This window comes from Pseudobacillus badius (assembly GCF_002189605.1).
Taxonomy (GTDB): Bacteria; Bacillota; Bacilli; order Bacillales; family Domibacillaceae; genus Pseudobacillus; species Pseudobacillus badius.
On record NZ_MWMM01000002.1, the window covers coordinates 282,935 to 340,318 of the forward strand.

Below are 57,384 nucleotides of genomic sequence, written 5' to 3' on the forward strand. Positions count from 1 at the left end.
CATTGACATTAAACATGGCTTGCGTCTCTTCCCACTTTGCTTCACGCGCTTCTTTGAAAATGCCAAACCCAGCATTATTGACGAGAATATCAATGCGGGAAACTTCTTCATAAATTTTCGAAAACACTTCTTCAACCGCTTCTTTTTGGCTGATATCGACTGCAAAAATATGAACCTCAGCGGCAAAGGTGCGATGGAGCATTTCCTTTACCTCTTCCAGACGGTCAAGGCGGCGGGCAAGTAAAATAAGCCGGGCGCCTTCTGCCGCTGCCTGCTTGGCCATTTCCATTCCCAAACCGCCGGATGCTCCGGTAATGACAACTGTTTTTCCTTGTAAACGGCTCATGCTACCTCTCCCTTTCATAGAGGAAAATACAACGATACACCTTGCTCATTCTTCTCTGTGCCGGCTTGGCCAATATGAAGCAGATAATCCAGCTGGCCTACCGTTTCTGACATCGTTAAACCCAGCTCTTTTTTATAAACAGCCGGAAAGAGGCGCTGGCATACTTCAAAAGCAGTGAGCGGCTTTTCTTTCAGCATTTCTTTAACAGAAAGCGCCCGTTCATGCTGGCGTTCCAGGCGGCGGGTAATGAGCGGAACGATATTCCTCACTTCTTTCCCATGCCCCGTATAAACCGTATCAACCGGAAGCTCCATCATCTTCCTCAGTGAATCATTATACTGAAGCTGCGGCCGCGGACGATCGGTCCCCGGGATAAGCGGCGGTTCAAGCAGCGGGTTAGAAGAAATCGTTGCCAAAATATGGTCGCCTGCAAGTAAAGAACCGTCTTGTTCCCGAAAAAAGGCAAGGTGGCTTTGAGCATGACCAGGTGTTTCAAAAATGCGCCAGCCCGGCAGCCCTGGCAGCTCGTCCCCCTCTTGGACAGCTGTCGTCAGAGTGCTGTTTTCGCAGCTGAATTTCAGAGGCGCTTGTATCTTGCTGAGCATTCCTTCTGCTTCCGGAGGCAACCCGCATTGCAAAAAAAGATCACGGAAAAACACGGAGTTTTTCTGCAGTAATTGTTCATCTTTTGTCAGCCAACCGCTGCAGTAACGATGGCCGATGATCTCGATGCCCTCCGGAAGAAAATCTAAGAGCCCAATATGATCAGGGTGATGATGAGTTACGACGACTTGTTCAATATCACCAACCGTATAGCCGATCTCAGACAGCCCCGACGTAAACGCTTCAAAGGAAGCAGCCGTCTTTACTCCAGCATCTATTAATGTTAAACGATCGCCTTTTACTAGAAAAACATTCACATCGCCGACCGGAAAAGGAGTCGGCAGCGTAATTTTTATAATATCGCCAAAACTTTCCACATTCATAAAATAAACACCTGCCTGCATAATAATAAACATTAAGCTGGTGAACTGTACATCTTTTCACCCAGCTCGGAACCTCTTAAGCAATTTTCACTTAATAGATCTTTATTCCAAAAAAATAATCTTTTATTCATTTTAGCTGTTTGACACAGATTTGTCATTATTTTCACACAACATAGCCGAGAAATGTTCTTTTATTTGCACTTGTAGGCGCTTGACAGATAAGGTGTTTTTATGCATAATCACATATAATTCAAACTATAAATAGTGAAAAGAACATGCTAAAAATATATGCGCGATGAAAAAGGATCAGTAAATAAAAAATGGTGCCAGAGAATGGAGCCCGCCGGCTGAAAAGCTCCATCACCCTCTTTTTTATTGAACCTGCCTTTTGAGCCTTTAGGAAAACCTAACGCAAACCCCGCGTTATCGGGTCAGAGTGTGCGGAAAGTTATTTTCGCAAACAAAGGTGGTACCACGGAAGCAAACACCCTTTCGTCCTTTATTTGAGGGCGGAGGGGTGTTTTTTATTTTATCGACTTATTTCATTAAAGGAGGATGTTCAGATGAAAACAACATTTATCGGTGCTGGCTCCATGGCGGAAGCAATGATTTCGGGCGCTATTTCAAGCGGCGCTTTGGCTGCCGGCGATATTTATGCAACCAACCGAGCGGATGAAGGCAGACTTCAAGAACTTAAAGCCCGATATGGCATTCACACCAGCTACGAAACGGAAGCCATCCTTTCAGACAGCCATATCGTCGTATTAGCCGTGAAACCAAAGGATGCCCGGGAAGCCTTAAAGAAAATTAATGCTCACCTCTCCCCTTCCTCTTTGATTATTACGCTGATGGCAGGGGTAACTACCCGTTTTATTGAACAAGAAGCGGGCCGGCCTTTTGCCGTTGTCCGAGCCATGCCAAATACATCGGCAGCTGTCGGAAAATCAGCGACCGCTATCGCTCTTAATAAATATGTCACAGAGGAGCAGAAGCTTGCCGCCCTTGCACTGTTTTCTTCGATCGGACTGACAAAAATCGTGAAGGAAGAGCAGCTCGATGCGGTAACAGGGCTTTCCGGAAGCGGGCCTGCCTATATTTACTATGTAGCTGAAGCGATGGAGCAGGCGGCCGAAGCAATCGGCCTGGAGAAAGAAACAGCAAAGCCGCTTATTATCCAAACACTCCTCGGAGCTGCAGAGATGCTATCTGCTTCTGAAGGAAAAGCCGAACAGCTGCGCAAGGGCGTAACAAGCCCAGGCGGCACGACAGAAGCCGGCATTCGGATTTTAGAAGCTGAAAAAGTCAAGCAGGCCTTTGTCGACTGTATTGTGGAAGCAACCGCCCAGTCTAAGCGTCTTGGCCTTCCTTATCAAAGTCCGATCAAACAATAAGCCAATTATTTTGGCTCCCGAAACAGCCTTGCTATAATGGAATTTGGCAGACATTGAAGGAGGATTCCAATGGCAAGAAAATTATTCGAACCGTATACAATCAAAGATGTCACTTTAAAGAACCGGATTGTTATGTCACCGATGTGCATGTACTCAGCCGCAGAAGACGGAAAAGTCAACGATTGGCACCTTGTCCACTACCCGGCGCGGGCTGTCGGCCAAGTCGGCTTGATTATCGTAGAGGCAACCGCTGTTACTCCTGAAGGGCGCATTTCCGAGCAAGACCTTGGAATATGGAGCGATGAGCACTTAACGGGGCTTCAAAGGCTCGTTTCCCTCGTTCAAGCCCACGGGGCAAAAATCGGTATTCAGCTGGCTCACGCCGGGCGCAAATCCGAGGTCCGCGGAGATATCCTTGCCCCTACAGCATTGGCATTCGATGAGACAATGAAAATGCCTAAAGAAATGACAACAGCAGATATTAAGAGAACAATTGAAGCGTTTGCCGAAGGAGCAAGACGGGCAAAAGAAGCCGGCTTTGATGTGATTGAGCTTCACGGGGCACATGGATATTTAATTAATGAATTTCTTTCCCCGCTAACGAATCACCGGGAAGATGAATATGGAGGCAGTCCAGAAAACCGGCTCCGCTTTTTAAAAGAAATTATTCAGTCTGTTCGAAATGTGTGGAACGGCCCGCTGTTTGTTCGTATCTCCGCGAGTGATTACCATGAAAATGGCCTTCAAGCGGAAGACTACAGCGAAATAGCCAAGCAGCTGAAAGAATGGGATGTCGATTTAATTGATGTCAGCTCCGGGGCCGTCGTTCCGGCGAAGATTCCTGTTTTTCCAGGCTATCAGGTCCCATTTGCTGAAACAATAAAACACGGAGCAGATATTCCTGTCGGTGCTGTCGGCATGATTTCTTCCCCTCTGCAGGCGGAGGAGATTTTGCGAAATGACCGGGCAGATTTGATTTTTCTCGGCCGTGAGCTGCTGCGTGATCCGCACTGGCCGCGCCGGGCAGCCATCGAATTAAAAACAGAAATTGAACCGCCTGTTCAGTACGAACGAGGCTGGTAACTAAAAAGTCTGTTTTCGTTAAGCCGCATGCTTAATGAAAACAGACTTTTTCACTTTCGGTGCTCCGGGAAAAAAGTTGACGCTCTTAAATGTAAAGCTAAAAAGAATTCTCCTGCCGGGCAATCGGTGATCAAAACGTCAAATAAAAAACTCCATTAAATCATGAGCAAGGACAACCGGCACAAAAACGGCTTCAGCTTCCTGCTTTAACATCCCCTCTTCTTCTTTCGTATACCGGGAACTGATATGATTAAGAATAAGCGTTTTAGCCCCAGCTTGTTTAGCAATTTCAGCGGCCTGAACCGTCGTAGAATGAAAGTAGTCATGGGCCATGCTCGGAGTTTCTGCCGAAAAAGTCGCTTCATGAATCAGCAAATCCGCTTCCTTGGCAAGTGCCACAGCAGCCTCACAAGGTCTTGTGTCGCCAAGAATCGCAATAGTCTTCCCTTTTTGCGGCGCTCCAGTGTACTTCTTCGGATCAATCAAGCGGCCGTCCTCTAAAGTGACCGGACGCCCTTCTTTAATCTCCTTGTATAAAGGGCCTGGGGGCACTCCATCTTTTTTCAGCTCATCAACGAGCAGAATGCCTGGTTTATCTTTTTCCTGAAGGCGGTACCCGTATGAATCTATCCCATGATCGAGCCGGCGGGCTTCCACTGCCATATGATGGTCTTCAAAAATAAGTCCTTCATCCATTTCTACTATATTAAGTTCATATCGCAGCCTCGTGCCGCTGACACGGAGTGCGGTACGCAAGAATTCTTCTATTCCTTTAGGGCCGTATACTGTAAGCGGCAGTTCCCCGCCCTGAAACGACCGGCTGCCCAAAAGGCCCGGCAAGCCAAAGATATGGTCCCCATGCAAATGGGTAATAAATATCTTTTCAATTCGCCTCGGCTTTAAAGATGTATGTAAAATTTGATGCTGTGTCGCTTCCCCACAGTCGAACAGCCAGATGGCCCCTCTTTCATTTAGCATCCGAAGCGCCAACGAGCTGACATTTCTCAACTTTCCTGGCACTCCTGCCCCGGTTCCTAAAAATAAAATATCCATGCAATTCACTTCCTTAAAAAAATTAGCAACCCATCAAAAAAACGTTATCCTGCAGCATTTAAGGGTATTAAAAATAACATGCTGTCTATACAAAAGGGAGGTTGGGATTCTGAAAAGACTAACATCCGCTTTCACAACATCGGCACATCCCCTTTCTGACGGAATGAAAAAGTACTTAGGGACAGAAAGAGGGCGGATTGAAGGAGCACTTACAGCCAAACAGATTTATAAAAGGCAGGGAAAAGAAGAAGTGGAGAAGTGGGTCTCGCTTATTCGCGAAGGAGAAATGCGCTTAAACAGCGACCTCGACTACCTGTACTTAGTCCCCTATATTCAACTGGCCATTCAATACAAAATTCCCTATGTTGTTGTCGAAAGCAATGACTCCGAAACAAACATCGGCCTAGTGATCGCCCATTCATCTGCAATTGATAAAGACGGCATTTGGCTGAATGATGAAGAGCAAATGGAAAAGGACAGCCCTCTCTTGACCCTTAAACGGCAAATTAAGCAGCTCTTCACGCTTGAAGGCGAACAGCCTTGATGAACCGCTGCTCCACTCCACCGGCAAACTATTCGCTCTTTTTGCCATCCAGATCCGGCGCGGCTTCTTTGCCAGCCGGTTTCTTTTTGCTTGCCGGCTGAATAACGCCCTCTCCGTACTTTTTATCCAATCTGTCCAACGTTTCCGCTAATAAAGCTTTTTTAGCTTCCTGCTCATACGAAAATAAATCAAGCTGCACATCAGCCTGTTCCTTTTCGGTAAGATCCGATAAGGTGACACCAAGCAGACGAATGCCGTTTCCACTCCAGTTCTTCAAAAATAGCTGTTTCGCTTCCGCAAAAATATCCTCTGCCTTTTCTATTGGTCCAGACAGCTTTTTGCTGCGCGTAATCGTCTTCCAGTCTTTATAGCGAATCATAACACTGAGCGATTCGCCAAGCACCTTTTTTCTTTGCAAACGGACAGCGACCCTTTCAGAAAGCTGGAGGAGCACCCGAAGAAGCTCCTGCTGCTTTGTCTCGTCCTTTGGCAAGGTAATCGACTGGCCAACGCTTTTAAAATCGTTAGCAGCTTCGGGATCGACTTTGCGTCTGTCTATGCCGTTGGCACGTTCTTTTAACTGGATTCCCCTGATCCCTAACCGGTTTTTGAGCACATGATCACTCGCCTGCGCCAAATCCCCAATCGTCATAATCCCCAAGCCGGCGAGTTTATCGGCTGTTTTCTCACCGACGCCATGCATGGCAACTGCGGGAAGCGGCCATAAAACAGCTGGCACCTCCCGCTTTCTCAGCACGGTAATCCCGAGCGGTTTTTTCATATTTGAAGCCATTTTAGCCAAAAACTTATTTGGAGCTATTCCTATACTGCACGGCAGCATCAGCCGCTCAAGAAGCTCTTGCTGAATCAGCTCGGCAATAGCAAGCGGTGTGCCAAGCGCATAACTGCTTGTTATATCTAAATAACCTTCATCTATCGATACAGGCTCCACAAGCGGAGTATACCGGCGGAGAATATGGAATATTTCTCGCGAAGCCCCCCGATAACGCTCAAAGTTCGGGGGCAAAATAATTAAGTTCGGACAAAGCTTTTTTGCCTCCCAAACAGTCATAGTTGTTTTTACGCCAAAGGTTCTTGCTTCATAGCTGCAAGTAACGATAATCCCTTTCCGCTCCTCCGGTTTTCCGGCGATAGCAAGCGGCAGGTCCCGTAAAGAAGGGTTATGAGCTATCTCCACTGAAGCATAAAAACTATTCATGTCGACGTGCAGGACAACACGGCCGTTTTTCGGATAAAAGCTTTCCAAATTGATCCACTTCCTGCTTTAAGTTTCGATCTCTGATTCTTCTTTTTTTATTATACAACGAAACAGAAAAAAGAACATGCATTCTCCCGAAAGTGTTGTCAAGACATTTGATCAAAAATTATTATTCATTAAATAATTTCGAAAATTTATTTACAAATTTTTTTCAATATTATAAACTGTCATTAAACAAGCCTCTCCTTATAAATAATTTTTAGTCAATTCCATGAAAAAACTGTTTAGTCTGCTCACTTTTCCTGCCAGAATTGTTCCAGCAGTCAAGAAGCCAGTGCGTACCAGTCTGTATTTTGTCAGGCTGATTACTGCTGGCTTTTATTATACTAAAAAAACTAAAAATTCTAAATTAAACAGCAACAAATGGGGATTGGGGAGGTTTAGGTATTCAACAGGAGGTTGTTCGCAATGGAAAAACAACAAGATTTTAACAAAGTATTGTCCAGGGTCGATGTACTCGTGCTGGCTTTTGGCGCGATGATCGGCTGGGGCTGGGTCGTCTTATCAGGCGACTGGATCTTGAAAGCTGGGTCAATCGGCTCTATTATCGCCTTTCTTCTCGGGGGAATTCTCGTTATTTGTGTAGGTTTGACTTATGCAGAAATGACAACGGTTTTCCCGAAGACAGGCGGTGCTTATCACTTTCTTAAAGAAACGCTCGGCATGAAAGCCGCCTTTATTGTTGCTTGGGCGCTTCTGCTTGGATATATTTCGGTTGTAGCATTTGAAGCAGTTGCTTTGCCTACAGTAGTGGAATATATATTTCCTAATTACCAAGCCGGTTACTTATGGACACTCGGCGGCTGGGACGTTTACTTTTCTTGGGCAGCCATCGGAATGGCCGGCTCTATTATTGTCACAATTATCAACTGGATTGGCGTCAAACAAGCTGCCTTTTTGCAAATTGTATTGACGTTGCTTTTGACAGCTATCGGCTTAATGCTAGTATTCGGCTCCACATTCGGAGGCGGCGAAATTCAAAACATGGATCCGCTGTTCGTTGGCGGCATGGCTGGTGTCATGGGCGTTATGATTATGACTCCTTTCCTTTTTGTCGGATTTGACGTTATCCCGCAAGTGGCCGAAGAGATGAACATTCCGATGAAAGCGATTGGCAAAATTATTATCCTATCTGTAAGTTTCGCTGTTTTATGGTATGTATTAATTATTTACGGTGTCTCTCTAAGTCTTGGACCAAATGAATTGAAGGTTTCATCTCTTGCGACAGCAGATGCAATGGGCGCGGCTTTTGGCTCTCCGCTGTTTGCCAAAATCTTAATCCTTGGCGGAATCGCTGGTATTCTCACAAGCTGGAATGCGTTCATTATTGGCGGGAGCCGGATCATGTATGCGATGGCACAAGACGGGGCACTTCCGGCATGGTTTGGTAAAATCCATCCAAAATACAAAACACCTTCAAACGCTATCTTAGTTATCGGGCTTCTATCTACGCTTAGCCCATTGCTTGGACGTCCGGCACTTGTCTGGTTTGTTGATGCTGGAGGCCTGGCTATCGTACTTGCTTACTTTATGGTATCTGTTTCCTTCTTATGGCTTCGCAAGAATAAACCGGAGTTAGAGCGTCCATTCCGGGCAGGCAAAAGTAATGTCATCGGCTGGTCTTCCTTTGTTTTAACGATTGGCTTTATCATCTTGTACATGCCTGGCATGCCATCGGCACTCATCTGGCCTTACGAATGGATCATTACACTTGCTTGGTGGGTCGTCGGCTTTTATTTCTTGTTTAAAAAGACTTCTCCGGCAAAACCGGAATTATCGAACAGTGGGGTGAATGAAAATGTCGGTGCACGAAACGTTAACTAATGAATTAGCAGAGCTTGATAAAAAACACTTTATCCATCCGACGTCTTCTATTAAAGAGCAGCAGGAAAATGGCCCGGCGATTATCTTTAAAGAAGGAAAAGGTGTCTACTTAACAGACATTAACGGCAAAAAATATATTGAAGGCATGGCTTCCCTTTGGAACGTAAACGTTGGTTATGGACGGACAGAACTGGCGGAAGCAGCAAAAGAACAATTGGAAACCCTTGCATTTGCTTCAAGCTTCGCCACTTTCAGCAATGAGCCGGCGATCCGCTTAGCTGCAAAAGTAGCAGAAATGACACCGGGTGATTTAAATGCCGTCTTCTTTACTTCAGGCGGCTCTGAATCAAACGATACATCCTACAAGCTTGTGCGTCATTACTGGAAAATCAAAGGCCAGCCGAACAAAACAAAAATTATCTCGCGCGAACGTGCTTATCATGGTGTGGCGGTCGGTTCTACAAGCGCCACCGGCATTAAAGACTTTCACCATATGACTACGTCTCTCGCTGCTGGATTTGTTCATACAGAATCGTTCTCGCCGGAGGCGCTAAGAAAAACGATTGAAGCAGAAGGAGCCGATACTATCGCCGCCTTTATCGCTGAACCTGTTCAAGGAGCCGGAGGGGTAAATATTCCGCCGGACGGTTACTTCCAGGAAATTCGTCAAATTTGTGATGAGTACAACATTTTATTAATTGCCGATGAAGTAATTACCGGATTTGGCCGGACGGGAAAAATGTTTGCTTGTGAGCATTGGGGAATCGTTCCTGATGTGATGCTGCTTGCAAAAGGCATTTCCAGCGGCTATATTCCGCTCGGCGCCGTCGTTGTCCGCGATCATATCCATCAGGATTTTATCAAATTCTCTGAGGGCACCCTCTTGCATGGATTTACGTATAGCGGCCACCCAACGGCTTGTGCGGTCGGCTTAAAGAACATTGAAATCATGGAAAGAGAAAATCTTGTCCAAAACTCCAAGGAGATGGGGGCACTGCTTCACGAAAAGTTGACAGCCCTTCAATCAGAAACGAAGATTGTCGGCGAAGTTCGCTTTCTCGGCTTAATCGGCGCCTTGGAAATTGTTAAAGATCAGGAAACAAACGAACGTTTTTCAGAAAAGCTTGCTCCTTATATTATTACTGAAGCAAGAAAGCGCGGACTCATTTTGCGCACAGTCACTTTCGGTGAGTCAGATACAATTGTATTTGCTCCGCCGCTCGTCATTAATGAGCAAGAAGTGAATGAACTTGTAAGCATCTTGAAAGAAGCCATTTTAGAAGCTGAAAAAACAATGAATTAACAAACAAAGGGCTGTCTCGCAAGGTCATGAACAATGACTTTGCGGGACAGCCTCTTTTTCTTCTTAAAAACAGGCGGACCGGAAGGAGTCTAGACCACTATCTGCAAGCAGCGAAGAAAGTCGATTCGGCCATATCAAAGACCTTATCAATCAAAAAAAGCGGAGAAAAATGAGGTTTTTTCTCCACCTTTTTGATTTTAGAGACTGATTGGACGGCCCCTTATTTGCCTTGCATTCACCGGCATGCTTTCTGCAAACCCATCATCTGCATGTGAAAAAGCGCGGCATAATCTGTACAAATAAAGAAAATTATCACCTGAACATGCTAGTTAAACAGAGGGAGCCCGGTTGCTTTTCATATACTCCTGAATATCTTTCATTCCTTCAAGCGAGGAGACGAGGATATCCGGGTCAATCATGGTTATCATCCGTTCGGAAAAAGCCGCAATTCCTGTGAAGTACCTTGTTTTCTCATAAGCGGCAATTCCGAGCTGCTTCAGGGAATCCGGCGGAATATCGATAATTTCCTTGGCTTCCTTTACTAAAAAGCCGAGCGGCATCGCTTCTGTTTGGACGACAAGCAGGCGCGCATTCTCTGATTCCTTAAGAGGCCGACGGTAGAGAACCGCTTCAAAATCAATGACTGGAATAAGCTCTCCCCTCGCTTTAGTTACTCCTCTCATATAAGCAGGCATAAGAGGAATCGGATTGACAAATTCCACCTTTTCTATAGAAATAATAGATTGTATCGAAATAGCATATTCTTCCCGGCCGCTTTCAAAGATGACCACTTTATCTATTAGCTGCATACAAACACCTTCTTTTGCTCTTCTCTCATTCTTCTTCTGCAGCAATCGCTACAATGGCAGTAGCCATTTCAGCCAGCTTAATCAGCTCTTCAATTGGCATTCTTTCATTTTTGGTGTGTATCTCCTCATAGCCAACAGCCAAATTCACTGTTGGAATGCCGAAGCCGGCAATCACATTGGCATCGCTTCCTCCGCCGCTTGTTAATAATTGGCTTGGACGGCCAATTCGCTCGGCTGCTTTTTTGGCCACTTCCACCACGTGATCTCCCTCGCCAAATTTAAATCCCGGATACATCACTTGTACTTGCACTTCTGCCCGTCCGTTCATTTCTGCTGCAGTTTGTTCAAATGCTTCCTTCATTTTGTTTACTTGTACTTCCATTTTCTCCGGAACCAGTGAGCGCGCTTCCGCTAAAACAGAGGCGTAGTCACAGACGATATTTGTTGCCTGTCCGCCCTCGAAACGGCCGATATTGGCTGTCGTTTCTTCATCAATCCGGCCAAGCGGCATTTTGGCAATCGCTTTGGCCGCCATAGTAATAGCAGACACTCCCTTTTCAGGAGCAACACCGGCATGGGCAGTTTTCCCGAAAATTTCTGCTTTGATTTTTGCTTGTGTCGGTGCTGCCACAATAATATTGCCCACTGTGCCGTCACTGTCTAGCGCATAGCCGAATTTTGCTTTTACGAGAGAAGGGTCCATCGCTTTTGCCCCGACAAGCCCTGATTCTTCTCCTGCTGTGATAATAAATTGAATCATGCCGTGTTTGTACTTTTGCTCTTTTAATACTTTCACCAACTCAAGCATAACAGCAAGCCCTGCTTTGTCGTCTGCGCCAAGAATCGTCGTTCCATCAGTAACCACATAGCCGTTTTCAATGCTTGGTTTTACACCTGCGCCAGGTACGACTGTATCCATATGAGAAGTGAAATAAATAGGATCTACTCCGTCTTTTGTTGCTTCTAGCGTGCAAATTAAATTTCCCGCTCCGTGACCGGTAACAGCGGCAGAATCGTCTTCATACACCTGTACACCGAGCGCTTCAAACTTACTCGTCAGCACTTTAGCGATGGCTGCTTCATTTTTCGTTTCGGAATCAATTTGAACAAGCTCAAGAAATTCATTTACCAATCGTTCTTTATTAATCATTTTATTATGTACCTCCCTGCTTTTATCCATTTTCAGTATACTCCTTCCACCGGTCAATTCCAAATCTTTCACATGGCAAAACCCCCACCTGGTGCTTAAAGCTTCCAGATGGGGAATGCAATCAAAGCGGGATGTTGCCGTGTTTTTTCTTTGGCCGCTCTTCTTTTTTCGTCCTCATCATTTCCAGTGCCTGGATGAGCTTGATTCTTGTTTCCCGCGGATCAATGACATCATCCACCATACCGTGTGCGGCCGCTACATAAGGATTAGCAAATTTCTCTCGGTATTCTTCAATTTTCTTGGCTCTTGTTTCTTCCGGATTCTCGCTGTTGGCAATCTCTTTGGCGAAAATAATATTGGCCGCTCCCTGCGGACCCATAACAGCAATTTCCGCGTTCGGCCAAGAAAACACCAGGTCTGCGCCGATCGACTTGCTATTTAACGCGACATAGGCCCCACCGTAGGCTTTCCGCAAAATCACTGTAATCTTCGGAACAGTTGCTTCGGAATAAGCGTATAAAATTTTTGCCCCGTGACGGATGATTCCTCCATGCTCCTGCTTGACGCCTGGAAAAAAGCCGGATACGTCTTCAAAGGTGATTAAAGGGATGTTAAAAGAATCGCAAAAACGGATAAACCGGGCTGCTTTATCGGATGAATCAATATCAAGCCCTCCAGCCATAAACTTTGGCTGGTTGCAGACAAGACCTACCGCCTCCCCTTTTAAACGGGCAAAGCCAACGACGATATTTTTGGCAAATTCCGCTTGCACTTCCATGAATGAATTCTCATCTACTACCTGTTCGATCACCTTTCTTACATCATAAGGACGAAGCCCGTCAAAAGGAACAATGTCGGTCATGTCCTTGCGGTAATCGTCTTCTGTAGAATAAGTGGCTGCCGGCGGCTTGTCTTCATTGTTTTGCGGCAAATAAGTAAGTAAATCACGAACCATTTTCAGCACTTCTTCTTCGGAACTGCCGCGGAAATGCGCATTTCCGCTAATGGCATTATGCACTTTCGATCCGCCGAGGTCTTCAGAAGAAATTTTCTCTCCTGTGACTGTTTCAATCACTTTCGGTCCAGTAATAAACATTTGGCTCGTCTGATCCACCATGAACACAAAATCGGTAATCGCCGGCGAATAAACGGCGCCGCCGGCACATGGCCCCATAATGACGGAAATTTGCGGGATTACCCCTGAATAAATAGCATTGCGATAAAAGATATGTCCGTAGCCATCAAGTGAAACCACACCTTCTTGAATGCGGGCTCCTCCGGAATCGTTCAGTCCGATAAATGGTGCGCCATTTTTAGCAGCAAGATCCATGACGTTGGCTATTTTTTTGGCATGCATTTCCCCTAATGCGCCGCCAAAAACGGTAAAGTCCTGGGAGAATAAATAAACAGGGCGGCCGTTTACCTTTCCGTAGCCTGTTACTACGCCATCACCCGGTCCTTTTACATCCTCTAACCCAAAATATGTACTGCGGTGTTCAATAAACGGATTGATTTCCACAAAAGTGTCCGGGTCCAACAGCAGGTTAATCCGCTCCCGGGCTGTCAGTTTTCCCTTTTCATGCTGCTTTTCGATTCGTTCATCACCGCCGCCAAGTTCAACCTCTCTGCGTCTGTCATATAATTCATTAATGCTTGTGAAGATATCTGGAGTTGTCATAGTGAATGTTTGTCCCCTTCCGTCTTGCTCTTGTCACAAAGCTCAAATAGTACGCCATGCGCTGATTTAGGATGCATAAAAGCAACTTCTGCTCCCCCAGCGCCCAGCTTTGGTGTTTCATTGATCATGCGGATGCCGTTCTCCTTGATCTCCTGGATGCGCTTGTTAATGTCTGTTACTTTAAAGGCCACGTGATGAATCCCTTGTCCTCGTTTTTCAATAAACTTCGCTATAGCGCTTTCATTGCTCATCGGTTCAAGTAATTCAAACTTTACATTTCCTCCATCAATAAATGCGACTTTCACCTGCTCTGAAGCTACTTCTTCCATCTTGATGAATGCAAGTCCCAGCTGCTCGGTATAAAAAGGCAGCGTTTCCTCAAGTGAACGGACTGCAATGCCAATATGATCCACACTGTTCACTGTAATGGCCTCCTTTTCGAAAAGAACTAAATCATGTGTAAAATTCGCTAAAAGTTCGAAAATCCCTTCTTTTTCACTGCTTTTGTCCCGGCCATTCAACTTGAGATTTAAAGAGAAAACCGCTATGATAGATATAAATAAAGCGTCCTGTTCGGAATAGCAAAAGGAGCGTATACGCCTTTATGAGAAATAAAGCATTTCAGAAGACAATCATTTACATTATGTTGCTAACAATGCTCGTTTCCACCTTGTTTTTCGGGTTATCTATGTTTTTGTAGCATCAAAAAAGCAGCCAGCTCACTCTATGCCGTGTGCTGGCTGCTTTTTTTGTCCGGCCGTCTTCTCTTTTTTCAAGCCTTTAAAAGAGCTTTTAATCAGCAAATACTCTTCCATTTCCTTAATAAATTGAAAAAGGGCCGCCCTTGCTTCAAACTCTTCCCGTGTATCGGGCAAGCCCATCTGATCAATTTCCGCCTTTAAATCATATAGCTTTTTTAAATGAACCAGCGCCGTATTGCCCGGGTGAATGCGAGTGCTTAAGATATCCATAAAATCAGCAAGCACCAGCGCGGCCTTTACTTGATGGGAAATCGATGTCACAATCCCTAAAATCCGCTCAATGATATTAAATTGCTTTTCTCTCATGACGAAATAACTGTAAAATACTTTATCATCCCTTAGCAGGTGGTTTTCTACATTTTGGAAAGCCAACATTTTTCCTTCTTTAAGCAGCTTTTCCGTCTGAACAATCTCTTTTCCATCCCACATATGGTCCTTGTTTCGCAAATACAAGGCTATTTCATGAAAAACGGCTGTAAAGTTCTTCTCAATTTCTTCTTGCAGGGTATAAAGTCTCTTCTCTACACTGGGCATATAAAGGTTCATCAGCAAGGCCACGCCAATACCGATCGTAATAATATAAAATTCATTGAGAATCAGCTCTTTCGTTACTTGGCCGGCCGAAAAAATATGGAGGATGATGACACTGCTCGTAACGACGCCTTCCTTCAGCTGAATAGCCACAAGTGTCGGGATGAAAAATAAAAGCAACAGCCCCACGACGGGTGCATAATAGCCGATGCCCTCAAAAAAGACAAAGGAAAAAATCATCGCCACGGCACATGCCAAAAAACGGCTCCGTGCCGCATGCAAGGACTTTTTCTTCGTGTTTTGAATGCATAGGATCGTAATAATCCCGGCGGATACAAAGTTTTCAAGGCCGATCCATTGGGAAATGATAATAGCCGCAGTTGTGCCGACAGCTGTTTTTGCTGTCCGATATCCTATTTTGAACATACGAGTCTCCTGAATTGAAAAATCAATTTGTAGTGAAAGAAAACCTTGCCATCTCAATGACAAGGTTTCATTATATATTTACACTTCTTCGCAGTATTTGTCAAAAGCCTCTTGCAGTTTTTGCACAACAGACATTGGATCATGCCCTTCAATTTCATGGCGTTCCACCATTGTACATAGCTCTCCATCTTTGAGAAGCGCAAAAGATGGGGAAGATGGCGGGTAGCCAACAAAATAGCTGCGTGCTTTGGCTGTGGCTTCTTTATCCTGTCCGGCAAAAACGGTGACAAGATGATCTGGCCGCTTATCGTTGTGAATTGAATGGGCAGCCGCTGGACGGGCAATACCGCCGGCACAGCCGCACACAGAGTTAATCATGACGAGCGTTGTTCCCTTTTTGGCAAATGCTTCTTCCACTTCTTCGGGTGTTTGAAGCTGTGTATATCCAGCAGCCGTGATTTCCTCACGTGCTTGGCGAACGACATCATTCATTAGAAAATTAAAGTCCATATTCATTTATACCACTCCTTTATCCACTTTCGTGTATCCTTATGATAAGCTAACAGCGCAAGGTTTTCAAATAATCTATTTAATTTTTTCCTATAGTGGTTTAAAAATGCTCAGCCGGGGAAAATGAATAAAGCAACTAGATCCATACCCCTAAACTCCCTACCTTGAAGCTGATACTCTTAGAGTATCAGCCTTTTTTAATTTAGCTTACTGATCATGTGCATAAACGTGGGAGAACAACTCAGCCACCGCTTGGGCTGGTGTTATATCGCCGGTCATTGCTTGTTTTTCTGCTTTCGCCAGATGGCTGGCCACATAAGGATGCTGATAGAAATCCGTTTTCAGCTGTTCCACTATAAGGGCATGGAGCCATTCTTTCGTTTGCAGCCGGCGCCGTTCTTCAAATGTCCCCGCCGCTTTCGTTTTTTTCTCGAATTCCTGAATGACTGTCCACAATTCACTGATCCCTTCACGCTTGATTGCCGAGCATGTATAAGCCTTTGATTCCCAGCCTTTTGTGGCCGGCTGCAGCATATGAAGAATCTGATTAAATTCCCGTTTTGTTTTTTCCGCCAACGGTTTGTTATTGCCGTCAGCTTTGTTGACAGCGATGGCATCAGCCAGCTCCATGATTCCCTTCTTCATTCCCTGCAGTTCATCGCCCGCTCCTGTCAGTACAATCAGCAGAAAGAAATCAACCATGCTGCGTACAATGAATTCACTTTGGCCGACGCCGACCGTTTCAACTAGAATCACCTCGAAGCCGGCTGCCTCGCAGAGCAGCATCGTTTCTCTCGTTTTTCGATGCACTCCTCCGAGCGTGCCGCCGGAAGGAGACGGGCGAATAAATCCATTCGGATGCTTCGCCAACGATTCCATCCTTGTTTTGTCGCCGAGAATGCTTCCGCCGGAGATGGAGGAACTGGGGTCAATAGCCAGAACAGCTGTTTTCAGCCCACTCTCGCACAGCATATGGCCAAACGCTTCAATAAACGTACTCTTGCCGGCCCCTGGAACACCAGTAATGCCAATACGAATGGCTCGGCCCGTATAAGGCAGCAGCTGCTGGAGAAGCTCCTGGCCATAAACATAATGGCTTTTCGAATTGCTTTCGATAAATGTAATGGCTCTAGCCAAGTCTTTTCGCTCGCCCGCCCTTACCTTCTCAGCAAGTTCTTTAGCAGCTGGCAGCTGTTCCTCTTTTTTTCGAAACTTTTTTTTCCTTGCAGAAGCGAAGCCATCATGGGAAGAAGCCACTCCTTTTCTCACATGAAGGGAAGACTCGTTGTTCGGCAGCTGCTCGTCTTTTCCCATCAATCTTCCACTTCCTCATAACCGAGCCGGCGGTAAATTTCCTCCAGAATCTTTTTAGCAGAAACCGGAATCACCGTTCCAGGTCCGAAAATGCCCGCCGCTCCGTTTGCGCGGAGAAATTCATAATCCTGGGCAGGAATAACTCCGCCGATAAAAACGATAATATCCTCCCGGCCCAGCTTCTTCAGCTCAGCAATTAAAGCGGGAAGCAGGGTTTTATGCCCGGCTGCCAGCGAACTGACCCCAATCGCATGAACATCGTTTTCTACTGCTTGCAAGGCGGTCTCCTCCGGCGTTTGGAACAGCGGGCCAATATCAACATCAAACCCTAAGTCGGCATAAGCAGTCGCAACGACTTTCGCTCCCCGATCATGGCCGTCTTGTCCCATTTTCGCAATCAAAAGACGCGGACGGCGTCCTTCCTGTTCACTGAACTCTTCCGTCATTTGCTTTACTTCAGCAATCTGTTCTTCATCTGAGAAATGGGAGCTGTAAATGCCGCTTACCGACCGGATAATGGCCTGATGCCTTCCACTTACTTGTTCAATAGCATCTGAAATTTCTCCAAGTGTCGCCCTGGCTCTGGCAGCAGCTACGGCGAGCGCCAGCAAATTCCCTTCTCCTGTCTCAGCTGCTCGCGTAAGCGCCTTTAACGCTTCCTCCACCTGACCATTGTCGCGCTCTGCTTTTACACGCTCCAATCGCTCAATTTGCTTGAGGCGAACGGCCGTATTATCAATGTCAAGAATATCAATCGGCTCTTCTTTCACCAGCCGGTGGCGATTAACCCCGATGATCGTCTCTTTGCCAGAATCGATTTGCGCTTGCCTTCTCGCAGCCGCTTCCTCAATCCGCATTTTCGGCAAGCCTGTTTCAATCGCTTTCGTCATGCCCCCGAGCTCTTCCACTTCTTCTATATGCTGCCACGCTCGTTCCATCAACTCATGAGTCAGCGCTTCTACGTAGTAAGACCCTGCCCACGGATCGATTACGTTCGTTATTCCCGTTTCTTCCTGCAAATACAACTGGGTATTGCGGGCAATACGGGCAGAAAAATCTGTCGGCAAAGCGATGGCTTCATCAAGAGCATTTGTATGCAGCGATTGCGTATGCCCCATGGCCGCGGCATGCGCTTCAATTAGTGTACGCGTCACATTATTAAACGGATCCTGCTCCGTCAAGCTCCATCCGGAGGTTTGCGAATGAGTGCGCAAGGCCATAGACTTAGTGTTTTTCGGGTCAAACGGTTTCATGAGCTGTGCCCACATCCGGCGGGCAGCCCGCATTTTAGCCACTTCCATAAAGTAATTCATGCCAATCGCCCAAAAAAACGACAGGCGCGGAGCAAAAGAATCAATGTCAATCCCGGCTTGCAGTCCTGTCCGGACGTACTCAAGCCCGTCAGCAAGCGTGTAAGCCAGCTCAATATCTGCCGGTGCTCCCGCCTCCTGCATATGGTAACCGGAGATGCTGATGCTGTTAAATTTCGGCATGTGTTCAGATGTGTACTTAAAGATATCGGCAATGATCCGCATGGAAACTTCCGGCGGGTAAATATAAGTATTTCTCACCATGTATTCTTTTAAAATATCATTTTGAATGGTCCCTGACAGCTTTTCACAAGGAACGCCCTGCTCTTCTGCAGCGACAATGTAGAATGCCATGACCGGAAGTACAGCCCCGTTCATTGTCATCGATACAGACATCTGATCGAGCGGGATACCGTCAAATAAGATGTTCATATCTTCAACCGAATCAATAGCGACCCCCGCCTTGCCTACATCCCCAACTACCCGCGGGTGATCGGAATCATACCCTCTATGAGTCGGCAAGTCAAAAGCGACAGACAGCCCTTTTTGTCCCATCGCCAGGTTGCGGCGGTAAAAAGCATTGCTTTCCTCAGCTGTAGAAAAGCCGGCATATTGACGGATCGTCCATGGCCGATTGACATACATCGTCGGGTAAGGACCGCGTGTGTAAGGAGCCACGCCGGGCAAATCCGCTAAATGCTCCATATTAGCGAGCGCCTCTTTCGTATAAAGCAGCTGAAGCTGAATATGCTCATTTGTTTCAAATGCCAGCTCATCAAAAGATTGCTTTATTTCGCGCTCGAAAGCCGCCTTCCATTCTGCAAACGATAAGGACGCCTCTTTGCCCGCTGGACTAAATCGCTGAAAATCGGGTTTACTCATGTGCTGACACTCCTTCCAAATGATCGAGCAGTTCTATTGCTTTTTCAATCAGATTCTGGCCGCTGTAAATCCAGCCATCCAGCCCGGCCTGCTGCCATTGTGTCTTCTCTTCTTCCGGAAGTCTTCCTGCCAAGTCTAGTCGAACGCCAGGATGCCTCTGCTTGATTGTTGAGGCAAGCTGCGAGCCAAATTGATTGTATGATTCATCTCTTCCGCAAATGCAATAATAGGACAGGCCGCTTTCCTTCACAAATTCAACTGCTTCTTCAACTGTCTGGCAGCCTTCACTCCACTGGACGGCAAGACCGCCGGCAGCTAACATGCCAGTCACAAAATCAGCCCGTTGCTTAAACTCTTTTAATGTTCCTAAACAAATAATCCCTGCCGTTGCCCCGATTCTTTCTGCTTTTTCTCTTAATTTTTCGAAAGGCTCGGCCAGTCTTTGGGATTTAACCGGAATAATTCCGTCGCCGCTCTTCTTGACATGCAATTCAGCAATTGTTGTTGTCTCGCTGATCTTGCTGATTCTATCTTGTAATACGTCAGCTTCATTTTCAGCCGGGAGCAAGGAGAACGCCGGCTTTTCAATTAGCTTTGATTCAGTAAGATCAGCATAAATATTCGTGCCAACCATTGATTTTTTTCGGACAGCCAAGTCGCTGCTTCTCTTTTCCAGCAGAGCAGCCAGCTCTTTTTGAATCTTTCCGGATCTTAGACATGACATAACTCCACCCGCTTCTTCCAGCGCCGTGAAGTGCTCCCAGGCCAAACGGCTCAACTCGGCGGTTAAAGATTCTAAATAATACGACCCTCCTGCCGGGTCCGCCACTTTTCCAAGATGGGCTTCACTTTTTAAAATCAGCGGAATATTTTTGGCCACTCGCTGCCCAAGAGAAGAGGGCGTCCCGCTTAACTCATCGAATGGTCTTACTTGTAAATACTCCACTCCTCCAAGCACAGCTGAAAACGCTTCACTTCCTGTGCGCAGAATATTCACATGACTATCCAGCTTCGACAACGTGAAAGAAGACGTTTCTGCGCCAATAGACACTTTCACAGCGCTGCCTGTAATGCCGTACGCTTCGCACAGGGTTGCCCAGCATTGACGAAAGGCCCGCAGCTTCGCCGTTTCCATAAAAAACTGCGAACCCATTGCGAAATGCACGCACATCCTCTCTGCTATTTCCTCCGGGGACCACCCTTCTTCCTTGAGCCATTCAATATAAAACACCGCTTCAGCTAATGCGAGTGAGATTTCTTGAAAAGCATTAGCTCCAGCTTCATGATAAGGAACCGTATCAATGCGGATGGTCTTTAATTCGGGAAACGCTTTCTTCAGCTCTGTCATTGTTTCTGCTTGCAGAGCGAGCGTTTGCTCAGTCAGAACCAGCCCTTGCTTCGCATAGAAGGAAATTAGATCTGTTCCTGCTGCGCCAGTCAGCTTGTCTGGTTTTTGCTTTAACAAGAAGGAAGCGATCGCCAGAAAGTGGTCTTTAGCGTCTATGTACAATGGATGCTCTTCTAAAGGCAGAGATGAAAATTCCGCAAAGGACAGCGCAGCCGCTTCTTCTGCCTCAAATGCTATGGCATCTTGGCCTGCATGGAGAGCAGCCGTCAATTTCCCCTTTAAATCTGCACCGTTTTCAGCCCTGATGACGTTGGCATTTTTCCATGGCACCTCCATATATCCCCCACTATAAAAACCCCGTGTATACAAGGACAGGCCTGGATATTGCTCTACATTCGGACTCCTGTCCGCCGGTCCGTATAAAGGCTTTAACGTAATCTCTTCATACGTGCCAGTATGAAGAGCAGCCAGCGGTTTTCCCTTCAATGAAGCTTCAGCCGCCTTTTCCCAATCCTGTTCTGTTACTTTTGGAAAACGTTGGGCTTTCATTTCTTGAATGTCCATGCAATTTCCTCCCCTTCGTCTCGTTTCAAATTGCACTTCTTAAAAAATTCTAAATCTTTCTCTAGTATTATTTTATCGGAACCCCCCTAAGCAATCAATGAGGAGCCGCTAAAAAGAAAAACAGAAAGATTCCCACAAGGAACTGTGCCTGTGAAAGGCAGGTATTTTCCTTCTTCTTCCTTTTCTTACGGTTAAGCCGTGAAATTTTTTTTATAACGTGCTATGCTATCTTTACCTTCATCATTTAGAAGGAAATTGGATTAGGAGAGAAAAAAATGAGAAAAATCTTCGCGTGGTTGGGAGTATTGTTCTTAAGCTTTGCTACGATGGCTCAAGCCGACAGCGCTGTCGGCGATGTCATCGTAACTCTCGGCGAAAATTTATCACCGGCTCAAAAAGAGCAGCTTTTAGCAGAGATGGACGTTCCGAATGATGTGACAACAGTCACCGTCTCAAATGCAGAAGAACATAAATATTTAGGTGAGTATATACCGAAAGCACAAATTGGTTCAAAAGCGATTTCATCCAGCAAAATTACAATGAAAGAAAAAGGATACGGAATCAATGTTCAAACGAACAACATTTCTTGGGTATCTAAAGAAATGTATGCAAATGCGCTATCAACAGCAGGCATCAAAGACGCAGATATTTATATTACGGCTCCATTTGAAGTCTCTGGTACAGCAGCATTGACTGGTCTGATTAAAGCGTATGAAACATCCACCGGAGAAAAAATCCCGGAAGAACAAAAACAAGTAGCGAATGAGGAAATGGTGACGACAGCCAAGCTGGGCGATAAAATTGGCGAACAGCAGGCAACAGAATTAATTCAGCGCATTAAAGAAGAAGTGGCTAAAGAAAATCCGCAGACGATTCAAGAAATTAAAGTGATCATTAACAATGTCTCAAATGAACTCAACATCCAGCTGACACAAGATCAAATCAACCAGCTGGCTGCTCTGTTCGATAAAATGAAAAACCTTGATATTAATTGGGATCAAGTGAATCAACAAATCGACAAAGCAAAAGAAAAATGGAATGAATTTAAAAACTCCGAAGAAGGAAAAGGCATTCTTCAGTCTATTCTCGATTTTTTACAATCGATCGTTGACTGGATTGCCGGATTGTTTAAATAAACTATTCCGCACGAAAGCTGCCGGTGCATGCCGGCAGCTTTTTATATGGACTTATATGCGGTCAGAAACGGTCAAAAACTCCAAAATATGGCCTCGCTTCTCTAAAAACAGCAAAAAAAGTCAAGAATCCTTCCCTAAAGTTAGTTATGCTTTTGATGAAAGGAGGACAGCCCAATGAATTATCAGCCTGTTCTGCAAGAAACCATTCGTTTTATTGAAGATCACTTAACAGATGAACTAACAGCCGCCCAGATCGCCGATTATGCCGGGTTTTCCCTGTATCATTTTCATCGCGTGTTTCAAACAGGAACCGGGATGACTGCTGCTGAATATATCCGGAATCGAAGGCTTGCCCGGGCGGCAGCCGTGCTGCGCTGTACAGACGAGCCAATCATCAATATTGCGCTTGACTTCCAATTTGGCACGCAAGAATCGTTTACGAGGGCTTTTAAGAAACAGTATCAGCTGCCTCCAGGACAATACCGCAAATTGATAGGCACCATTTTAACTGAAAAGGGAGGAGAACAAATGGGGAATCAGCAAGAGGTAAAAGGTTGGTTTTTAAGCGGCAGCCATCCTTTTAATTATAAAATTGGGGTAGATACAAACGTTGTTCACCAAGGAAACCGCTCTGGCTATTTAAAATCAGCAACTGTTCAAAGCGGAGAGGAATTCGCTACAATGATGCAGCAATTTAAAGCTGATAAATTCCTCGGGAAGCGTGTGAAGCTATCCGCCTACATGAAAACAGAAAGGGTCGAGCACTTTGCCGGGCTTTGGATGAGGATCGATAATGCCGCAGGGGATGTGCTGCAATTTGATAATATGAGCAACCGGCCGATTACCGGGAACACAAATTGGAATTTATACTCCATTGTGCTCGATGTGCCGGAAACAAGCTCAGTCATTTCTTTTGGAGTCATTCTCTCCAATACAGGACATGTATGGATGGACAGCTTTAAATTTGCAGAAGTCGATCGCAATGTACCGACCACAAACTTAGAGGTAACAGCCCAGCTGTTAGAAGAGCCTGTTAATTTATCTTTTGAAGATGGCTTATTTACAAAGGAGGAGGCATGAAACATTTTCTCTTCTGTATGAAAGCGGGCATGAGCAGCGCCATCGTTGCAGCTGTGATTTCAGCTATTAATATACTGATTAATCAAGGCGCTCACCTATTAACCGGAGCAGAAAGCCGCCAGCTATTTTCTATCGGAACAGGGATGACTTTCATTATTGCTTTCTTGTTCAGCTTTACTTTTTTTATTGAAAAAAGTTACAAATAACAAACGGGTCTGCCTCGATATATAACCGAAGCAGACCCGTTTTATTCGCTTGCTTAATATACAGATGTATCCTCAGAAATGCTCTCTAAAATTTCTTTTACCCGCTGCAAGAAGCGGCCGCAAATAAGCCCGTCAAGCACGCGGTGATCCAACGACAAACAAAGGTTTACCATGTCGCGCACAGCAATCATGCCGCCTGGCATAACAACCGGGCGCTTCACAATAGACTCTACCTGCAAAATCGCCGCCTGCGGATAATTAATGATTCCCATGGATTGAACAGAGCCAAAGGAACCGGTGTTATTCACCGTGAATGTTCCGCCTTGCATATCCTCCGCTTTCAGTGTGCCGGAACGGACTTTGCCGGCGAGCTCATGAATTTCCCGGGCAATACCTTTAATCGTTTTCTCATCAGCCTGTTTGATTACGGGTACAAACAAAGCATCGTCTGTCGCAACAGCAATGGAAAGATTAATCTCTTTCTTTTGAACGATCGCATCCCCCGCCCACATGGAGTTGACTTGCGGAAACTCTTTTAACGCTTGGGCGACGGCTTTCACAAAGAAGGCGAAGTAAGTTAAGTTAAATCCTTCCCTTTTCTTAAATTCCTCCTTTAAAGCATCGCGGCGGGCTACTAAATTTGTTACATCTACTTCCATCATGGTCCAGGCATGCGGAACTTCCTGTTTAGAGCGCACCATGTTAGCAGCGATCGCCTTTCTGACGCCGCTTACCGGAATGCTGATATCGCCTGGCATAGAAGCTGCCGGTACTGGCGGCGCCTGCCTCATCGGCTTTTCTTGAACTTCAGTGCGCGGTTCGTCTTTCGGCGGCTGAGGCTGCACGGTTTCACCGGACTCAATGAGCTTTAGCAAATCCTTGCGTGTAATTCTTCCGCCTTTGCCAGATCCGCTTACTTGTGTCAAATCGATATTATGCTCTTGGGAAAGCTTTAACACGGCCGGTGAATAACGGGCCTTGCTTTCGTTTTTCTCTCCCGACGCCTGGACTGTCTCTACGGCAGCAGAGCCAGTTTCCTCTGCCGGAACCGTTTCTTTCTCCCCGCCTGCCTCTTCTACCTCCATCAAACACATCACTGCTCCGACCTCCAGCGTATCTCCTTCGGCCGCTACAAGTTCTTTAATCGTTCCTGTAAAAGAAGAAGGCACTTCTGCATTGACCTTATCCGTCATCACTTCAGCGATCGGATCATATTTATTCACATGATCTCCCGCCTGGATCAGCCATTTGCTAATCGTCCCTTCAGTGACACTTTCTCCTAACTGGGGCATTGTTACTTGTTTTGTTGCCATAAAGACCCTCCTCTCTATCTGCCTTAAAACTCTGCTAATTCACGCATGGCTTTTTCTACTTTATCCGGATTAATCATAAAAAACTTCTCCATTGTCGGCGCATAAGGCATAGCCGGCACATCCGGACCTGCCAGTCTTTGAATGGGAGCATCGAGATCAAACAAACAATTTTCAGCAATGATGGCTGCCACTTCACTCATAATGCTGCCCTCCTTGTTATCCTCTGTGACAAGAAGAACCTTCCCTGTTTTCTTAGCTGCTTCGCAAATAGCCTCTTTATCAAGAGGATAAACAGTACGCAAATCAAGAATTTCCGCTTCAATTCCATCTTTCGCCAGCCGTTCTGCTGCTTGCAAAGCAAAATGGACGCACAGCCCATATGTAATGACTGTAAGGTCCTCCCCTTTACGCTTTGTATCAGCTTTGCCGATCGGAAGCACATAGTCTTCAGAAGGCACTTCTCCTTTAATTAAGCGATAGGCCCGCTTATGTTCAAAAAACAGAACAGGGTCTTCATCGCGGATCGCAGCTTTTAACAATCCTTTTGCATCATATGGAGTAGACGGCATCACAATTTTTAAGCCTGGCTGATTGGCAAACACGGCCTCTACGGACTGAGAATGATACAGAGCTCCATGCACCCCTCCGCCATATGGGGCCCGTATGACAATCGGACAGCTCCAGTCATTGTTTGAACGATAGCGAATGCGGGCTGCCTCTGAAATAATCTGGTTCACAGCAGGCATGATGAAATCAGCAAACTGCATTTCAGCAATTGGGCGCATGCCGTACATTGCTGCACCGATGCCGACTCCGGCAATGGCTGATTCTGCGAGTGGAGTATCCATGACGCGCTCTTCCCCAAATCGGTCATATAAGCCGGCGGTTGCCTTGAAGACACCGCCCTTTTTTCCTACATCTTCACCGAGAACGAATACTCTCGAATCCCGCTCCATTTCTTCTCGCATGGCCATTGTGACAGCATCTATATAAGAAATTACCGGCATCTTTTTCTCCTCCTTACTGCTTCTCTGCATACACGTAAGTCAACGCGTCTTCCGCCTTGGCATATGGCGCATTTTCAGCATACTCGGTTGCTTCATTGACTTCTTTCATTACACGGTCATTCATTTCTTTTTCAAGTTCATCATTCAGCACACCTGTCTCTTTTAAGTACTGGCCGAACGTGATAATCGGATCATTAGTTTTAGCTTTTTGCACTTCATCCGGTGAACGGTACGTACGGTCATCATCGTCAGACGAATGAGCTGTCAGGCGGTAGGAAACTGTTTCAATTAATGTTGGCCCTTCCCCGCGTCTAGCCCGGTCCGCTGCCTCTTTCACATATTTGTATACTTCTATCGGATCATTGCCATCAACAGTGAAACCCGGCATGCCGTAGCCTTGCGCCCGATCGGCAACATTTTCACAAGCCAGCTGCTTTTCTACCGGAACGGAAATCGCATATTTATTATTTTCGCACATGAAAATAACAGGCAGCTTATGAACACCTGCAAAGTTGGCTCCTTCATGAAAGTCTCCCTGATTGGATGAGCCTTCTCCAAAGGTCACGAAAGCCACCACGTCTTCTTTGGCCATTTTGCCGCCTAGAGCAATTCCAACAGCATGCGGCACCTGTGTCGTTACAGGCGAAGAACCGGTAACAATCCGGTTTTTCTTTTGACCGAAATGTCCCGGCATTTGCCGGCCGCCTGAATTTGGATCTTCCGCTTTGGCAAATCCGGACAGCATCAAGTCTGTAGCTGTCATGCCAAACGTGAGGACAACCCCCATATCCCTGTAATAGGGCAGAACATAATCCTTCTCCTTGTCAAGAGCAAACGCTGCCCCCACTTGTGCCGCTTCTTGTCCCTGGCACGAAATAACAAAAGGAATCTTCCCGGATCGGTTCAGCAGCCACATCCGTTCATCCAACCTGCGGGCAAGCAGCATGGTTTCATACATCTTCAGCACGGTTTCATCACTTAATCCAAGCACAGAATGACGATTTTCAGCCATAAATATTCCTCTCCCTTCTTTCTATCCTTACGAATGAATTGCTTTTCCGTCCACAGCAAGGGCCGCTTCCCCGATGGCTTCGCTCAAGGTTGGGTGCGGATGAATCGTGTGCCCCACTTCCCAAGCAGCTGCATCAAGCACACGGGCAAGCCCTGCTTCTGAAATCATATCTGTCACATGCGGGCCGATCATATGGACGCCGAGCAGATCATCTGTTTTTTTGTCCGCTACTATTTTAACAAATCCATCGCTCTCTCCGTAAACGAGAGCTTTGCCGATCGCGCGAAATGAAAACTTGCCAGTTTTCACTTCATATCCCTGTTCTTTTGCTTCCCGCTCTGTCAAGCCGACGCTTGCAGCTTCCGGACTGGAATAAATACACTTGGGCACCATCGTATAATCGATGGGGTCTGCCTCTTCTCCGGCTATATGATTCACCGCCGTGATCCCTTCATGGGAAGCAACATGCGCCAGCTGCAAACCGCCAATTACATCTCCAATCGCGTAAATATGAGATTCTTTTGTTTGATAAAATTCGTTTACGGTAATCATTCCTTTTTCAACGACGATATCCGTATTTTCAAGGCCCATGCCTTCTACATTTGCCTGGCGGCCGATGGAAACAAGGAGTTTTTCCGCCTTGTAAGCCTCTTGTCCTCCGTTAACCTCCGCCTGAATCAGAACAGAGCCATCTTGCTTTTCCGCTGTCCCGGCAAGGACTTTTGCGCCTGTTATAATCTTGACTCCGCGCTTTTTAAGAAGACGTTCCATCTCTTTAGAAACCTCTTCATCTTCGGTCGGCAAAATCCGGCTGGCATATTCTAAAACCGTTACACTGACGCCAAAATCGGTTAGCATAGATGCCCATTCAATGCCAATTACACCGCCGCCGACGATAATGATTGATTCAGGGAGGCTTTCCAGTTCGAGTGCGTCATCGGAAGATAGAATGACCTCTCCGTCAAACGGCAGATCCGGCAAAGCACGAGGACGGGAGCCAGTTGCGATTATTACATTTTTGGGAATCAACATAGCGTTATCAGTGCCATCATTCATTTCAACAGACACTGTGCCAGGCATAGGAGAGAAAATAGATGGACCTAAAATCCGGCCAAACCCTTCGTATATATCAATTTTGTTTTTCTTCATTAACCCTTGCACGCCGCTGTAAAGCGTATCTATAATTCCCTGCTTTCGCTTTTGAATCTTTGCAAAGTTAAATGCTACATCGCTGGCAGTTACGCCAAACTCCTCACTGTTCTTAGCCGTTCTTAATACCTCTGCGCTTCTTAATAACGCTTTAGACGGTATGCATCCTTTATGAAGGCATGTCCCGCCAAGCTTGCCTTTTTCTACAATTGCCGTTTTTAAACCGAGTTGCGATGCACGGATCGCAGCAACGTATCCGCCTGTTCCTCCGCCTAAAATGACTAAATCATATTCCTCAGCCAACTCTTTTCCTCCTCTTTTCTCTCTGAATACATACCTAGTATATTAATCCTCTCCCGCCAACATGAAAAGGGCTTGTTTGGCTAAAAACAGCAAATAGCGGTCACCCGGATAAACGGAATGTCCCAGTTCCATTTGCGGAAGATAGCCGGAAAACACAAAATAGGCAGGAATATTTAGACGGCCTGCTATATAGCAGGCCATGCCGGCACCAGCATCCCCCTCATTTTTACTCTCGGGTGCGCAAACAGCTTGCAGCTTCGAAAGGTTGATGCCTTCTTTATCAAGTGAAGCAAGCAAATGAATACTTCGTTTCGCCAGTGACTTTTCTTCACACAGAAAAATTTGCTCGAATACGGCCATTTGATTATCGAACACGCCCGCTATCACTTTTTCCCCCGACACATATATAACGAGCATGCGGAATGCTGTCGCCTGCAAAAGCATCCCCCCGCTTTTTAATTAATGTTTGCGTCTTGATAAAATATGGTGTCCGTCCACCAAAAACTTGTTTCTGGCTTTGCCCATTTTTTGAATTCGCTCCTCAGCCATACGGTCAGCTGCCTGGTACGTTGGAATGTGATCGCGTTTAGAAATGCTGAACGTTCTTTCAATATTATGGTAAATCAATTCCACTTTCTTCATCGCCCGCTCGTAATTATAGCCGTTCAATTCATCCGCTACGTTAATCACGCCGCCAGCATTAATGACATAATCAGGAGCATAAATAATTCCGCGCTCGTGAAGCTCGTCACCGTCTTTGTCCTCTTTCAATTGGTTGTTTGCGGAGCCGGCAACTACTTTAACTTTTAGCTGCGGAATTGTTTGTGAATTGATGACAGCGCCGAGAGCACAAGGAGCAAAGATATCAGCATCGACCCCGTAAATTTCATCGGTATTAACAGCAATTGCCCCAAAATCATCTACCGCTCGTTTGACGGCATCTTTGTTAATATCCGTTACAATTAATTTGGCTCCTGCTTCATGCAAATGACGGCACAAATGGTAAGCAACATTTCCTACCCCTTGAACAGAAACGGTACGCCCTTCAAGAGAATCAGTGCCGAACGCCTCCTTGGCTGCCGCCTTCATGCCGACAAAACAGCCATAAGCAGTGACTGGTGACGGATTGCCTGAAGAACCGAAAGCAGGTGAAATTCCTGTCACATAATCCGTTTCCTCATGGATAATGTCCATATCTTCTACCGTTGTTCCTACATCTTCCGCCGTAATGTACCGGCCGTTCAAGCCTTGAATATAACGCCCAAATGCACGGAACATCTGTTCATTTTTGTCCTTGCGGGGATCCCCGATGATAACGGCTTTTCCTCCGCCTAAATTCAAGCCGGCTGCTGCATTTTTGTAAGTCATGCCCCGAGCCAGGCGAAGGGCATCCTCAATTGCGGCCTCCTCTGATTCATATGTCCACATCCGTGTTCCGCCAAGCGCCGGTCCCAGCGTCGTATCATGAATCGCAATAATGGCCTTTAAGCCCGATACCTCATCCTGGCAAAAGACCAGCTGCTCGTAATCGTAGGTTTTCATATATTTAAAAATTTCCATTGTCGATCCTCCTTATGTCGGTCGTTAACCTTTTATGTGTCTCTCTTAATAATGCAATTACTATGCCAATTCAAGAACCATGAAAACGCTTTATTTTCCATTTTTTCACCCTGCAGTTTTTTGCAGAGGACGCAATTTTTTGCAGGCAATTCAATGCAATTGATACTTTTCCAGCTTGTAATATAAATTTCTAATGGAAATGTTCAAATCCTTGGCCGCTGCAGTCTTATTGCCTTTATTAGCAGCAAGGCGGGATTGCAAAATTTCTTTTTCATACAGATCAAGCATTTCCTGCAATGAACGCCCCTTTGCAATGGCTGGCCATTCAGCCGATTTCTCTGCTGATGCTACTTTATCTTCTATCAGCGGCGGAAGGGCCGATGCATCAATAAGATAATCACTGTAATTCAGAAAAATCATCGCTCGGCCGAGAACGTTCTCTAATTCGCGCACATTACCGGGCCATGAATAGTCCATTAGCTTTTGCATAGCTTGAGAAGTCACGCCTTTCACGCTTCTTCCATAGTCTTGGTTGATCTTAGAAATCAGCCGTTCACACAAAAGCGGAATATCCGCTTTCCGATGGCGAAGCGGCGGAATATGTATAGGCATCCGGTTCAGGCGGTAATATAAGTCCTCCCGGAAAGTTCCCTCAGCCATGGCCCTTTCCAAATTAACGTTCGTAGCAGCAATCACACGAACATTCACAGCGACCGCTTTTGCCCCGCCGACGCGGACAATTTCCTGCTCTTGCAGCACACGCAGCAATTTCGCCTGCATATTGGCACTTAATTCGCCGATTTCGTCTAGAAAAATACTTCCATTATTTGCTTCTTCAAACAGACCCCTTTTGCCGCCGCGGCGGGCCCCTGAAAAAGCTCCGTCTTCATAGCCGAAAAGTTCGCTTTCCAGCAGTGATTCCGTCAAGGCGGCGCAGTTAACACGGATGAATTTGTTATAACGGCGATCGCTGGCGTTATGAATGGCATGGGCAAACAACTCTTTTCCGGTTCCCGATTCTCCTCTTAAGAGAACTGTAGCCGGCGTGTTTGCACCTGCTTTCGCCTGTTCTACCGCAATGTTCATTTCCTCAGAGCAACCGATAATTTCCTCGAATGTGTACTTGGCTTCTAACGTACGGATAATTTGCCTTGCGCGGTCAAGCTCTTTCGTTAAGGATTGAATTTCTGTCAAATCATGAATGACACCGACGCTGCCCTTTAAGTGGCCATCCACAAGAATAGGGGCTACATTCACAACGACTTCCTTCTTTTTAGGACCGACATACATCTTAACCCCGCGCACAGGCTGTTTCTTCGCCAGCACCTGCAAGTGCACGCTGTCCCCTTCTGAAATATCGATGGTTGCCGGCTTTCCGATGACCTCTTTCTCACTAAGGCCCGTTAACCTCGTATAGGCTGGATTGATGAGCAGCCCCCGCCCTTTTTCGTCCACGACTGAAATAGCATCATCGCTGGAAAAAATAATGGCTTTAAGCATCGTTTGAATTTCCTTCAAATTCGTGATTTCCTCAGCCAGGTTAACTACCTCGGTAATATCTTTAAAAATAGAAAAAGCCCCAATCACTTTCCCCTCGGCAGTAATCATGGGAATCCTCGAAGTAATGATTTTCTCATTATCGGCGAGCTGCTGCGCCTGATTAATTTCTGCCCGTTTCGTTTTCAGGACTTCCGGCAAGCGGCTGTTGGGCACGATGTCCTGAATATGGCGCCCTATCGCTTCTCGCTTGCGAATGCCTAATATCCGTTCCGCACTTTTATTGAATAAAATAATTTTTTCTGTATCGCCAATAACGATCATGCCCTCATCAATCGATTCAAAAATGACATCATATTGGTAGGACTGATTTTTCAGCTGCATAATTAATTCTTCTTTTTGCTTGAGCAGTTGTGCGAGCAAATAGGCAACGCTGCCGGGAATAACGATAGCCCGGGGAGCGTATTGGCGAACCGCTTCCAGCACCTTGCTGTCGCCGGTTACCTCAATAATGACATCCGGCTGTTCTCCCATAAATATTCTCCAGTCCTTGCCTGTCGGGATCCCCATTTCCCGCGCTAACTGAAGAGCCGGCGCTCCCTCGTCAACATCTGTCACCGCTGCAACCTTCATCATTTGACTATTCTTTAATATTTTTAAAACTGAAAGGCCGCCTTGTCCACCGCCAATAATTAAAGCTGTTTGCATAAAGCCATCCCCCCGCTTTCTTTCAGCCTGCAAATTCTTGCATGCTTTTATTGTATACCTGTGAATCTCGCTTGACAAATTTTACAGGTAGGATATGATTTTTGTGAGTAATAATTGGAGGAGTAAACTTGAAATGATCCGACTACTGGCGTTATTGGTTTTAGTTATTCCCGGCTTTCTGGCGGGACTTGGCATAAAGTTAATGAGAGATATGCTATTCGGCATATTGCAGCCGCCTTTCCCGTTTTTATGGCTGCAGTTCCTTGTGGGCCTCATTTTGTTCATCGGGGGTCTGGGGTTTGTCGCCGGCTTCATTTTTCATAGGGACCGCAAAAATAATAAGGTGCAAAACAAGTTTAAAGACAAATGAAAACTCCTTATGCGCTTCTGCTTTTTGGCAAACTGCGCATAAGGAGTTTTTTTACGTATCCAACACTTGATCACGAATGGCCAAAGCCGCTTTAGGATCATCGGTAATCAGGCCGGAACAGCCTTCTTCTATAAGCCAGCGAATGTGCTTTTCCTTATTTACCGTATATGGGCGAATATGAATGCCGTTCTCGACTGATGAACGGATGATCTCACTTTTAACTGTGCGGATATTTGGATGGATCGCTCCAGCCCGAATTGCCTCTGCATATTTCCACGGCATGTAAAGATGAGATGAGTAAAGAGCAGCGGTCTCTAAATCCGGCGCAAGCCGGTATACATACGTTAACGAGTAATGATTGAACGAGGAAAGGATGACGCGGCCTTCATAGTTAAATTGCCGAATGAGCCGAATAACTTTCTCTTCCATGCCTTCATAAGCAAACTCATTATTTTTTAATTCAACGTTGCAAATAATTTCGTTTTCCCGCATCCACTCAAATACGTCTTCCAAAAGCGGGATGCCAATATCTTGATCAGCTTCTGCAAATTTATATTTGGCCTCTAGCCGGGATAAATCTTTCCAGTCCCAATCTTTGACATACCCCTGGCCATTGGTTGTCCGATTCAGCTTTTCATCATGAATTACCGCCAGACGCCCATCTCTTGTCAACTGAACGTCCAGTTCAATGCCGTCAGCTCCTGCTGTTTCTGCCGCCCGAAAAGCAGCCATTGTGTTTTCGGGAGCGATGGCAGAAAAACCGCGATGAGCAAAGATAGCGGTCATAGCAACACATCCTTTTTCTGCCTGCTGTTATGTACAAAAACGGAGCAGACAGCTTCATTTGCCGGTATTATTTACCCGTATCCTTGCCCTTTCAAGAAGCTTTATGTTCAAGTCTCAGCTTATCAGCGACCATCGCAATGAATTCTGAATTCGTGGGTTTTGCTTTTGTCATGGAGACCGTGTAGCCGAATAAGCTGGAAATAGAGTCGATATTGCCGCGGCTCCATGCCACTTCAATTGCATGACGAATGGCCCGTTCTACACGGCTGGCAGTAGTGTTGTATTTTTTAGCAATGTCTGGATAAAGAACTTTCGTAATGGAACCGAGCAATTCAATATCGTTATAAACCATCGATATGGCCTCTCGCAAGTACATATATCCTTTAATGTGAGCGGGAACACCGATCTCATGAATAATGCTTGTAATGCTGGCGTCGAGATTGACGGTTTTCTTTGCCGGCTGCTTCAACGTTTCCTGCGATGAACGCCGCATCATGGAATTTTCTTTTCCGCTCACCTGGCGAATGTGGCTGAAAAGGCTTTCCATATCGAAAGGCTTTAACATGAAATAAGAAGCGCCGAGTTCCACTGCCTTTTTCGTGACATCCTCTTGGCCGAAAGCTGTGAGCATACTAACATTCGGAAAGGTTTCAAGATCAAGCTCGCGCATTCTTTCCAGAACCGCCAGCCCATCAACGTGAGGCATAATAATATCCAGAATAAGCACATCAGGCTTTGCGTCCGGGAGCATTTCTAAACAATCCTGGCCATTGTTGGCACTGCCTGTCACTTCCATGTCCTCTTGTGAAGAAATATATTCTTCCAGCATTTTTACCAGATCCCGATTATCATCTACGATTGCTACTTTTATTTTAGTCATCGTTAAATTCCTCCCCATCCGTTTGCTCTCTTATAACTGTACATTTATTCTAATAGTTTTTTCGACAAAGGGAAATGATTTCCTTTAAATTTTAATAATATATATTTTTTTCGTTGGTTTTCTTTTATTTTCGACGAATTTCTTCCATTTTCATTACAGAGAGTTTTTTCCTAATAATGGTTTATATAAAAAAACAAGCGGATTTCTCCGCTTGTTCAACTTGCTTCCCTTTGCTCTGTTTCCGTTAGCGAAACGCCCGCCTCATTTAACATCCACTCAATGTGAACGCCATAGCCTGATGTCGGGTCATTAACAAATACATGCGTAACCGCTCCAATGACTTTTCCGTTCTGAATAATCGGGCTGCCGCTCATCCCTTGAACAATTCCCCCTGTTTTATCAAGCAGCCGTTTATCTGTTACTTTTAAAACCATTCCTTTTGTAGCCGGATACTTTTGCGGGATGGTACTGACAATTTCCACATCATACGATTCCACTTTTTCTCCATCAATCACGGTTAAAATTTTGGCAGGACCTTCTTTCACCTCGTGAGACAAAGCAACCGGATAAGACTCTTTCTTCATATTGCCAGAAATCGGTTCGTTCAATTGTCCGAATATCCCGTAAGGACTGTTCCTCTTTATATCCCCAAGTTTTTTCTGACCGGCTGAAAATTGGGCAAGCTTTTCGCCTGGATTCCCATTCCGGCCCTTCTCAATGGAAGTAACCTTCGATTTGACGATTTCTCCGCCTTGAACGATAATCGGTTTTTTCGTATCAGCATCCGCAATCACATGACCCAAAGCTCCATATTTTCCTGACTCTGGTTCCACAAATGTTAGCGTTCCTATGCCTGAAGCAGAATCCCGGATATAAAGGCCAATCTTATATGATTGCTCCTTTTCATCCTTTAGCGGTTGTAGCTCTGTGCGGACCACTTTTTCATTTCTGCGTATAGTCACCTGAAGCGGCTCGGCTTCCTTGCCTGCCTGTTGGACAAATTGGCTAATATCCTGCATCTTTTCAATTTTCTTCCCGTTAATTTCCACAATCATATCGCCAACCCTGATGCCTGCTTTTTCTCCCGGGGATAGCTTGCCTCCAGAAGCATCAATAAGGTGGTGACCAACCACGAGGACACCAAATGTATTCAGCTTGATCCCTATGGATTGACCGCCCGGAATAACACGGATTTTGCGAATCGCCGCTGCTTTTTGATTATCCTCCGGAAAACCCGCCAGCTGCAAAAGCTTCGTTTTCTCATTCAGCGTAAGGTTAGCGGCTGAAGGCACATTTTCTTTTTGCAAATGGCTCATGCCTGCAGCATGGGCGCTATTCATAAAAGAAGAAATAATTAAACATACTACAAAAGAAACAAGGAGAATTCCACCAGTGATTGTATGGGATCGATACTTGTTCAAACCGTTCACTCTCCTCGCTTCTAGTCAAGCCCCTCTTGCCGGCTGTATCTATACTTTCTCCTTGAAAGGGCTCAATTATTACGTAAAAAGCTGCCCACAGTTGGATGGGGCTGACAGCAGAAAATAAAAAAACAGCCTGTCTGGGACAGGCCGTTAAATATGGAAAGTAACAACAAATTTTTGCGGACCAGCTCGTTTACAAGGCTTCCATTTCCACACTGGTCACATGTGTGATTTGTTTTAATTCATGATATACGTCCGTTGCATATAACTTTTCGTTCACTAAAATGATTAAGTCTAATTGCTGAAGATGTCCTTCTTGAACATCTTTAATACGGACTTTGCTTGCTTTCATGCCTTTATGCTTCATTTGTTTTAAGACGTCTGTCATTTTCTCATCATTATCAACGATAATCCGCACTTTCAACTGCTTTTCTGTTAAAGATTTAGGGCCGATCCATTTAAATATAATTGGAAAGATTTCAACGCTGATAATAATTAAACAAGTAGAAATAATCGCTTCCATCCAAAAACCAGCCCCGCAAGCAATACCGATTGCCCCTGCTCCCCATACGATAGCAGCTGTAGTCAGTCCGGAAATAATATCATTGTTTCGCCTTAGAATTACACCGGCTCCTAAAAAACCAATCCCTGATACAATCTGGGCTGCCAGCCTGAGCGGATCCATTGGCTTTTCATAAGGAATCGCAAAATGATTGGCGGCATCAATCGAGACATCCGTCAGCAAACAGCTGGTAATTCCAATAACCACACATGTTTTTAAGCCGATTGGCTTTTTCTTAATTTCCCGTTCTAACCCCATCACCATTGACAAAATGGTCGCTACACCAAGATTAAAAATAAAATCACTGACCTCTATGAGCATATCTCCCCTTCTCCTTTGACCGCAGCATCACGTCTTCAGCTGCTTTTCCTTCTTATTCGGCAGTTACCTATTTAGAAAAAGTTACCGGGCTGATTGTAAACACTTGATGTCTGCATGTTGCCGCTTCTCTTTGTTTTTATTTTCTCTTTAGCGAAGCAGCGAGATCAAGCAGCTCCTTCGCATGCTGCTTCGTTAAATCCGTCATTTCCACACCAGAAATCATCCGGCCAATTTCCCGGATCTTCTCCTGATTTTCCAGCGGTTCGACCACTGTTTTCGTCCGGCCGGCCTTCATCATTTTTGAAATGTACAAATGAGTATCAGCCATGGCGGCTACCTGCGGCAAGTGGGAGATACAAAGCACCTGCGAATGAACAGCCACCTCATAAATCTTCTCGCCGATTGCCTGCGCCACCCGGCCGCTGACTCCTGTGTCTACCTCGTCAAAGATGATTGAAGTGATGCCTTGATGTTCAGAAAAAATGGTCTTCATGGCCAGCATGATTCGCGACAGTTCTCCGCCAGAAGCCACTTTCGACAGAGGTTTAACGGGCTCGCCGGGGTTCGTTGAAATATAAAACTCGACCTCATCAAGCCCATCCCGTTTAAATGGCTTTGACCGCAAGCCCTCTTTCTCGGTGAAGGCTTCAAACTGTATCCGAAAGACCGTTTTATCCATATAAAGCTGCTTGAGCTCTTGATGGATAGCATCTGTCAGCTTCTCGGCTGTTTTTCGTCTTAACTGGCTGAGCTGCTGGCCTTCAAGCAGCAAATCTTTTTCATAAGCAGAAAGTTCATTAGATAATTTCTCGATATGCGTTTCCCGATTAGTCAATGTATCAATTTCTTCTTCAATTTTTGCCCCATACTCTAAAATCTCTTCAATTGAGCTGCCATACTTTCTTTTCAGCTGGTTAATCTCGTTTAACCTTGCTTCAATGATATTGAGGCGATTCGGATCAAACTCCAGGCTATCTAACGCTGAGCCTGCATGGCGGGCTGCATCCTCAAGCACATAGAAGCTTTCAGATACAGCTTCATAAGCTGCTTTATACGACTCGTCAATTTCAGCTGCCGCTTCCAGCTGAGCCATGGCCAGTCCGATCCAATCCAGCCCTCGCCCTTCTCCCTGCAATGCATTGGCCGCATTTTGAACAGATTCGTACAGCTTCTCAAAGTTGCTCAGCTTTCTCTTTTCCTCCATCAGCTCCTCATCTTCATGAAGCTGCAGGTCAGCCTTTTGAATTTCAGACAGCTGAAACTGCAGCAAATCGAGCCGGTGGGCCATTTGTTGTTCGTTTTCGCTTAGCTGGCTGAGCGCTTTAGCCGTTTGTTCATATCGTTTATAAACGTCAGCATAGCTTTCCTTTGCCGCCAATACTTCTGTTCCGCCAAAATGATCAAGCAGACGCAAATGCTGGCTCGCGTCCATTAACTCTTGATGCTCATGCTGGCCATGAATATCTACGAGAGTAGAGCCGATTTCGCGCAAAATAGCAATAGTGACGAGCTTGCCGTTGATGCGGCAGACGCTCTTGCCGCTGACGGAAATCTCCCGGCGAATGATAATGGTTTCCTCCTCCGCCTCAATGCCGAATTCCTGCGCTTTTTGGAGGCAAGCATGGTTCGGGCTGTCAATTTGAAACATCCCTTCAATTTCAGCCTTCTTCTCTCCGTGGCGGACAAACTCAGACGATCCGCGGCCGCCGACAAGCAGATGAACAGCATCAATAATAATTGACTTCCCTGCCCCCGTTTCACCGGTAAGCACCGTCAGCCCTTTTTCCAGCGAGACATGGAGTTCTTCTATGATCGCAAAGTTGCGTATGGACAGTTCCTGTAGCAAAATCAGTTCACCTCAAATTAAAGCATTTCTAAAAAGCGCTGGGAAACAATAGATGTATGTTCAGGCGCCCGGCAAATGAGCAAGCAGGTATCATCTCCGCAAATCGTGCCCATAATTTCTTCCCAATCCAGATTATCAATTAGGGCGCCAACTGCCTGAGCGTTGCCCGGGAGCGTTTTCATAACAACAAAGTGGCCTGCAGAGTCAATGCTCACAAACGCATCAACGAGTGACCGCTTTAGTTTTTGCAGCGGGTTAAAGCGCTGATCTGCAGGCAAACTGTACTTGTAGCGCCCATCCATTAAAGGCACTTTCACTAAATGAAGTTCTTTGATATCACGGGAAACCGTGGCTTGTGTCACGTTATAGCCAAGTTCTTTCAAATAATCCACTAGCTCGTCTTGCGTTTCTATTTCATTATTGGCAATAATTTCTCTGATTTTAATATGGCGTTGCCCTTTATTCATCGCTCATCACCTCATAAGTCGCATAAATATACCTGAATATACAACATTTTATCTTATTTAACTTCCAATGTATAGCGTAGAAACTTTTTTCAAACAATCGAACCTGCTTTGATTCTCTGTCCTTAGGTTGATGAACTAAGGGAAAAATCATTCTATTTCAAATAAGAAAACTGGCCAGAAGCTCCTGGCCAGTTTTGTCTTGCAGTTAATTTGTTTTTTTGAGCTGCTTTAATTCTGAATGTGCAGCTCGGACGACGGAAGCAACTGTTTCTTGAAACAAATTCTCTCCTGTTACCGACTCTGCGTTGGGCCAGTTGAGATGAATCAAAAATTCGATATTGCCGTCTCCTCCAGTAATTGGGGAAAAAGAAAGATCCTTTACATCATAACCCAGACCGAGGGCAAGATTGATAATTTTTTCAATCACTTCTATATGAATGGCAGGATCTCTGACAATGCCTTTTTTGCCAACCTGTTCTTTCCCGGCTTCAAACTGGGGTTTAATCAAGGCTACTGTATCGCTTCCTGGAACGAGCAGCGTTTTTAGAACAGGAAGGATCAGCGAAAGCGAGATAAAGGACACATCAATCGTAGCAAACTCTGGCGCCCCTTCCTTCAAGTCCTCTGGAGTAACATAGCGGAAATTTGTCCGCTCCATCACAACCACCCGCTCGTCTTGGCGCAGTTTCCATGCCAGCTGATTGTACCCTACATCCAAAGCGTAAGACAGCCGCACTCCATTTTGCAGGGCACAATCTGTAAATCCTCCCGTCGATGAACCAATGTCGATCATGATTTTGTCTTTAATATCCAGGGAAAATACCTTTAATGCTTTCTCTAATTTCAATCCGCCGCGGCTTACATAAGGAAGCACATTCCCTTTTATTTGGAGAGGGGCATCAGACGGGATTTTTTCGCCAGGCTTGTCAAGCCGTTCTTCGTTAGAATAGACCAAACCTGCCATAACCGCCCGTTTCGCCTTTTCCCTCGTTTCGATAAGCCCTCTTTCCACGAGCAGTACATCAATACGTTCTTTCTTCGCTTTCATTACTTATGCTCTTTTCTGTTTTTTTGGTGTCATTGCCAACAGTTTCCGAACAGCTGTCTCTTCAGTCAGGCCGATTTCCTCAAGCAATGCATTGACGCTTCCATGCTCAATAAAGCAGTCTGGGATACCCATGCGGTCGATTGCATGCCCGTAAAAGCCCTGATCATGCGCAAATTCAAGTACAGCACTGCCAAAGCCGCCCTGCAAAACAGCTTCTTCAATCGTTAAAATCGGCATGTTGTCTTTAAGCAGATCCAGCAGCAGCGCTTCATCGAGCGGTTTGATGAAGCGGGCATTGATCACTTTCACTGATACCCCTTGTTTGTTCGCTACCTCTGCTGCTTTCAGGGCCATCGGGATCGTTGTGCCAAATGTCAGAATCGCAACGTCCGTACCTTCCCGCAGCACTTCCCATGAGCCGATCGGGATTTCTTTCAGCTCTTCATCCATCGCTACTCCAAGTCCGTTGCCGCGCGGGAAACGCATAGCAATCGGTCCATTGTCATACTGGACAGCCGTATTGACCATATGCTGGCCTTCATTTTCATCTTTCGGCATCATTAGAACCATGTTCGGTATATGCCGCAAAAAGGCAATATCGAACACGCCTTGATGAGTCTCTCCATCGGCGCCGACAAGCCCTGCCCGGTCAATGCCGATAAATACGTTTAAATTAGGACGGCAAATATCGTGAACGACCTGATCATAGGCTCGTTGCAGGAACGTCGAGTAGATCGCCAAAAACGGCTTCATGCCCTGTGTAGCCAGGCCGGCAGCAACAGTGGCAGCGTGCTGTTCAGCAATTCCGACATCAAACATCCGGTCAGGGAATTCTTCCGCAAATCCTAACAGTTTAGAGCCAACCGGCATAGCCGGTGTAATCGCCACAACTCGGTCATCTGTCCGGGCGATCTTTCTAACTGTTTCACTGACGAGAGCGCTCCATGCAGGAGGCTGTCCGACAGGTTTAATTAAATCGCCTGTGTCCATTTTATAAGGGCCTGTCCCGTGCCAAGTCCCTTTTTTATCGAGTTCGGCCGGTCCAAATCCCTTTCCTTTTTTCGTTAGCACATGCAGGAGAACAGGACCTTCTGTCTTCTTGGCATACTGCAGATTTTCCAGAAGCTCTTCATAACTGTGACCATCGATCGGCCCTAAATAAGTAAATCCAAGCTCTTCAAAAAACATGCCGGAGACGAGCAAGTATTTCAAGCTGTCCTTTAAGCGTTCGGCTGTTTGTGCCATCTTTCCGCCAACGGCCGGAATTTTTTTCAATAAAGCCTCGAGTTCGTCTTTCACCCAATTGTACTTGCCAGCTGTCCGCAGACGCCCGAGAATACTGTGAAGCGCACCAACGTTCGGAGCAATAGACATTTCATTATCATTCAGGATGACGATCATATTCTTTTTCTCATGGCCGATATGATTCAGTGCCTCCAGCGCCATTCCGCCTGTTAAGGCCCCGTCGCCAATAACCGGGACGATGTAGGATTGCTCCTTCTTTAAATCCCGTGCAATCGCCATGCCCATGGCTGCCGATAACGAAGTGGAGCTATGACCGGTCTCCCATACATCATGTTCGCTCTCAGCCGTTTTAGGGAAGCCGCAGAGACCTTTATACTGGCGCAGTGTTTCAAACTGATCGGCGCGGCCAGTCAGTATTTTATGAACGTAGGATTGATGGCCAACATCCCATAAAATCTTATCCTGCGGACTGTTAAAGCAGCGATGCAAGGCAATAGTCAATTCAACAACGCCAAGGTTAGGGCCGATATGCCCGCCCGTTCTTGACAAGTTCTCAATCAAAAATTGGCGAACGTCTTTACTTAATTCATTTAATTCATCAATCGTCAGGCCTTTTAAAAAGGCGGGACTTTCAATAGATAAAAGATCCAATCGGATCACTCACTTTCATAACTGTGTCATTTCACTTTCCTTATTATAACGCGATCCTTATTTTCCACAACTTTTTACCCGAAAAAATCGACAACTTTGTTCATGTCCTTATGAGGAAAGACTTTGAAAAAATAGCCGCTAACACAGAGTGTGATAACGGCAATTTACTGAAAATAGCACTATCATTATACCACATAGAACAAATCACAACAATTTTAGTCAATTTTCTTACTGATCGCGCGTAGCAATTAAATCCACAAGTTCAAGCAGCAGGGCGGAATCCGTGTTTGTTTGAAGAAGAGCCGCCCGCGCTGCCTCTGCATGCTTGGCCAATTGTTTTTTGGCACCTTCCATCGTCAGCAGCGCCGGATAAGTGCTTTTATGATTGGCCGAGTCGCTGCCCACCCGCTTGCCAAGCTTTTCTTCTGAGCCTTCTACATCTAAAATATCATCCTGAATTTGGAAAGCAAGGCCGATGTGGAAGGCGTACTGACGGAAATGAGCCAATTGCTCTTCATTCGCGCCGGCTAGCAAAGCACCTGCCATGACACTATAAGCAAGCAAGCGTCCTGTTTTGTTTTTATGAATGTACTCTAATTCATCGAGCGTTAGCTTTTTCGTTTCTCCTTCGATGTCAGCCATTTGGCCGCCTACCATTCCTTCAGGTCCAGCTGCTTCAGCGAGCCATTCAATTAACGTTACTTTGTGCTCGCTTGAATAACTGTTTGATTGGGCAATCACTTGAAAGGCATAGGTCAGCAAGGCGTCTCCAGCCAGAATAGCGGCTGCTTCTCCAAACACTTTATGATTCGTTGGCTGTCCCCGTCTTAAATCATCGTCGTCCATACTTGGCAGATCATCATGGATAAGCGAATATGTATGAATCATTTCCAGTGCAGCGGCGGCCGCCAGACCCGTCCTTGGATTCTTTCCAAACGAAGCCAGCGTGGCAAACAGCAACATTGGGCGGATGCGTTTTCCTCCCGCTTGCAGCGAATAATCCATCGCTTTTTTTAATACGGACGGTGCCTGTAAGTTGGTAATTAACTCCTTCATTTCTCTCTCTAAAATATCCTTATATTCCTGCATAAAAGCAGACAATGTACCAGCCATCTTTACTCCCCCTCGTCAATAGAAAACTCTTTTTCTCCGTCATCTGTTATTAACTTTGCCAACTGCTCCTCTGCCTGACTTAACAAGGTGTGGCAAAAACCGGAAAGCTCCATTCCTTTTTGATAAAGACTTAAAGCTTTTTCAAGCGGCACATCCCCCTCTTCCAGCTTTACAATGATTGACTCTAATTCCTCCATTGCTTCCTCAAATGTCACTTCTTTATTTTCCATTCTTTTTCACCTCAATTGACTGAACTTGGCACATAAGATGGCCATCCATAAGTTCCACCTTCACCCGGTCTCCTGCCTGCACTCCGGTGCTTGACTTGATGAGATTGTCTCCTTCATCATAAGCGAGACTGTAGCCGCGCTCCATAATCTTTAGGGGACTTAAAGCATCCAGCATGGAAATATTGCGGCCTAAGCCCTCTTTCTTGCTCCGCAAAAGCATGCCGATCTCTCTGGAAAGAGACGCATCCAGGCGGCTGATTTGCTGCTTGGCTTCAGTAATCTTGCGTTGCGGGTGGTTCCGGCGCAGCCTTTCCGTCAAGTCGCTGATTTTTGCTGTTGTGTTCTTTATATACATGGATTGTCCTTTGGCCAGCATCTCTGTCAAGCGGTCCAGACGTTCTTGCTGCTGTCTGTACAGCGTCTGCGGATTGCGGAGAATATAAGCGTTCCTGGCGCTTTCCAGCCGCTTTCTCTCCCGCCTCACTTTTTCCGATATCGACCGGATCAGTCTCGTTTTGCGGACAGCTACTCTCTCCAGCACCTCTTCAAGATGAGGAACTGCCATTTCAGCGCCGGCTGTCGGCGTCGGCGCTCTTTTGTCAGCGGCAAAATCGGCAATGGTCACATCGGTTTCATGTCCGACAGCTGAAATAACCGGAATAGCTGAGAGGTTGATCGCGCGTGCTACTATTTCTTCATTGAAGGCCCACAGCTCTTCAATAGATCCTCCTCCGCGGCCGACAATCAGCACATCGGCGCGTTCGTCGCCGTTAGCCCGCTGAATTGCAGCTGCAACGGACGGAGCCGCGTTGTCTCCTTGCACAAGAGCAGGATAAATTAGTATTTCCGCTATCGGGTAACGCCGTTTAATGGTTGTAATGATGTCTCTGACGGCTGCTCCCGTCGGTGAAGTCACGACACCGACCGTTTTCGGATAAACAGGCAGCGGCCTTTTTCTATTTTCGTCAAAAAGCCCTTCTTTCGCAAGCTTCGTTTTCAGCTGTTCAAAGGCCAAATATAAGCTGCCGATGCCATCAGGCTGCATGGACTTCACATAAATTTGATATTGTCCGCCCGCTTCATAGACGGTGATCTCACCGGCCACAAGCACCTGCATGCCATTTTCCGGCTGAAATTTCAAGGAGCGGTTGGCTGAAGAAAACATGACAGCCAAAATCCGGGCTTTTTCATCTTTTAACGTGAAATACATATGTCCGCTGGAGTGGCGTTTAAAGTTGGAAATCTCTCCCCTAACATATACATTCGTTAAATGGGGATCGGCATCAAATTTTCTTTTTATATATTTAGTTAATGCTTTAACGGTTAAATAGCGTTCGGCTTCCATTTTCATTCCACCTTTTCCGGTCAAGCTAAAAAGCTGCCTCCTCATTATAACATGATTAAGAGACAGCTTTTCATATGAAAGATTATTTAACAGTCCGCCCTGCTGTTTGTTTCGCCGATTGCACAGTATTGTAAAGCAGCATCGTGATCGTCATTGGTCCGACCCCGCCTGGCACTGGAGTAATGGCGCCGGCTTTTTCCTTCGCACTTTCAAAGTCCACATCGCCGCATAATTTGCCGTTTTCGTCCCGGTTCATCCCGACATCAATAACGACCGCTCCCGGTTTAAAGTCGTCCTTCTTCAAAAACTTTGCCTTTCCAACTGCCGCAATGACTACATCGGCTTGCCGTGTAAAAGCAGAGAGGTCTTTTGTTCGTGAATGGCAAACTGTGACAGTTGCACTCTCTTTTAATGACAGGAGAGCTGCTGGCTTGCCAACGATGTTACTCCGCCCAACAACAACGACATGCTTGCCTTCTAGCGAAATATTTTCTCTTTCCAGCATTTTAATAATGCCGTAAGGAGTGCAAGAATAAAAAGCCGGCTTGCCGATCGCCATTTTCCCAACGTTCACCGGATGAAAACCATCTACATCCTTCTCCGGAGAAATCGCGTCAATGACTTTATCTTCGGACAAGTGAGCCGGCAAAGGAAGCTGAACGAGAATACCATGAATAGCCGGATCAGCGTTTAACTCTTCCACCTTCTGCAGAAGCTCCTCTTCAGACAGGTCGGCCGAATAGCGGTAGATCTCGGAATGAATGCCCACTTCCGCACACGCCTTGTCTTTATTGCGCACGTATGTATGTGAAGCTTGATCGTCTCCTACTAAAATAACGGCTAATCCAGGAGTGACCCCTTGTGCTTGAAGTTCTTCAATTTCCTGCTTTAATTCCTTGCGAATATCGCTTGCAATTTTCTTCCCATCAATAATAGCTGCTGTCATTGTTGCTTTCCCCTTTCTTCCTTCAATCCATTACAAGGATTCTTTAATCCTTGATAAAACCCCATTAATAAATTTTCCGGATTGTTCATCGCTAAATTGTTTAGCGAGTTCAATCGCTTCATTAATTGCTACTTTCTCTGGTACGTCTTCTCCGTATTTCATTTCAAACACGGCAAGACGCAAAATGTTCCGGTCCACTTTAGCCAGACGGTCAAAGGACCACTTTTCTAAATGAGCCTTGATGAGCTCATCGATTTCCTCTCTATGCTCGATGGTTCCTATTACACTTTTGTGTAAATACTCATCGGCCGGTCCTTCCTCGAGAACGTTTGTAATCGCTGCTTCCGGCTCCGCGCCGCTTACATCAATTTGGTAAAGCGCCTGCAGGCTTTTTTCACGTGCTGTACGTCTTTTCATGTGTTTCTAGCTCCTTTATTTAGCCTTTTTCTGCATTATAAAAAGATAATAGCATATATTCAAAGGAAGTCACATCTTCTGATGAAAAAACCTGGTTCATAGAAAAAACCAAAGGGCTCTCCCTTTGGTTTTTTCCCGCTTACACTTCCGGAGCGAAATCGCTTTCACTGTTTTTTGTTTCGAATTGAATGCCGACAACGTGGATATTTACTTCTTCTGCCACTAACGCTGTCATATTTAATAATGCTTGGCGAATGCTATCTTGAATTTTTTGGGCCACACTCGGAATAGATACGCCGAATGCGATCACACAATAGACATCAATTTTGATGCCTTCTTCTGTCAAATCAACACGAACGCCTTTTCCGTGATTTTTCTTGCCGAGGCGCTCAACTACACCAGAGGCGAAGCTTCCGCGCATTTTTTCTACGCCTTCCACTTCAGAAGCGGCAATGCCGGCAATAACTTCAATAACCTCCGGCGCAATTTCGATTCGGCCCAGTCCGTTATCCCCATTGCTCATTTCTAATACTTGATTAGCTGTTTGATTGTTTTCTGCCATTGATTACACCTCCGCTTTCATTATGTCATATTTCTCAAGAAACTTCGTGTTAAAATCCCCGCCGACAAACTGCTCATGCTCAAGCAGTCTGATGTGGAAAGGAATCGTTGTATGAATTCCTTCAATAACAAACTCGCTTAACGCTCTTTTCATACGGGCAATGGCTTCTTCGCGCGTAGCTCCGTATGTAATTAACTTAGCAATCATAGAATCATAGTACGGCGGAATGGTATACCCTGGATAAGCAGCTGAATCCACGCGGACCCCAAAGCCTCCCGGCGGCATATAATCCGTGATTTTGCCCGGAGATGGCATAAAGTTTTTCTCAGGATTTTCCGCATTGATCCGGCATTCAATCGACCAGCCTGTGAATTCGACATCCTCTTGCTTCAGAGACAGCTCTTGGCCTGAGGCTACCCGAATTTGTTCTTTAATCAAGTCTACACCTGTCACCATTTCCGTTACAGGATGTTCTACCTGGATGCGCGTATTCATTTCCATGAAATAGAATTTTCTTTGCTGGTAGTCATAAATAAACTCTACTGTGCCGGCTCCCGTATAGTTAACAGCCTGCGCAGCTTTTACAGCAGCGTTCCCCATTTCTTCCCTGACAGCTTCATCCAGCGCCGGAGAAGGCGTTTCCTCCAACAGCTTTTGCATGCGGCGCTGAATTGTACAGTCGCGCTCTCCAAGATGAATCACATGCCCATGCGTATCTGCAAGCACTTGAATTTCAACATGGCGGAAATCCTCAATAAATTTCTCTAAGTAGACGCCCGGGTTTCCAAATGCCGTCGCTGCCTCTTGCTGAGTCATGTTGATCCCTTTTTTGAGCTCTTCTTCATTGCGGGCAACACGGATGCCTTTTCCGCCTCCGCCTGCTGTTGCCTTAATAATAACCGGGTAACCGATCCCTTCCGCCGTAGAAAGACCATCCTCAATCGACTGAATGATCCCGTTCGAGCCTGGAACAATCGGCACTCCAGCCTTTTCCATCGTCTCGCGAGCTACGTCTTTTGTTCCCATTTGCGTAATAGCTTCCGGTGACGGTCCGACGAAAATAATGTTGCATTCGCGGCACAACTCTGCGAAGTCAGCATTCTCTGCCAAAAAACCATAGCCCGGATGAATAGCATCGCAATTCGTCAGCTTAGCCACGCTCACGATATTCGTGAAATTTAAATAGCTGTCTTTAGAAGCTGTCGGTCCAATGCAGTATGCTTCATCAGCAAGCTGAACGTGGAGTGCTTCTTTGTCGGCTTCAGAATAAACAGCCACTGTTTCCACATCGAGTTCCTTACAGGCGCGGATGATCCGCACTGCGATTTCGCCGCGGTTGGCAATTAATAACTTGTTAATCATTCCGCTCTCTCCCTTATTGAGGTTTCACTAAAAATAACGGTTGGCCGTATTCGACTAACTGCCCGTCCTTTACAAGAACCTCTACAATTTCTCCTTCTACTTCCGCTTCAATTTCGTTGAAAAGCTTCATTGCTTCTACGATGCATACGACTGTATCCGCTGAAACTTTTGATCCTGCTTTGACATACGCATCTGCGTCAGGAGAAGGGGATTGATAGAACGTTCCAACCATCGGAGAAGTAATCTTATGTAAATTCTCATTGGAAGCAGCTTGTTGCGGCGCTTCCGGTGCTGCTGTTTCTTGAACAGCCGATTCCGCTGCTGGAACTGCCGGTGCTGCCTGGACAGGAGCAGGTGCTGCTGCTTGGACAGGCTCTTGTGCCGGTACTGCTTGCGGCGCAGGAGAATAAGTCACACCTGTATTTTTCTTCATTTCTATTTTACTTCCTTCAGTTTCGAATACAAACTCTTCAATGGACGATTGGTCAACAAGCTTAATAAGTTCTCTAATTTCCTGTACTTTCATTAAATGGACACCCCTTGAAAGATTATGACTAGATACTAATATCTTACGATAATATCTAGTAAGACTTCAACTGAAAAGTTAATTGAAGCTTGTACTGTTCATTTTATCCCTTTTTTTATAAAGATGAAATAATAAATCGCGCTTTCATAAAAAACCCCTGCCGGAACAGGTGATCACCTGTTCCGGCAGGGTGCCCTTTCAGCTATTTAACCGGCTGGAATTCAACAGCGATCGGCTGCTGCTTGCCAAGCTCGTCCTTCGCCATCCGAATAATTTCATTCGCTGCTGCTGCTGAATGCTCGTTGGATTTTACAGTGATGCGAATATTCTCTCCATCCGCCCGCACAAGGGCATCGGAATATCCTTTAGACTTAATCAGCGTTTCGAGCACGTTTTCTTTTGTCGCCAATTCCGTCAGCTTTTCCATTTCCTCATAAGCTGTATTTTTGTCCTCGGCAGAAAGGTCAGCTGATGCCACCTTCGCCGTTAATTCTTCTTTCATTTTATTCCGGTCATCCTGTACTTCTAAACGAAGCATATCAAATGCTTCATCACCGGCAGACTCCGTGATAATTTCTGCTTGTTTATCGCCGGCTGCGCTCTTCGCTTCTTCCATTGTTGCCTTGCTGCCGTCCGCTTGTTCTTCCGCCATTTCAGTCTTTAGTTCTCCTTCTTCAACAGGGGCAGCCGTTTCCGGAGACAATTGTTCGGGGGAGGTAATATAATAGACAGATAGAACAACAACTAAACTCAACATTGTCAGCAGCCAGACTGTTTGCTTTTTTAATAACATTTACATGTCCTCCTTTGGTTTTTTCGGCATGACTGCCACGCGGTGGCTCGGTACATTTAACACCCTTGTGACAGCTTCAATGATCCACTTTTTCACTTGAATATTTTCCGCTCCCTCGGCGACAATAAGCACACCGCGGATATCTGGTTTTTTCATTTCCTGAATGACTGGAGCTTCCCCGCCGTCTTTCTTTACCATTACTAGATCCTCGTCCCTTGTCTGATCAGTAATTGTGCGTTCCCCGCCTTTCTTATCCTGCTCTTTCGTTTCTTGTGTTTTCACGGCTGTATTTTTTTCGAAAATTTTCCTCTCAGATGCTTCAATGGTCACTACAACTGTTACATTACTGACGCCGGCCATTTGTTCTAAAGCAGCGGTAAGCTCTCTCTCATAAGCTGCCTCAAAATCCTCCTTTTCCGGTGCCGTTTGTTCATTTCCCTCCTCAGAAGAGTCTTGCGGGAGGACAGCTTTTATTTCTTCCCTATCCTTCAAATCACTTAGAAGCATGAAACTGATGCCGATAATGGCGGCAATGGCCATCCATTTTGCTTTATTTGCTGTTTTCTCCTCTCCGCTTTTTTTAGATGGGATTAAGGATTGCAACCAATCAAAGCGGCCTTTACGATCACTCAAGGCTGTCCCCCTCCTCTACCATATGAATATTCAATTGCTCTATTGGAATATTCCACTTTTTTGAGAGAAAAGCAGCTAAATTTCTCTCTTCCTTCCGGTTAGACTCTGGTTTTTCAGAAGAATCAATGCGAACCTCCTGGACATAAGACTCTTCCCCGCCAGCTGAAAGCGAAGCCACGTACACATCAATATGTTCAATATGCTCAGGCATAGAATTTTGCCATTCCTTCACCTGAAGGTTGATATCCATAATTTGTTTATGAAACCTCTGTTTTAGCTCGTTTTCTGCAAGTGACTTCAACTGCTGCTCGCTCTGCTTTAAAATAAAGACTTGCTTGGCGGACTCCAAGCCGCTTTTTTTGCTGGCCACGGCTGTTGCGGCCTGCTGGTTGGTTATGGTGCGCTCTGTCCACTTTGACAACTCTTCTTCTATATTCACAGAAAGAATTTTCCATAAAGGCTGCAGCATAACAAATAGCAAAAGCAGGCCAATCACAACTTTTGCATACTGCTGGAAACGGTTGGACGGCATGAGCAAATCCATCACAGCCGCTAACAAAAGAAAAGCAATCACGTTCTCAAGCCAATCCGTTAAAAAAGCCATAGGCTTCGTTCCTTTCCTCAGCGAATCATCATCGTTACATTGCTGGCGGCAACAAGAATAACGATCGATAACAAAAACATAAAGGAAACAATGACTAATGCCGCAAACACGTACGTCATATTTTTTCCGATGATCTCTAAGCACTCTGTCATCGTTTCATCACCAAGCGGCTGCAGGACTGCGCCAGCTACTTTATAAACAAGAACAAGGGCAAAGATCTTTAAAGCCGGAAAGGCAACAATCAATAGCAAGATCCCGGCACCGGCAATTCCAATCGTATTCTTTAACAGCAAAGAGGCACTCATGACTGTATCAGCCGCTTCGGTAAACATCTTCCCGACAACAGGGATAAAGTTGCCGGCAAAAAATTTGGCTGTTCGAATCGCGAGTCCGTCTGCCACTGCGGCAGCAGAGCCTTGGATAGATACAATCGCTAAATAGACCGCCATAAATACACTTAAAAGACCGACACTCCAATGGCGGAGCAAATCTGCCAGTTTCGTTGCTTTATAGTGCTCGGAAAACAAGCTGACTACGCTAAGCAAAGTAGAAAAAAACAAGAGCGGCAGCACCACTTTTTGAATAACAAGACCGCTAACATTCATCAGAAATAACAGAAACGGATGAAAAACCGTTGCGGAAACGGCTCCTCCCGTCGAAGCTAGCAGCGCCAGCAAAATGGGCATCAGTGCCAGCAGAAACTGAATCATTTGATCGACGGCATCCCCCGCATATTCCATAGCCAGCCGAAAGCTATTCAACGCCAGAATGAGCAGAACAATCAAAACGACACTGTAAGCCGTTTTGCCCACAGTCCCCTGTTCAAAGGCATTTTGAAGAATTTGCAAGAAAACAGAAAAAACCGTTAATAAGATGAGGGTGCCAAGCAATTTCCCGTTGGCGTACAATTCATGAAAAACAAAGCTCAGCAGCCCTTTTGACCAGGCACTGATCGAAAATGCTTGTCCTCCTTTAAAAAGATCGGTCAATGGCTGTTGCTGCGTTTCCGGCAAATACTGCCCGTATGTTTTCAACAGCTGCTCCCAATAGACGGACAGATCATTGACTCCAAGCTGTCCGAGCTGTTCCTCAGCTATCACTCCAATATCCGGGCTTTCTTCTTTAGATTCCGCTTGCGCCGAATGAAAGATAAAGGATAGGAGAAGCAGAGATAGCAAAGCGATTTTTTGGCAGAACCTCATCCCGCTCACCGCCTTCTTTCGGCTGCCTCTCTCTATCCGGGATTCTATACTGGAAGATCATAGACAGGCCCCTCACTTTCCAGGAAGCATCGTTAAAATGGTTTCTATTAAGATGGTCAAAATAGGCACTGCCATTGATAAAATAATGACCTTGCCCGCCAATTCCATTTTGGCGGCCAGCGCCTCTTGTCCGGCATCTTTTGTAATTTGAGCAGCAAATTCGGCAATGTAAGAAATACCAATGATTTTCAAAACGGTCTCCACATAGGCAAACTCTATATCCGCCCGTGCCGCCAGTTTTTTAATCATGAGAATAATCTCAGCAATTCTGTCCGCCAAAAATAAAAACAACCCGCTCCCGACAAACATTACGAGCAAGAAAGCAAAAACAGGCTGTTGTTCCTGCAAGAGAAGAGCCAAAAAAACTGTCACAAGAACAATCGCAGCTATTTGGATAATCTCAATGGTTTTCCTCTCCCGTCATTGAAATAAAAATACTTCCCTGATCTTGTCAAACAATTCCTCTACGATAGAAACAATCAGAAACAAAATATAGACGAAACCGAGCAGCGTCACCCACTGGGCATACTCTTTCTTCCCTACCTGTTCTAAAATCGTATGGAGGAATGCCACGACTAAACCGACACCGGCAATTTTAAAAATCATTTCCACCTCAATGCCCACTTTCTTCCTCCTTCCTGCTAAAACAGCAGAAGCACGATTAACAGACCGCCCATTAAGCTCAAACTTCTCATCATTTTTCCATATTTTTTTTGCTTTTCACACGCTTCTTCCTCTTGCCGTTCCAGATGCTTTAATGTGACTAAAATTTGCTTTTGCTCCGTCAGGCGATCATGCTTGCCAACTGTTTCCCCAAACTCCAATAAAATGGCCCGCTCACTTTCCATGAGCGCAGTTCGGGGCCAGACCTTTGCCAAACTCTGCTTCCACGCCTCACTGGCATCCAACTCAGTCGACGTCAGCAATTCGCTGAATAGAGCAAACAGTTCACTGACAGGCGGCGGCAGCCGTTCAGACAACTTTCTGGCCGACTCATGCAAGGGGGTAAGGCCGTATACAATTTCTGCTTCCAATGTTTGCAGCGCCGATCGAATGAAACGGATTTGCTTTGGCCTGTCACTTAGTTTCTTTGATTGTTCCGCCCCCAGCCAAACCGAAGCAAATAATATAAGAAGCGCCCCCAGCCATTTCATTGGGCCGCCCTTTCCGGAGCCGCAAGTTCATGTCCGGATTGATCGAGAACCTTCAAAGACCTTTCGCCTTTTTCCGCGGAAAGTTCAATAAACCGTTCAAACGCTCCGCTCTCTATCATCGCTTGCACAATAGGACGGCGAATCACTTCGGCATAATTTGAACCGTGGGCCGTAGCCATTAAGGCAATGCCGGAATTAATGGCTTCGGCAACGGCCTGTCCATCTTCTGCCCTCCCAATTTCATCTGCGATTAATATGTCTGGGCTCATGGAGCGGATCATCATCATCATCCCTTCTGCCTTTGGACAAGCATCTAAGATATCCGTCCGCAAACCGACATCAAGCTGCGGAATTCCTTTAACACAGCCGGCAATTTCTGACCGTTCATCCACAATGCCGACTTTTACCGGGGGAATATTATATTTCTCCATCCCTGTGGCTGCTGTTTTGGCTAAATCCCTCAGCAATGTCGTTTTTCCCGTTTGAGGAGCCCCGATAATCAATGTATTCTTCCACTTCTCATCAAAAAGCCAGGGGATCAGCGGATGGGACACACCCGGCTTTTCCCTGGCAATCCTTAAATTGAAAGAAGAGAGGTAACGCAGCGCTTTTACTTTCCCTTCTTCAAGAATGACTTTGCCCGCCAAGCCAACGCGGTGTCCTCCCTCGATGGTTAAATATCCGCATCTTAACTCTTCATCCAACGCATAAAATGAATGCTGACTTAATTTATTGACAAGCGCTTGTCCCTCTTCAAAAGTAACGACATGCGGCAAGTGAAAAGGGCGGCCGGCAATCACCTCAAGCGGTTTGCCAACGCGCACCCTGATTTCTTCAATTTTACTTTTCAGATCGGATGGCATGGCATAGATGGTCTCCTTTAACGTTTGCGGCAAATAAGCATATATCGTTTCCATGAACGCTTCCTCCTTTTTCTCCTCCTTTTTATTCAATGTATGTATTGAATTGAAAGATATGCCGACTCATAAGGATCAAAAGAAAAAATGGCCGGATCACTCCGGCCATTCAATTTATCGACAAAAGTGGTTCGGAATGATCTCATTCCGAACCACTTTTCATTTTTAGATGATTTTCAAATCATTCGAGAGAAAGATAGATCTCTACGAGTCGATGATTCAGGTCATTTTCGGATCCTGCCAAGTCTTGTTGGCCATTTTCTTCAGATTACTGGCAGCAACAGCAAGCGTTGCCTGCCTCGACAATGTTTAAGTTCCCTTCACATCGTTCAACGTATGCCATGCTTTTCTTTTGCTTCTGCGAATACACGTTCAAGCGTTGGATCTATCTATTTTCAAACAACCTTCGTTATACGGCTACCCTAACTTTGTCAGCTCTGTTAATTGGAATGGACGGCGTGGAAAGCGAAGCGACTGAAATGGAAATCAACAGTCCCCTCCACAAGCAAAATAAAAAAGCCGCTCCTGAAGAGGAACAGCTTTGGCTTTCTTAACCGCGGGAAATATAGCTTCCGTCATCTGTGTTAATGATCAGAACATCGCCTTCATTCACGAAGAACGGCACCTGAACAGTTAAACCTGTTTCAACTGTTGCCGGCTTTGTTCCGCCTGAAGCCGTGTCTCCTTTAATGCCCGGCTCTGTCTCAATCACTTTTAATTCTACTGTGTTCGGAAGATCGACTCCGAGTGTTTCTGTTTGGTACATCATAATGGAAACTTCCATGTTTTCTTTTAAGAATTTCAGTTCGTGTTCAATTTGGGAAGCAGGCAATTCGATTTGCTCATAAGACTCGTTGTCCATGAAGACATGCTGATCGCCGTTTGCATACAAGTATTGCATTCTGCGGTGGTCAATTTGGGCTTTTCCTACTTTCTCCCCTGCGCGGAATGTTTTTTCTTGAATGTTGCCGTTGCGCAGGTTGCGCAACTTAGAACGAACGAACGCCGCTCCCTTTCCAGGCTTAACATGTTGGAAATCGACTACGCGCCAAAGTCCGCCGTCTACCTCAATTGTTAAACCTGTACGAAAATCATTTACTGAAATCATGTTGTATTTCCTCCTGTTTCCTTAAAGAATGAGTAAATCTTTTGTGGAATGCGTGAGCGTTTCATTGCCTGTTTCTGTGATCAATGTGTCATCTTCAATGCGTACGCCGCCAACGCCCGGCAGATAAATGCCCGGCTCAACCGTAACGACCATCCCAGGCTCAAGAACCGTGTCAGAGCGAAAAGAAAGCGCCGGCCCTTCATGAACTTCCAGTCCGATGCCATGGCCCGTTGAATGGCCAAAATACTCCCCGTATCCTTTTTCCGCAATATAATCCCGGGTAATGGCATCTGCTTCTTTCCCTGTCAAGCCGCCTTTAATTTGCTCCATTCCTTTTTCTTGAGCGTCGAGCACAATTTGGTAAATTTCCTTCATTTGCTCAGTTGGTTCTCCGACAGCAATGGTACGGGTAATATCAGAGACGTATCCTTTGTAATAAGCTCCGTAATCCAATGTCACCATATCGCCTTTTTCGATCACTTTACTGCTTGCTACACCATGAGGCAAAGCTGAGCGTTTGCCGGAAGCTACAATCGTATCGAAAGAAGAAGAAGCGGCTCCCCACTTTCTCATAAAGAACTCCAGCTCATTTGAAACCTCCAGCTCTGTCATGCCAGGCTGAATAAATTCAATGATGTGCTTAAAGGCTGCATCGGCGATATCGGCTGCTTCCTTTAATATCTTAATCTCTGAATTATCCTTAATCAAGCGCAATTTTTCAATCATTTCGCTCACAGGAACTAATTCTTCTTTAAAAAGCCCTTTAAGCGTTTCATAGGATTGGAATGTTGTATAAGCTTTTTCAAATCCAAGCCGCTTGATCCCCTGCTTTTGTGCTTGCAATGCCGCTTCTTCATACAGCGTTCCCTGGTGCTGGACAACCTCAAATCCTTCCGCTTGTTTCCCCGCCTGCTCTACATAGCGGAAATCTGTAATAAAAGTCGCTTTTTCTTCGGAAATAAGGACCGCACCTGCTGAACCTGTAAAGTTTGTTAAGTAGCGGCGATTATAAGGGCTCATTACGAGCATGCCGTCAATTCCGTCTTTTTTCATCTGCGCACGCAGCTTCTCTATTTTAATCATTTGTTTCTCCCTTCCCTTGAATATGTATAATTGCCTGCAGAGCCAATTCATAACCGATAACCCCAAGCCCAGCAATTTGCCCGGCAGCTACAGGCGCAATGACCGAATGCTCCCGGAATGGTTCACGGCTATGAATATTGCTGATATGCACTTCAATAACCGGCACCGGAACAGAAGCAACCGCATCCCTAAGCGCATAGCTGTAATGTGTAAAGGCTCCCGGGTTGAAGATAATGCCATCCATTTTTTCATCAGCAGCCAGATGAATCCTGTCAATTAACTCCCCTTCGTGATTGGATTGAAAGGCCCTGACAGATGCGCCCCATTCTTCTCCTTTAGCAATGATTCGTTTTTCAAGATCCTGCAATGTTTCCCTTCCGTAAATCTCAGGCTCCCGCTTCCCCAGCCGATTTAAATTCGGCCCGTTTAATAAGAGAATGTTCTTCATGTGATTTCTCCGCTCCACAAATTTAGTTACATGAATATTTTAACATATTTAAAATTACAAAAACTACTTAGGTGTTTGTGTTTTTCCAAGCACTCAGCCTGTTTTCTTTCAAAAGATGCTGTTCATATCCGTAGGAGATCGAATAGCCGATAAATAAACCGTACAGAACAAGCAGACAAAGCGTAGTGGATAACGTATTGCCATTCAGCTTTTGCCAAGAAGGAATACTGGCTAACAGCGGGTGAATCATCATAAATACAAAAATCCAAAGAAACACGCCGAAAAGCACGCCCGCCCAGATTGTTTTGCTTTTTTTCAACAAGAAATAATATATGGCGGCAAGGATCAGCGATACACCCGTGTGAAAGAGCATGCCGGCGATCACTCTCCACATGCCGCTCTGGATTTTTGGGATATTCACATATTTAACGACCGCATTCAGATCAATCGTCATAAAATGAAAGTAAGCAGCCAGCTGTGCTAATCCGCCCCATATAATTCCCCCGAACAATCCAATGACTAACGCATAGCTTAAAGGAAACCGCGCTTTCTGCTCTTCTCCTTGCTTGTTTTCCATGGTACACCTCCAAAAATAAGTTAAACGGCACAAAAAAAGATTACTAAGTGATTCAGCTTTTATTTTTGCTTAATAACGGATAGAATATGTATATAGAAGCTTTTTACATTTTCACATCTGTTAATAATGAAAGAGGGTATAAGATGAGTGAACAAAAGCCGGTTTACGGCGGGCAAGCGCTGGTAGAAGGCGTCATGTTTGGAGGGAAGCATCATACAGTAACGGCTATTCGCCGAAAAGACCGTTCGATTGAATTCTTCCATTTGCCAAGAACACCGAAGCCTGTTCTGCAAAAATTTAAAAAAATTCCTTTTCTTCGCGGGATTTTTGCAATCTTGGATGCAGCAGCGACCGGCTCCAAGCATTTAAATTTTGCTCAGGAGCGTTATGACGTAGATCCTAAGGAAGACGAACAACTCCATGCGGCGGCAGAGCCGTCTAAATGGTCGATGATCCTCAGTGTCGCCGCTGTCGGCATTCTGTCTTTCCTATTTGGAAAATTTATATTCACACTGGTTCCAGTCCTTCTGGCAGAGCTGACACGCCCGATTTTCACGGGTGACTTTGCCCAGATCTTGATGGAAGGATTTTTCAAGCTTGTTCTCTTGCTTGCCTATATCTACTTAATTTCTTTAACTCCA

Annotated in this window: 59 protein-coding genes and 1 other annotated feature (2 of these 60 only partly in view); of the genes, 11 read left to right on the forward strand and 48 right to left on the reverse strand. The window is 45.7% G+C overall.

Annotated elements, in window-relative coordinates; genetic code table 11:
* A protein-coding gene (locus B1A98_RS04505; protein ID WP_041113305.1) for an SDR family NAD(P)-dependent oxidoreductase crosses the window boundary here: on the reverse strand, positions 1-346 show its beginning. 446 nt of this gene lie to the left of the window's left edge; the window shows 346 of its 792 coding nt (coding positions 1-346); it begins with the start codon at positions 344-346; the stop codon falls past the left edge of the window.
* 14 nt (positions 347-360) lie between these two features.
* Positions 361-1,332, reverse strand: a complete 972-nt coding sequence (locus B1A98_RS04510) for an MBL fold metallo-hydrolase (protein ID WP_063385613.1) — start codon at positions 1,330-1,332, stop codon at positions 361-363.
* A gap of 286 nt (positions 1,333-1,618) precedes the next feature.
* Positions 1,619-1,835 (forward strand) — a binding site (T-box leader).
* A 60-nt stretch (positions 1,836-1,895) separates the two neighbouring features.
* Between B1A98_RS04510 and proC the strand changes: the two genes are divergently transcribed.
* Together proC and namA are read left to right on the forward strand one after the other, a co-directional pair.
* A complete protein-coding gene (proC, locus tag B1A98_RS04515; RefSeq protein ID WP_063385612.1) occupies positions 1,896-2,723 on the forward strand; it encodes a pyrroline-5-carboxylate reductase in 828 nt (275 codons plus the stop codon).
* A gap of 69 nt (positions 2,724-2,792) precedes the next feature.
* On the forward strand, positions 2,793-3,806 hold the full coding sequence (gene namA, locus B1A98_RS04520) for an NADPH dehydrogenase NamA (RefSeq protein ID WP_063385611.1): 1,014 nt from the start codon (positions 2,793-2,795) through the stop codon (positions 3,804-3,806).
* Between the two features lie 138 nt (positions 3,807-3,944).
* Here the strand turns inward: namA and rnz are convergent, their stop codons facing one another.
* Positions 3,945-4,859: a ribonuclease Z gene (gene rnz / locus B1A98_RS04525; protein WP_063385610.1), complete on the reverse strand. Its 915-nt coding sequence runs from the start codon at positions 4,857-4,859 to the stop codon at positions 3,945-3,947.
* Positions 4,860-5,022: 163 nt separating this feature from the next.
* On the opposite strand from rnz, the gene B1A98_RS20365 reads away from it, so the two are divergent.
* Positions 5,023-5,403, forward strand: coding sequence for a DUF1694 domain-containing protein (locus tag B1A98_RS20365; RefSeq protein ID WP_158286015.1), 381 nt, complete (start codon positions 5,023-5,025; stop codon positions 5,401-5,403).
* A gap of 28 nt (positions 5,404-5,431) precedes the next feature.
* Here the strand turns inward: B1A98_RS20365 and B1A98_RS04535 are convergent, their stop codons facing one another.
* Positions 5,432-6,670: a DNA polymerase IV gene (locus tag B1A98_RS04535; protein ID WP_063385608.1), complete on the reverse strand. Its 1,239-nt coding sequence runs from the start codon at positions 6,668-6,670 to the stop codon at positions 5,432-5,434.
* Between the two features lie 420 nt (positions 6,671-7,090).
* On the opposite strand from B1A98_RS04535, the gene B1A98_RS04540 reads away from it, so the two are divergent.
* Both B1A98_RS04540 and B1A98_RS04545 read left to right on the forward strand, forming a co-directional pair.
* Positions 7,091-8,506, forward strand: coding sequence for an APC family permease (locus B1A98_RS04540; protein ID WP_063385607.1), 1,416 nt, complete (start codon positions 7,091-7,093; stop codon positions 8,504-8,506).
* Entirely contained in the window at positions 8,481-9,809 is a 1,329-nt protein-coding gene (locus B1A98_RS04545; protein ID WP_063385606.1) for an aminotransferase family protein, read from the forward strand. The genes B1A98_RS04540 and B1A98_RS04545 overlap by 26 nt, the downstream gene beginning before the upstream one ends.
* A gap of 329 nt (positions 9,810-10,138) precedes the next feature.
* On the opposite strand, the gene B1A98_RS04550 is transcribed toward B1A98_RS04545, so the two are convergent.
* The 4 genes from B1A98_RS04550 to mce form a co-directional block, all read right to left on the reverse strand.
* Complete coding sequence (locus B1A98_RS04550; protein WP_063385605.1) at positions 10,139-10,618, reverse strand: chemotaxis protein CheW; 480 nt, start codon at positions 10,616-10,618, stop codon at positions 10,139-10,141.
* 25 nt (positions 10,619-10,643) lie between these two features.
* Positions 10,644-11,768 carry a M20/M25/M40 family metallo-hydrolase gene (locus B1A98_RS04555; RefSeq protein WP_063385855.1) on the reverse strand — a complete coding sequence of 375 codons (1,125 nt, stop codon included), beginning with the start codon at positions 11,766-11,768 and terminating at the stop codon, positions 10,644-10,646.
* A gap of 121 nt (positions 11,769-11,889) precedes the next feature.
* A complete protein-coding gene (locus B1A98_RS04560) occupies positions 11,890-13,446 on the reverse strand; it encodes an acyl-CoA carboxylase subunit beta (RefSeq protein ID WP_063385604.1) in 1,557 nt (518 codons plus the stop codon).
* The gene (mce, locus tag B1A98_RS04565; protein ID WP_087903739.1) at positions 13,443-13,868 is read right to left on the reverse strand and encodes a methylmalonyl-CoA epimerase; all 426 of its coding nucleotides are present in this window, start codon (positions 13,866-13,868) and stop codon (positions 13,443-13,445) included. The genes B1A98_RS04560 and mce overlap by 4 nt, the downstream gene beginning before the upstream one ends.
* 182 nt (positions 13,869-14,050) lie before the next feature.
* On the opposite strand from mce, the gene prli42 reads away from it, so the two are divergent.
* Entirely contained in the window at positions 14,051-14,146 is a 96-nt protein-coding gene (prli42, locus tag B1A98_RS20875) for a stressosome-associated protein Prli42 (RefSeq protein WP_156136600.1), read from the forward strand.
* Positions 14,147-14,165: 19 nt separating this feature from the next.
* Here prli42 and B1A98_RS04570 read toward each other — a convergent pair whose 3' ends face one another.
* From B1A98_RS04570 to B1A98_RS04590, 5 genes are all read right to left on the reverse strand, one after another.
* Complete coding sequence (locus tag B1A98_RS04570; RefSeq protein ID WP_063385603.1) at positions 14,166-15,164, reverse strand: aromatic acid exporter family protein; 999 nt, start codon at positions 15,162-15,164, stop codon at positions 14,166-14,168.
* A 78-nt stretch (positions 15,165-15,242) separates the two neighbouring features.
* Positions 15,243-15,680: a BrxA/BrxB family bacilliredoxin gene (locus tag B1A98_RS04575; RefSeq protein WP_041097104.1), complete on the reverse strand. Its 438-nt coding sequence runs from the start codon at positions 15,678-15,680 to the stop codon at positions 15,243-15,245.
* Positions 15,681-15,881: 201 nt separating this feature from the next.
* Complete coding sequence (gene meaB, locus B1A98_RS04580) at positions 15,882-16,988, reverse strand: methylmalonyl Co-A mutase-associated GTPase MeaB (RefSeq protein ID WP_063385602.1); 1,107 nt, start codon at positions 16,986-16,988, stop codon at positions 15,882-15,884.
* Entirely contained in the window at positions 16,988-19,180 is a 2,193-nt protein-coding gene (gene scpA, locus B1A98_RS04585) for a methylmalonyl-CoA mutase (protein WP_063385601.1), read from the reverse strand. Before scpA ends, meaB begins: the two co-directional genes overlap by 1 nt.
* Complete coding sequence (locus B1A98_RS04590) at positions 19,173-21,092, reverse strand: methylmalonyl-CoA mutase family protein (RefSeq protein WP_063385600.1); 1,920 nt, start codon at positions 21,090-21,092, stop codon at positions 19,173-19,175. Before B1A98_RS04590 ends, scpA begins: the two co-directional genes overlap by 8 nt.
* 275 nt (positions 21,093-21,367) lie before the next feature.
* On the opposite strand from B1A98_RS04590, the gene B1A98_RS04595 reads away from it, so the two are divergent.
* The 3 genes from B1A98_RS04595 to B1A98_RS04605 all read left to right on the forward strand — a co-directional run bounded on the left by B1A98_RS04595 (position 21,368) and on the right by B1A98_RS04605 (position 23,514).
* The gene (locus tag B1A98_RS04595; RefSeq protein WP_041097111.1) at positions 21,368-22,228 is read left to right on the forward strand and encodes a DUF1002 domain-containing protein; all 861 of its coding nucleotides are present in this window, start codon (positions 21,368-21,370) and stop codon (positions 22,226-22,228) included.
* Positions 22,229-22,402: 174 nt separating this feature from the next.
* Positions 22,403-23,308: a helix-turn-helix domain-containing protein gene (locus tag B1A98_RS04600; protein WP_063385599.1), complete on the forward strand. Its 906-nt coding sequence runs from the start codon at positions 22,403-22,405 to the stop codon at positions 23,306-23,308.
* On the forward strand, positions 23,305-23,514 hold the full coding sequence (locus B1A98_RS04605; protein ID WP_063385598.1) for a hypothetical protein: 210 nt from the start codon (positions 23,305-23,307) through the stop codon (positions 23,512-23,514). Before B1A98_RS04600 ends, B1A98_RS04605 begins: the two co-directional genes overlap by 4 nt.
* Positions 23,515-23,567: 53 nt before the next feature.
* Here B1A98_RS04605 and B1A98_RS04610 read toward each other — a convergent pair whose 3' ends face one another.
* The 7 genes from B1A98_RS04610 to B1A98_RS04640 form a co-directional block, all read right to left on the reverse strand.
* Positions 23,568-24,827, reverse strand: coding sequence for a dihydrolipoamide acetyltransferase family protein (locus B1A98_RS04610; RefSeq protein ID WP_063385597.1), 1,260 nt, complete (start codon positions 24,825-24,827; stop codon positions 23,568-23,570).
* 23 nt (positions 24,828-24,850) lie between these two features.
* Positions 24,851-25,834, reverse strand: coding sequence for an alpha-ketoacid dehydrogenase subunit beta (locus B1A98_RS04615; protein WP_041097119.1), 984 nt, complete (start codon positions 25,832-25,834; stop codon positions 24,851-24,853).
* 13 nt (positions 25,835-25,847) lie between these two features.
* Positions 25,848-26,846, reverse strand: a complete 999-nt coding sequence (locus B1A98_RS04620) for a thiamine pyrophosphate-dependent dehydrogenase E1 component subunit alpha (protein WP_063385596.1) — start codon at positions 26,844-26,846, stop codon at positions 25,848-25,850.
* 27 nt (positions 26,847-26,873) lie between these two features.
* Positions 26,874-28,298 (reverse strand): dihydrolipoyl dehydrogenase, encoded by a 1,425-nt coding sequence (lpdA, locus tag B1A98_RS04625; protein WP_063385595.1) that lies wholly within the window; start codon positions 28,296-28,298, stop codon positions 26,874-26,876.
* Positions 28,299-28,340: 42 nt separating this feature from the next.
* Positions 28,341-28,736: a hypothetical protein gene (locus tag B1A98_RS04630; protein WP_063385594.1), complete on the reverse strand. Its 396-nt coding sequence runs from the start codon at positions 28,734-28,736 to the stop codon at positions 28,341-28,343.
* 21 nt (positions 28,737-28,757) lie between these two features.
* Positions 28,758-29,858 (reverse strand): branched-chain amino acid dehydrogenase, encoded by a 1,101-nt coding sequence (gene bcd / locus B1A98_RS04635; RefSeq protein ID WP_063385593.1) that lies wholly within the window; start codon positions 29,856-29,858, stop codon positions 28,758-28,760.
* Positions 29,859-30,008: 150 nt separating this feature from the next.
* Entirely contained in the window at positions 30,009-32,063 is a 2,055-nt protein-coding gene (locus B1A98_RS04640) for a sigma-54 interaction domain-containing protein (RefSeq protein ID WP_063385592.1), read from the reverse strand.
* 133 nt (positions 32,064-32,196) lie between these two features.
* Here B1A98_RS04640 and B1A98_RS04645 point away from each other — a divergent pair, with 133 nt between their 5' ends.
* Positions 32,197-32,433, forward strand: a complete 237-nt coding sequence (locus B1A98_RS04645) for a DUF2627 domain-containing protein (protein ID WP_063385591.1) — start codon at positions 32,197-32,199, stop codon at positions 32,431-32,433.
* 51 nt (positions 32,434-32,484) lie between these two features.
* Here B1A98_RS04645 and B1A98_RS04650 read toward each other — a convergent pair whose 3' ends face one another.
* From B1A98_RS04650 to B1A98_RS04785, 28 genes are all read right to left on the reverse strand, one after another.
* Positions 32,485-33,219 carry a glycerophosphodiester phosphodiesterase gene (locus B1A98_RS04650; RefSeq protein WP_063385590.1) on the reverse strand — a complete coding sequence of 245 codons (735 nt, stop codon included), beginning with the start codon at positions 33,217-33,219 and terminating at the stop codon, positions 32,485-32,487.
* A gap of 91 nt (positions 33,220-33,310) precedes the next feature.
* A complete protein-coding gene (spo0A, locus tag B1A98_RS04655; protein WP_063385589.1) occupies positions 33,311-34,099 on the reverse strand; it encodes a sporulation transcription factor Spo0A in 789 nt (262 codons plus the stop codon).
* Between the two features lie 215 nt (positions 34,100-34,314).
* The gene (gene spoIVB / locus B1A98_RS04660; RefSeq protein WP_063385588.1) at positions 34,315-35,520 is read right to left on the reverse strand and encodes a SpoIVB peptidase; all 1,206 of its coding nucleotides are present in this window, start codon (positions 35,518-35,520) and stop codon (positions 34,315-34,317) included.
* A 196-nt stretch (positions 35,521-35,716) separates the two neighbouring features.
* Positions 35,717-36,406: an MgtC/SapB family protein gene (locus B1A98_RS04665; RefSeq protein WP_063385587.1), complete on the reverse strand. Its 690-nt coding sequence runs from the start codon at positions 36,404-36,406 to the stop codon at positions 35,717-35,719.
* Positions 36,407-36,542: 136 nt separating this feature from the next.
* On the reverse strand, positions 36,543-38,252 hold the full coding sequence (gene recN / locus B1A98_RS04670) for a DNA repair protein RecN (protein WP_063385586.1): 1,710 nt from the start codon (positions 38,250-38,252) through the stop codon (positions 36,543-36,545).
* Positions 38,253-38,269: 17 nt separating this feature from the next.
* A complete protein-coding gene (gene ahrC / locus B1A98_RS04675) occupies positions 38,270-38,719 on the reverse strand; it encodes a transcriptional regulator AhrC/ArgR (RefSeq protein WP_063385585.1) in 450 nt (149 codons plus the stop codon).
* Between the two features lie 205 nt (positions 38,720-38,924).
* Positions 38,925-39,767 carry a TlyA family RNA methyltransferase gene (locus B1A98_RS04680; RefSeq protein ID WP_063385584.1) on the reverse strand — a complete coding sequence of 281 codons (843 nt, stop codon included), beginning with the start codon at positions 39,765-39,767 and terminating at the stop codon, positions 38,925-38,927.
* Between the two features lie 3 nt (positions 39,768-39,770).
* Positions 39,771-41,663: a 1-deoxy-D-xylulose-5-phosphate synthase gene (gene dxs, locus B1A98_RS04685; RefSeq protein WP_063385583.1), complete on the reverse strand. Its 1,893-nt coding sequence runs from the start codon at positions 41,661-41,663 to the stop codon at positions 39,771-39,773.
* A 228-nt stretch (positions 41,664-41,891) separates the two neighbouring features.
* On the reverse strand, positions 41,892-42,776 hold the full coding sequence (locus B1A98_RS04690; RefSeq protein WP_063385582.1) for a polyprenyl synthetase family protein: 885 nt from the start codon (positions 42,774-42,776) through the stop codon (positions 41,892-41,894).
* A 2-nt stretch (positions 42,777-42,778) separates the two neighbouring features.
* Positions 42,779-43,006: an exodeoxyribonuclease VII small subunit gene (xseB, locus tag B1A98_RS04695; protein ID WP_041097151.1), complete on the reverse strand. Its 228-nt coding sequence runs from the start codon at positions 43,004-43,006 to the stop codon at positions 42,779-42,781.
* Entirely contained in the window at positions 42,996-44,351 is a 1,356-nt protein-coding gene (xseA, locus tag B1A98_RS04700; RefSeq protein ID WP_063385854.1) for an exodeoxyribonuclease VII large subunit, read from the reverse strand. The genes xseB and xseA overlap by 11 nt, the downstream gene beginning before the upstream one ends.
* Positions 44,352-44,433: 82 nt before the next feature.
* Positions 44,434-45,297, reverse strand: coding sequence for a bifunctional methylenetetrahydrofolate dehydrogenase/methenyltetrahydrofolate cyclohydrolase FolD (gene folD / locus B1A98_RS04705; RefSeq protein ID WP_063385581.1), 864 nt, complete (start codon positions 45,295-45,297; stop codon positions 44,434-44,436).
* A gap of 30 nt (positions 45,298-45,327) precedes the next feature.
* Positions 45,328-45,714, reverse strand: a complete 387-nt coding sequence (gene nusB / locus B1A98_RS04710) for a transcription antitermination factor NusB (RefSeq protein ID WP_063385580.1) — start codon at positions 45,712-45,714, stop codon at positions 45,328-45,330.
* 139 nt (positions 45,715-45,853) lie between these two features.
* Entirely contained in the window at positions 45,854-46,276 is a 423-nt protein-coding gene (locus tag B1A98_RS04715; protein ID WP_041097157.1) for an Asp23/Gls24 family envelope stress response protein, read from the reverse strand.
* A gap of 3 nt (positions 46,277-46,279) precedes the next feature.
* Positions 46,280-47,638 (reverse strand): acetyl-CoA carboxylase biotin carboxylase subunit, encoded by a 1,359-nt coding sequence (gene accC, locus B1A98_RS04720; protein ID WP_063385579.1) that lies wholly within the window; start codon positions 47,636-47,638, stop codon positions 46,280-46,282.
* A 13-nt stretch (positions 47,639-47,651) separates the two neighbouring features.
* Positions 47,652-48,164, reverse strand: a complete 513-nt coding sequence (gene accB, locus B1A98_RS04725) for an acetyl-CoA carboxylase biotin carboxyl carrier protein (RefSeq protein WP_063385578.1) — start codon at positions 48,162-48,164, stop codon at positions 47,652-47,654.
* A 202-nt stretch (positions 48,165-48,366) separates the two neighbouring features.
* Complete coding sequence (locus B1A98_RS04730; RefSeq protein WP_063385577.1) at positions 48,367-48,957, reverse strand: SpoIIIAH-like family protein; 591 nt, start codon at positions 48,955-48,957, stop codon at positions 48,367-48,369.
* Positions 48,958-49,590 (reverse strand): stage III sporulation protein AG, encoded by a 633-nt coding sequence (gene spoIIIAG / locus B1A98_RS04735; RefSeq protein WP_041097165.1) that lies wholly within the window; start codon positions 49,588-49,590, stop codon positions 48,958-48,960.
* The gene (gene spoIIIAF, locus B1A98_RS04740) at positions 49,583-50,194 is read right to left on the reverse strand and encodes a stage III sporulation protein AF (RefSeq protein ID WP_063385576.1); all 612 of its coding nucleotides are present in this window, start codon (positions 50,192-50,194) and stop codon (positions 49,583-49,585) included. The genes spoIIIAG and spoIIIAF overlap by 8 nt, the downstream gene beginning before the upstream one ends.
* A gap of 17 nt (positions 50,195-50,211) precedes the next feature.
* Positions 50,212-51,396 (reverse strand): stage III sporulation protein AE, encoded by a 1,185-nt coding sequence (spoIIIAE, locus tag B1A98_RS04745; RefSeq protein ID WP_063385575.1) that lies wholly within the window; start codon positions 51,394-51,396, stop codon positions 50,212-50,214.
* Between the two features lie 72 nt (positions 51,397-51,468).
* The gene (spoIIIAD, locus tag B1A98_RS04750; protein ID WP_255211735.1) at positions 51,469-51,861 is read right to left on the reverse strand and encodes a stage III sporulation protein AD; all 393 of its coding nucleotides are present in this window, start codon (positions 51,859-51,861) and stop codon (positions 51,469-51,471) included.
* Between the two features lie 15 nt (positions 51,862-51,876).
* A complete protein-coding gene (gene spoIIIAC / locus B1A98_RS04755; protein WP_370511053.1) occupies positions 51,877-52,062 on the reverse strand; it encodes a stage III sporulation protein AC in 186 nt (61 codons plus the stop codon).
* A 35-nt stretch (positions 52,063-52,097) separates the two neighbouring features.
* Positions 52,098-52,610 carry a stage III sporulation protein SpoIIIAB gene (gene spoIIIAB, locus B1A98_RS04760; protein ID WP_063385574.1) on the reverse strand — a complete coding sequence of 171 codons (513 nt, stop codon included), beginning with the start codon at positions 52,608-52,610 and terminating at the stop codon, positions 52,098-52,100.
* On the reverse strand, positions 52,607-53,527 hold the full coding sequence (gene spoIIIAA, locus B1A98_RS04765; RefSeq protein ID WP_041097178.1) for a stage III sporulation protein AA: 921 nt from the start codon (positions 53,525-53,527) through the stop codon (positions 52,607-52,609). Before spoIIIAA ends, spoIIIAB begins: the two co-directional genes overlap by 4 nt.
* Before the next feature lie 550 nt (positions 53,528-54,077).
* Entirely contained in the window at positions 54,078-54,635 is a 558-nt protein-coding gene (efp, locus tag B1A98_RS04770; RefSeq protein ID WP_063385573.1) for an elongation factor P, read from the reverse strand.
* A 21-nt stretch (positions 54,636-54,656) separates the two neighbouring features.
* Positions 54,657-55,718: a M24 family metallopeptidase gene (locus tag B1A98_RS04775; RefSeq protein WP_041097182.1), complete on the reverse strand. Its 1,062-nt coding sequence runs from the start codon at positions 55,716-55,718 to the stop codon at positions 54,657-54,659.
* Positions 55,711-56,166 carry a type II 3-dehydroquinate dehydratase gene (gene aroQ, locus B1A98_RS04780; protein ID WP_041097184.1) on the reverse strand — a complete coding sequence of 152 codons (456 nt, stop codon included), beginning with the start codon at positions 56,164-56,166 and terminating at the stop codon, positions 55,711-55,713. The genes B1A98_RS04775 and aroQ overlap by 8 nt, the downstream gene beginning before the upstream one ends.
* Positions 56,167-56,233: 67 nt before the next feature.
* Complete coding sequence (locus B1A98_RS04785; RefSeq protein ID WP_063385572.1) at positions 56,234-56,743, reverse strand: YqhR family membrane protein; 510 nt, start codon at positions 56,741-56,743, stop codon at positions 56,234-56,236.
* 143 nt (positions 56,744-56,886) lie between these two features.
* Between B1A98_RS04785 and B1A98_RS04790 the strand changes: the two genes are divergently transcribed.
* A protein-coding gene (locus tag B1A98_RS04790; protein ID WP_041097188.1) for a DUF1385 domain-containing protein crosses the window boundary here: on the forward strand, positions 56,887-57,384 show its 5' portion. It continues 447 nt past the right edge of the window; the window shows 498 of its 945 coding nt (coding positions 1-498); the start codon lies at positions 56,887-56,889; the stop codon falls past the right edge of the window.

Bases quoted from the DNA above. Each gene is read 5' to 3' on its own strand.
- B1A98_RS04510 (WP_063385613.1), bottom strand. From the start codon at position 1,332: ATGAATGTGGAAAGTTTTGGCGATATTATAAAAATTACGCTGCCGACT.
- proC (WP_063385612.1), top strand. From the start codon at position 1,896: ATGAAAACAACATTTATCGGTGCTGGCTCCATGGCGGAAGCAATGATT.
- namA (WP_063385611.1), top strand. From the start codon at position 2,793: ATGGCAAGAAAATTATTCGAACCGTATACAATCAAAGATGTCACTTTA.
- rnz (WP_063385610.1), bottom strand. From the start codon at position 4,859: ATGGATATTTTATTTTTAGGAACCGGGGCAGGAGTGCCAGGAAAGTTG.
- B1A98_RS20365 (WP_158286015.1), top strand. From the start codon at position 5,023: ATGAAAAAGTACTTAGGGACAGAAAGAGGGCGGATTGAAGGAGCACTT.
- B1A98_RS04540 (WP_063385607.1), top strand. From the start codon at position 7,091: ATGGAAAAACAACAAGATTTTAACAAAGTATTGTCCAGGGTCGATGTA.
- B1A98_RS04545 (WP_063385606.1), top strand. From the start codon at position 8,481: ATGTCGGTGCACGAAACGTTAACTAATGAATTAGCAGAGCTTGATAAA.
- B1A98_RS04550 (WP_063385605.1), bottom strand. From the start codon at position 10,618: ATGCAGCTAATAGATAAAGTGGTCATCTTTGAAAGCGGCCGGGAAGAA.
- B1A98_RS04555 (WP_063385855.1), bottom strand. From the start codon at position 11,768: ATGATTAATAAAGAACGATTGGTAAATGAATTTCTTGAGCTTGTTCAA.
- B1A98_RS04560 (WP_063385604.1), bottom strand. From the start codon at position 13,446: ATGACAACTCCAGATATCTTCACAAGCATTAATGAATTATATGACAGA.
- prli42 (WP_156136600.1), top strand. From the start codon at position 14,051: ATGAGAAATAAAGCATTTCAGAAGACAATCATTTACATTATGTTGCTA.
- B1A98_RS04570 (WP_063385603.1), bottom strand. From the start codon at position 15,164: ATGTTCAAAATAGGATATCGGACAGCAAAAACAGCTGTCGGCACAACT.
- B1A98_RS04575 (WP_041097104.1), bottom strand. From the start codon at position 15,680: ATGAATATGGACTTTAATTTTCTAATGAATGATGTCGTTCGCCAAGCA.
- meaB (WP_063385602.1), bottom strand. From the start codon at position 16,988: ATGGGAAAAGACGAGCAGCTGCCGAACAACGAGTCTTCCCTTCATGTG.
- scpA (WP_063385601.1), bottom strand. From the start codon at position 19,180: ATGAGTAAACCCGATTTTCAGCGATTTAGTCCAGCGGGCAAAGAGGCG.
- B1A98_RS04590 (WP_063385600.1), bottom strand. From the start codon at position 21,092: ATGGACATTCAAGAAATGAAAGCCCAACGTTTTCCAAAAGTAACAGAA.
- B1A98_RS04595 (WP_041097111.1), top strand. From the start codon at position 21,368: ATGAGAAAAATCTTCGCGTGGTTGGGAGTATTGTTCTTAAGCTTTGCT.
- B1A98_RS04600 (WP_063385599.1), top strand. From the start codon at position 22,403: ATGAATTATCAGCCTGTTCTGCAAGAAACCATTCGTTTTATTGAAGAT.
- B1A98_RS04605 (WP_063385598.1), top strand. From the start codon at position 23,305: ATGAAACATTTTCTCTTCTGTATGAAAGCGGGCATGAGCAGCGCCATC.
- B1A98_RS04610 (WP_063385597.1), bottom strand. From the start codon at position 24,827: ATGGCAACAAAACAAGTAACAATGCCCCAGTTAGGAGAAAGTGTCACT.
- B1A98_RS04615 (WP_041097119.1), bottom strand. From the start codon at position 25,834: ATGCCGGTAATTTCTTATATAGATGCTGTCACAATGGCCATGCGAGAA.
- B1A98_RS04620 (WP_063385596.1), bottom strand. From the start codon at position 26,846: ATGGCTGAAAATCGTCATTCTGTGCTTGGATTAAGTGATGAAACCGTG.
- bcd (WP_063385593.1), bottom strand. From the start codon at position 29,858: ATGGAAATTTTTAAATATATGAAAACCTACGATTACGAGCAGCTGGTC.
- B1A98_RS04640 (WP_063385592.1), bottom strand. From the start codon at position 32,063: ATGCAAACAGCTTTAATTATTGGCGGTGGACAAGGCGGCCTTTCAGTT.
- B1A98_RS04645 (WP_063385591.1), top strand. From the start codon at position 32,197: ATGATCCGACTACTGGCGTTATTGGTTTTAGTTATTCCCGGCTTTCTG.
- B1A98_RS04650 (WP_063385590.1), bottom strand. From the start codon at position 33,219: ATGACCGCTATCTTTGCTCATCGCGGTTTTTCTGCCATCGCTCCCGAA.
- spo0A (WP_063385589.1), bottom strand. From the start codon at position 34,099: ATGACTAAAATAAAAGTAGCAATCGTAGATGATAATCGGGATCTGGTA.
- B1A98_RS04665 (WP_063385587.1), bottom strand. From the start codon at position 36,406: ATGCTCATAGAGGTCAGTGATTTTATTTTTAATCTTGGTGTAGCGACC.
- ahrC (WP_063385585.1), bottom strand. From the start codon at position 38,719: ATGAATAAAGGGCAACGCCATATTAAAATCAGAGAAATTATTGCCAAT.
- B1A98_RS04680 (WP_063385584.1), bottom strand. From the start codon at position 39,767: ATGAAAGCGAAGAAAGAACGTATTGATGTACTGCTCGTGGAAAGAGGG.
- B1A98_RS04690 (WP_063385582.1), bottom strand. From the start codon at position 42,776: ATGGCTGGTACATTGTCTGCTTTTATGCAGGAATATAAGGATATTTTA.
- xseB (WP_041097151.1), bottom strand. From the start codon at position 43,006: ATGGAAAATAAAGAAGTGACATTTGAGGAAGCAATGGAGGAATTAGAG.
- xseA (WP_063385854.1), bottom strand. From the start codon at position 44,351: ATGGAAGCCGAACGCTATTTAACCGTTAAAGCATTAACTAAATATATA.
- folD (WP_063385581.1), bottom strand. From the start codon at position 45,297: ATGACAGCAGCTATTATTGATGGGAAGAAAATTGCAAGCGATATTCGC.
- nusB (WP_063385580.1), bottom strand. From the start codon at position 45,714: ATGAAAAGACGTACAGCACGTGAAAAAAGCCTGCAGGCGCTTTACCAA.
- B1A98_RS04715 (WP_041097157.1), bottom strand. From the start codon at position 46,276: ATGGCAGAAAACAATCAAACAGCTAATCAAGTATTAGAAATGAGCAAT.
- accC (WP_063385579.1), bottom strand. From the start codon at position 47,638: ATGATTAACAAGTTATTAATTGCCAACCGCGGCGAAATCGCAGTGCGG.
- accB (WP_063385578.1), bottom strand. From the start codon at position 48,164: ATGAAAGTACAGGAAATTAGAGAACTTATTAAGCTTGTTGACCAATCG.
- B1A98_RS04730 (WP_063385577.1), bottom strand. From the start codon at position 48,957: ATGTTATTAAAAAAGCAAACAGTCTGGCTGCTGACAATGTTGAGTTTA.
- spoIIIAF (WP_063385576.1), bottom strand. From the start codon at position 50,194: ATGGCTTTTTTAACGGATTGGCTTGAGAACGTGATTGCTTTTCTTTTG.
- spoIIIAE (WP_063385575.1), bottom strand. From the start codon at position 51,396: ATGAGGTTCTGCCAAAAAATCGCTTTGCTATCTCTGCTTCTCCTATCC.
- spoIIIAC (WP_370511053.1), bottom strand. From the start codon at position 52,062: ATGATTTTTAAAATTGCCGGTGTCGGTTTAGTCGTGGCATTCCTCCAT.
- spoIIIAB (WP_063385574.1), bottom strand. From the start codon at position 52,610: ATGAAATGGCTGGGGGCGCTTCTTATATTATTTGCTTCGGTTTGGCTG.
- spoIIIAA (WP_041097178.1), bottom strand. From the start codon at position 53,527: ATGGAAACGATATATGCTTATTTGCCGCAAACGTTAAAGGAGACCATC.
- efp (WP_063385573.1), bottom strand. From the start codon at position 54,635: ATGATTTCAGTAAATGATTTTCGTACAGGTTTAACAATTGAGGTAGAC.
- B1A98_RS04775 (WP_041097182.1), bottom strand. From the start codon at position 55,718: ATGATTAAAATAGAGAAGCTGCGTGCGCAGATGAAAAAAGACGGAATT.
- aroQ (WP_041097184.1), bottom strand. From the start codon at position 56,166: ATGAAGAACATTCTCTTATTAAACGGGCCGAATTTAAATCGGCTGGGG.
- B1A98_RS04785 (WP_063385572.1), bottom strand. From the start codon at position 56,743: ATGGAAAACAAGCAAGGAGAAGAGCAGAAAGCGCGGTTTCCTTTAAGC.